Source organism: Spirosoma gilvum, assembly GCF_054776815.1.
The window spans coordinates 288,356-346,026 of record NZ_BAAHBH010000008.1; the positions used below are offsets into that span (position 1 = coordinate 288,356).

General features: G+C 45.5%; 51 protein-coding genes and 2 tRNA genes (1 of these 53 cut by a window edge). 34 read left to right on the forward strand and 19 right to left on the reverse strand.

Annotated features, from left to right (window positions below; genetic code table 11):
• Positions 1-31 precede the first annotated feature (31 nt).
• From ACYVFD_RS21690 to ACYVFD_RS21795, 22 genes are all read left to right on the forward strand, one after another.
• On the forward strand, positions 32-301 hold the full coding sequence (locus ACYVFD_RS21690) for a hypothetical protein (RefSeq protein WP_461092595.1): 270 nt from the start codon (positions 32-34) through the stop codon (positions 299-301).
• 227 nt (positions 302-528) lie between these two features.
• A complete protein-coding gene (locus ACYVFD_RS21695) occupies positions 529-876 on the forward strand; it encodes a LytR/AlgR family response regulator transcription factor (RefSeq protein ID WP_461092596.1) in 348 nt (115 codons plus the stop codon).
• 181 nt (positions 877-1,057) lie between these two features.
• Entirely contained in the window at positions 1,058-1,537 is a 480-nt protein-coding gene (locus ACYVFD_RS21700; protein ID WP_461092597.1) for a response regulator, read from the forward strand.
• Between the two features lie 330 nt (positions 1,538-1,867).
• Complete coding sequence (locus ACYVFD_RS21705) at positions 1,868-3,217, forward strand: phage integrase SAM-like domain-containing protein (protein ID WP_461092598.1); 1,350 nt, start codon at positions 1,868-1,870, stop codon at positions 3,215-3,217.
• A 34-nt stretch (positions 3,218-3,251) separates the two neighbouring features.
• Positions 3,252-3,944 carry a hypothetical protein gene (locus ACYVFD_RS21710; RefSeq protein ID WP_461092599.1) on the forward strand — a complete coding sequence of 231 codons (693 nt, stop codon included), beginning with the start codon at positions 3,252-3,254 and terminating at the stop codon, positions 3,942-3,944.
• Positions 3,945-4,021: 77 nt separating this feature from the next.
• Entirely contained in the window at positions 4,022-4,309 is a 288-nt protein-coding gene (locus ACYVFD_RS21715; protein ID WP_461092600.1) for a helix-turn-helix domain-containing protein, read from the forward strand.
• Positions 4,310-4,591: 282 nt separating this feature from the next.
• Positions 4,592-5,290, forward strand: coding sequence for a hypothetical protein (locus ACYVFD_RS21720; protein ID WP_461092601.1), 699 nt, complete (start codon positions 4,592-4,594; stop codon positions 5,288-5,290).
• A gap of 150 nt (positions 5,291-5,440) precedes the next feature.
• Positions 5,441-6,907, forward strand: a complete 1,467-nt coding sequence (locus tag ACYVFD_RS21725) for a replicative DNA helicase (protein ID WP_461092602.1) — start codon at positions 5,441-5,443, stop codon at positions 6,905-6,907.
• A 36-nt stretch (positions 6,908-6,943) separates the two neighbouring features.
• Positions 6,944-7,567, forward strand: coding sequence for a hypothetical protein (locus ACYVFD_RS21730; RefSeq protein ID WP_461092603.1), 624 nt, complete (start codon positions 6,944-6,946; stop codon positions 7,565-7,567).
• A gap of 25 nt (positions 7,568-7,592) precedes the next feature.
• A complete protein-coding gene (locus ACYVFD_RS21735; protein WP_461092604.1) occupies positions 7,593-8,135 on the forward strand; it encodes a terminase small subunit in 543 nt (180 codons plus the stop codon).
• Between the two features lie 17 nt (positions 8,136-8,152).
• Positions 8,153-8,554 carry a hypothetical protein gene (locus ACYVFD_RS21740; protein WP_461092605.1) on the forward strand — a complete coding sequence of 134 codons (402 nt, stop codon included), beginning with the start codon at positions 8,153-8,155 and terminating at the stop codon, positions 8,552-8,554.
• Complete coding sequence (locus ACYVFD_RS21745) at positions 8,551-8,871, forward strand: hypothetical protein (RefSeq protein WP_461092606.1); 321 nt, start codon at positions 8,551-8,553, stop codon at positions 8,869-8,871. The genes ACYVFD_RS21740 and ACYVFD_RS21745 overlap by 4 nt, the downstream gene beginning before the upstream one ends.
• A gap of 18 nt (positions 8,872-8,889) precedes the next feature.
• Positions 8,890-9,147: a hypothetical protein gene (locus ACYVFD_RS21750; protein WP_461092607.1), complete on the forward strand. Its 258-nt coding sequence runs from the start codon at positions 8,890-8,892 to the stop codon at positions 9,145-9,147.
• Between the two features lie 64 nt (positions 9,148-9,211).
• Positions 9,212-9,982 carry a hypothetical protein gene (locus tag ACYVFD_RS21755; protein WP_461092608.1) on the forward strand — a complete coding sequence of 257 codons (771 nt, stop codon included), beginning with the start codon at positions 9,212-9,214 and terminating at the stop codon, positions 9,980-9,982.
• Between the two features lie 66 nt (positions 9,983-10,048).
• A complete protein-coding gene (locus tag ACYVFD_RS21760) occupies positions 10,049-13,519 on the forward strand; it encodes a hypothetical protein (protein WP_461092609.1) in 3,471 nt (1,156 codons plus the stop codon).
• Positions 13,520-14,119: 600 nt separating this feature from the next.
• A complete protein-coding gene (locus tag ACYVFD_RS21765; protein ID WP_461092610.1) occupies positions 14,120-17,563 on the forward strand; it encodes an ATP-binding protein in 3,444 nt (1,147 codons plus the stop codon).
• A gap of 12 nt (positions 17,564-17,575) precedes the next feature.
• A complete protein-coding gene (locus ACYVFD_RS21770) occupies positions 17,576-18,022 on the forward strand; it encodes a hypothetical protein (RefSeq protein WP_461092611.1) in 447 nt (148 codons plus the stop codon).
• A 5-nt stretch (positions 18,023-18,027) separates the two neighbouring features.
• Positions 18,028-18,870: a hypothetical protein gene (locus ACYVFD_RS21775; protein WP_461092612.1), complete on the forward strand. Its 843-nt coding sequence runs from the start codon at positions 18,028-18,030 to the stop codon at positions 18,868-18,870.
• Between the two features lie 451 nt (positions 18,871-19,321).
• Complete coding sequence (locus ACYVFD_RS21780) at positions 19,322-19,528, forward strand: helix-turn-helix domain-containing protein (protein WP_461092613.1); 207 nt, start codon at positions 19,322-19,324, stop codon at positions 19,526-19,528.
• A 157-nt stretch (positions 19,529-19,685) separates the two neighbouring features.
• Positions 19,686-20,117: a hypothetical protein gene (locus ACYVFD_RS21785; RefSeq protein WP_461092614.1), complete on the forward strand. Its 432-nt coding sequence runs from the start codon at positions 19,686-19,688 to the stop codon at positions 20,115-20,117.
• 474 nt (positions 20,118-20,591) lie between these two features.
• Positions 20,592-20,903, forward strand: coding sequence for a hypothetical protein (locus ACYVFD_RS21790; RefSeq protein ID WP_461092615.1), 312 nt, complete (start codon positions 20,592-20,594; stop codon positions 20,901-20,903).
• Positions 20,904-21,025: 122 nt separating this feature from the next.
• On the forward strand, positions 21,026-21,334 hold the full coding sequence (locus ACYVFD_RS21795; protein WP_461092616.1) for a hypothetical protein: 309 nt from the start codon (positions 21,026-21,028) through the stop codon (positions 21,332-21,334).
• A gap of 174 nt (positions 21,335-21,508) precedes the next feature.
• Here the strand turns inward: ACYVFD_RS21795 and ACYVFD_RS21800 are convergent, their stop codons facing one another.
• The 4 genes from ACYVFD_RS21800 to ACYVFD_RS21815 all read right to left on the reverse strand — a co-directional run bounded on the left by ACYVFD_RS21800 (position 21,509) and on the right by ACYVFD_RS21815 (position 25,140).
• On the reverse strand, positions 21,509-22,372 hold the full coding sequence (locus ACYVFD_RS21800; RefSeq protein ID WP_461092617.1) for a hypothetical protein: 864 nt from the start codon (positions 22,370-22,372) through the stop codon (positions 21,509-21,511).
• Positions 22,373-22,530: 158 nt separating this feature from the next.
• Positions 22,531-23,583: a potassium channel family protein gene (locus ACYVFD_RS21805; RefSeq protein ID WP_461092618.1), complete on the reverse strand. Its 1,053-nt coding sequence runs from the start codon at positions 23,581-23,583 to the stop codon at positions 22,531-22,533.
• 319 nt (positions 23,584-23,902) lie between these two features.
• The gene (locus ACYVFD_RS21810; RefSeq protein WP_461092619.1) at positions 23,903-24,796 is read right to left on the reverse strand and encodes a hypothetical protein; all 894 of its coding nucleotides are present in this window, start codon (positions 24,794-24,796) and stop codon (positions 23,903-23,905) included.
• Positions 24,797-25,058: 262 nt separating this feature from the next.
• Positions 25,059-25,140 (reverse strand) — tRNA-Leu (locus tag ACYVFD_RS21815).
• Positions 25,141-25,292: 152 nt separating this feature from the next.
• Between ACYVFD_RS21815 and ACYVFD_RS21820 the strand changes: the two genes are divergently transcribed.
• Complete coding sequence (locus tag ACYVFD_RS21820; RefSeq protein ID WP_461092620.1) at positions 25,293-25,703, forward strand: DUF3127 domain-containing protein; 411 nt, start codon at positions 25,293-25,295, stop codon at positions 25,701-25,703.
• Between the two features lie 87 nt (positions 25,704-25,790).
• Here ACYVFD_RS21820 and ACYVFD_RS21825 read toward each other — a convergent pair.
• Positions 25,791-25,863 (reverse strand) — tRNA-Lys (locus ACYVFD_RS21825).
• Between the two features lie 55 nt (positions 25,864-25,918).
• Here ACYVFD_RS21825 and ACYVFD_RS21830 point away from each other — a divergent pair.
• Positions 25,919-26,662 carry a tetratricopeptide repeat protein gene (locus ACYVFD_RS21830; RefSeq protein WP_461092621.1) on the forward strand — a complete coding sequence of 248 codons (744 nt, stop codon included), beginning with the start codon at positions 25,919-25,921 and terminating at the stop codon, positions 26,660-26,662.
• Between the two features lie 77 nt (positions 26,663-26,739).
• On the opposite strand, the gene ACYVFD_RS21835 is transcribed toward ACYVFD_RS21830, so the two are convergent.
• Positions 26,740-27,549: an SDR family oxidoreductase gene (locus ACYVFD_RS21835; RefSeq protein WP_461092622.1), complete on the reverse strand. Its 810-nt coding sequence runs from the start codon at positions 27,547-27,549 to the stop codon at positions 26,740-26,742.
• 116 nt (positions 27,550-27,665) lie between these two features.
• Positions 27,666-29,903 carry a T9SS type B sorting domain-containing protein gene (locus tag ACYVFD_RS21840; RefSeq protein WP_461092623.1) on the reverse strand — a complete coding sequence of 746 codons (2,238 nt, stop codon included), beginning with the start codon at positions 29,901-29,903 and terminating at the stop codon, positions 27,666-27,668.
• A gap of 69 nt (positions 29,904-29,972) precedes the next feature.
• On the opposite strand from ACYVFD_RS21840, the gene rlmD reads away from it, so the two are divergent.
• Positions 29,973-31,418 carry a 23S rRNA (uracil(1939)-C(5))-methyltransferase RlmD gene (rlmD, locus tag ACYVFD_RS21845; protein ID WP_461092624.1) on the forward strand — a complete coding sequence of 482 codons (1,446 nt, stop codon included), beginning with the start codon at positions 29,973-29,975 and terminating at the stop codon, positions 31,416-31,418.
• 95 nt (positions 31,419-31,513) lie between these two features.
• On the opposite strand, the gene ACYVFD_RS21850 is transcribed toward rlmD, so the two are convergent.
• The 5 genes from ACYVFD_RS21850 to deoC all read right to left on the reverse strand — a co-directional run bounded on the left by ACYVFD_RS21850 (position 31,514) and on the right by deoC (position 35,710).
• On the reverse strand, positions 31,514-32,506 hold the full coding sequence (locus tag ACYVFD_RS21850; RefSeq protein ID WP_461092625.1) for a ComEA family DNA-binding protein: 993 nt from the start codon (positions 32,504-32,506) through the stop codon (positions 31,514-31,516).
• A 102-nt stretch (positions 32,507-32,608) separates the two neighbouring features.
• On the reverse strand, positions 32,609-33,169 hold the full coding sequence (locus tag ACYVFD_RS21855) for a phosphatase PAP2 family protein (protein WP_461092626.1): 561 nt from the start codon (positions 33,167-33,169) through the stop codon (positions 32,609-32,611).
• Positions 33,153-33,818, reverse strand: a complete 666-nt coding sequence (locus tag ACYVFD_RS21860; protein ID WP_461092627.1) for a Uma2 family endonuclease — start codon at positions 33,816-33,818, stop codon at positions 33,153-33,155. The genes ACYVFD_RS21855 and ACYVFD_RS21860 overlap by 17 nt, the downstream gene beginning before the upstream one ends.
• 126 nt (positions 33,819-33,944) lie before the next feature.
• Positions 33,945-34,859 carry a sugar phosphate isomerase/epimerase family protein gene (locus ACYVFD_RS21865; RefSeq protein WP_461092628.1) on the reverse strand — a complete coding sequence of 305 codons (915 nt, stop codon included), beginning with the start codon at positions 34,857-34,859 and terminating at the stop codon, positions 33,945-33,947.
• Positions 34,860-34,942: 83 nt separating this feature from the next.
• Complete coding sequence (gene deoC / locus ACYVFD_RS21870; protein WP_461092629.1) at positions 34,943-35,710, reverse strand: deoxyribose-phosphate aldolase; 768 nt, start codon at positions 35,708-35,710, stop codon at positions 34,943-34,945.
• A 293-nt stretch (positions 35,711-36,003) separates the two neighbouring features.
• Between deoC and ACYVFD_RS21875 the strand changes: the two genes are divergently transcribed.
• From ACYVFD_RS21875 to ACYVFD_RS21885, 3 genes are all read left to right on the forward strand, one after another.
• The gene (locus tag ACYVFD_RS21875; RefSeq protein ID WP_461092630.1) at positions 36,004-36,591 is read left to right on the forward strand and encodes a hypothetical protein; all 588 of its coding nucleotides are present in this window, start codon (positions 36,004-36,006) and stop codon (positions 36,589-36,591) included.
• A gap of 60 nt (positions 36,592-36,651) precedes the next feature.
• On the forward strand, positions 36,652-37,431 hold the full coding sequence (locus ACYVFD_RS21880; protein WP_461092631.1) for a TlpA family protein disulfide reductase: 780 nt from the start codon (positions 36,652-36,654) through the stop codon (positions 37,429-37,431).
• A 122-nt stretch (positions 37,432-37,553) separates the two neighbouring features.
• Positions 37,554-38,150, forward strand: a complete 597-nt coding sequence (locus ACYVFD_RS21885; RefSeq protein ID WP_461092632.1) for a hypothetical protein — start codon at positions 37,554-37,556, stop codon at positions 38,148-38,150.
• Positions 38,151-38,167: 17 nt separating this feature from the next.
• Here ACYVFD_RS21885 and ACYVFD_RS21890 read toward each other — a convergent pair whose 3' ends face one another.
• Positions 38,168-39,055, reverse strand: a complete 888-nt coding sequence (locus ACYVFD_RS21890; RefSeq protein WP_461092633.1) for an N-acetylmuramoyl-L-alanine amidase-like domain-containing protein — start codon at positions 39,053-39,055, stop codon at positions 38,168-38,170.
• Positions 39,056-39,113: 58 nt separating this feature from the next.
• A complete protein-coding gene (locus ACYVFD_RS21895) occupies positions 39,114-40,823 on the reverse strand; it encodes an alpha-amylase family glycosyl hydrolase (protein ID WP_461092634.1) in 1,710 nt (569 codons plus the stop codon).
• Between the two features lie 198 nt (positions 40,824-41,021).
• Here ACYVFD_RS21895 and ACYVFD_RS21900 point away from each other — a divergent pair, with 198 nt between their 5' ends.
• The 4 genes from ACYVFD_RS21900 (at position 41,022) to pgmB (ending at position 45,840) form a co-directional block, all read left to right on the forward strand.
• Complete coding sequence (locus ACYVFD_RS21900) at positions 41,022-42,896, forward strand: glycoside hydrolase family 13 protein (RefSeq protein ID WP_461092635.1); 1,875 nt, start codon at positions 41,022-41,024, stop codon at positions 42,894-42,896.
• An 88-nt stretch (positions 42,897-42,984) separates the two neighbouring features.
• Positions 42,985-44,568 carry a sensor histidine kinase gene (locus ACYVFD_RS21905; protein ID WP_461092636.1) on the forward strand — a complete coding sequence of 528 codons (1,584 nt, stop codon included), beginning with the start codon at positions 42,985-42,987 and terminating at the stop codon, positions 44,566-44,568.
• A gap of 115 nt (positions 44,569-44,683) precedes the next feature.
• Positions 44,684-45,094 carry a hypothetical protein gene (locus ACYVFD_RS21910; protein WP_461092637.1) on the forward strand — a complete coding sequence of 137 codons (411 nt, stop codon included), beginning with the start codon at positions 44,684-44,686 and terminating at the stop codon, positions 45,092-45,094.
• A gap of 92 nt (positions 45,095-45,186) precedes the next feature.
• Positions 45,187-45,840: a beta-phosphoglucomutase gene (gene pgmB, locus ACYVFD_RS21915; RefSeq protein WP_461092638.1), complete on the forward strand. Its 654-nt coding sequence runs from the start codon at positions 45,187-45,189 to the stop codon at positions 45,838-45,840.
• A 164-nt stretch (positions 45,841-46,004) separates the two neighbouring features.
• Here pgmB and ACYVFD_RS21920 read toward each other — a convergent pair whose 3' ends face one another.
• The 3 genes from ACYVFD_RS21920 to ACYVFD_RS21930 all read right to left on the reverse strand — a co-directional run bounded on the left by ACYVFD_RS21920 (position 46,005) and on the right by ACYVFD_RS21930 (position 52,691).
• Positions 46,005-48,539 (reverse strand): DUF5686 and carboxypeptidase-like regulatory domain-containing protein, encoded by a 2,535-nt coding sequence (locus ACYVFD_RS21920; RefSeq protein ID WP_461092639.1) that lies wholly within the window; start codon positions 48,537-48,539, stop codon positions 46,005-46,007.
• Positions 48,540-48,826: 287 nt separating this feature from the next.
• On the reverse strand, positions 48,827-49,537 hold the full coding sequence (locus tag ACYVFD_RS21925; RefSeq protein ID WP_461092640.1) for a DUF4405 domain-containing protein: 711 nt from the start codon (positions 49,535-49,537) through the stop codon (positions 48,827-48,829).
• A 322-nt stretch (positions 49,538-49,859) separates the two neighbouring features.
• Positions 49,860-52,691, reverse strand: coding sequence for a TonB-dependent receptor (locus ACYVFD_RS21930; protein WP_461092641.1), 2,832 nt, complete (start codon positions 52,689-52,691; stop codon positions 49,860-49,862).
• A gap of 407 nt (positions 52,692-53,098) precedes the next feature.
• On the opposite strand from ACYVFD_RS21930, the gene ACYVFD_RS21935 reads away from it, so the two are divergent.
• On the forward strand, positions 53,099-54,559 hold the full coding sequence (locus ACYVFD_RS21935) for a hypothetical protein (RefSeq protein ID WP_461092642.1): 1,461 nt from the start codon (positions 53,099-53,101) through the stop codon (positions 54,557-54,559).
• A gap of 39 nt (positions 54,560-54,598) precedes the next feature.
• Positions 54,599-55,282, forward strand: coding sequence for a glycosyltransferase family 2 protein (locus ACYVFD_RS21940; protein WP_461092643.1), 684 nt, complete (start codon positions 54,599-54,601; stop codon positions 55,280-55,282).
• Between the two features lie 89 nt (positions 55,283-55,371).
• On the opposite strand, the gene ACYVFD_RS21945 is transcribed toward ACYVFD_RS21940, so the two are convergent.
• On the reverse strand, positions 55,372-56,295 hold the full coding sequence (locus ACYVFD_RS21945; protein ID WP_461092644.1) for an RluA family pseudouridine synthase: 924 nt from the start codon (positions 56,293-56,295) through the stop codon (positions 55,372-55,374).
• Positions 56,296-56,400: 105 nt separating this feature from the next.
• Positions 56,401-57,671, reverse strand: partial view of an amino acid adenylation domain-containing protein gene (locus tag ACYVFD_RS21950; protein WP_461092645.1) — the 3' portion only. It continues 4,735 nt past the right edge of the window; only the last 1,271 of its 6,006 coding nucleotides appear in the window; its start codon lies beyond the right edge, outside the window — the gene reads right to left on this strand; its stop codon occupies positions 56,401-56,403.

A 57,671-nucleotide genomic window follows, 5' to 3' on the forward strand; every position in this document is an offset into this window, starting at 1 on the left:
GGGTTATTGCTGAAAACAACCTCAAAAAATCATGGACAAAAAAGTGACCACTCTGGTTAGCCTTGCTATAGGGGCTTCCTTGCTGGCTGGTTTTGGGATTTATAAGTTTATTCGCAACAAACGCAGCAAAGCCAGTAAAGTCCAGGTACCAGGGAGTGGGGTTAGCCGGAATGGCTTAGCCGACGGGTTCATTGGAAGTGGATTTGTTAAAAGTACTGGCCTGTATAAAGGTATCGACATTGCCAATGGCCTAATTGGCGGGGGATTGTATAAACTACAGGGCGGTCATGTTGGCGGCTAACCTCCGCAACTATAGAACCGCTTCGGTGTAATGCCGTTTAGAAGTCACCTGATCGAATACAGGGTTTCTGAACGGCATTTACATTGGCAAATGGTCGAATTCATTCATTTTATTACACTTCAGATGCTGTTTTTACCAGTTCATACACCTTAGCGATTGGCTGGAGTGGGGGGTGTTTACTTTTGTCTACGGAAACAACGACACAAACCTTAAACAACCTCTTACTAATGGATACGCTACTACTCCCTCATTTTACCTCTAAACGTACGGTTCCCGTACAAACTATCGAATACCTGGAAGCGATGGGTAATTACACCATGGTACACATGATGGGCCAGAAGCCCATGCTGGTAGCCATTACGCTGAAACGATTCGAGGAACGGTTACCAACTTTTTTGCGGATTCACAAAGGTATTCTGGTCAACCCCATCCATATCGTTACGTACCGAATTCGATATGAATCGAATCCGTTTGTTGAACTCTCCCGCGAACGGCAATTAACGGTATCTCGTCGGCAGATTCGTCGGCTCAGGCCAACGTTAGCCGCCTTCTCATCAACGGTTGCCAAATCGTAATGCGTTCAGTCAAAAATAGACGTATCGATAACCGTCCTCCAATCGGCTTAAGGGTTGAAAGAGCAGCAATAAGCTAGTCCGCTTTCTCCATCGGACCATAGCCTTACTAAGATACCTATTGATACCCCTTATAGGACTTAATTTGTTTTATTGGGTTTATATGGTAGTTGAAGATAACGCTATGAATGCACTATCCTTACGGGTTGTAGTTGTTGATGATAATGACGACTACCGCCAACTCATTCGGTGGGCTTTGGCCAATGGCTTAACCGATATTGCCATTGACGAAATGACCAGCGGGCAGCAATTGATTGACTGGCTGGCCGAGTATCGACGCCAACAAAGAAAAGGATTTGTTGTTGATAATTATCAGGTAACTGTCATCCTGCTCGATCTGCACATGCCTGGGCTTAGTGGTCTGGATACGCTGAAATTATTAGGAGATATGAGCGAATTGCCGTATATGCCAGTAATTATGCTTACGAGCAGCGTAAGTGAACAACTTAAACAGCAAGCCTACCAGCAGGGTATCCATCTGTATATGATTAAACCAACCCGGCCAGGTGGTTTGTACCGGGTTGTTGAAGCAGTTAAGCTTTGCTATCGCGACACCCTGCGCTTAAGGGAGCAGATGGCAATACCACCGGTTCTATACGGATAGTAAAGTCAATATACTATGATAACCGTAATTCCATTTTAAGTAGCAGGCTTTTGTGGATCTGTTTACGGTACCTGCGCAGGAAACTAAAAAGCACTTACAAATTACTGTAAGTGCTTGTATTTTAGTTTGTTATGTGACCACGGGGAGACTCGAACTCCCATGCCGTGAAGACAGCAGAGATTATGTCTTTATGGTTTATTGTTGATAATTTTTTTCGCTGAATATCAATGAGTTAAGTATTTTTATTTTGTTGGCGTCTATCATTGATACAGTGTTATTTGTTATATTTGTTTTACCTAATGCTTTACCTAAAAGCTTGGTAAAACAACAATGGCGAGAACAACCGACCATAAAGAGGGGAGGGCTACCGTAAAGGTAATCTACCGAACCGACAAAACGCTGAAAGACGGTTCTCACCCGTTTTGGCTCCGTATAACCAAAGATCGCAAAAGCCGCTATATCGCTACAGGCTTAAGCCTGCATCCTAAATACTGGAACGAGCAAAAGAGTGAGATTCGACGTGGCTACCCTGAACCGTTCCGTGATGAACTTATAAACAAATTACGGGAATGGGAGCAAAAGTATACACAAACGGCCAAAGCCTTAGCGGGGGCTGATGAAGTACATGATGCGGCTGATGTTGCCAGTAAAACCATAGAAAGCCGTAAAGAACTTCGTAGAGCAACCGTATTGTCATACACGGACGAATTGATTGCCAACATGAAACGGGCTGGCCAACTCGGTAATATGCTCGTGTATCAAACGCTCAGGAATCAGCTTGCCGATTTTGTGAAGACTGAATATGGTCGCGAAGACGTTCGCTTTGTCGATATAACGGTGAAGTTTTGCAACGATTTCGAAGTGTATATGCGTGAAAAGGGTAACGCGGATACGTCCCTTTCCAATCGCTTTAGAACGCTTCGGGCAATTGTTAACAAAGCCATAGCTGAAGGTGTAGCCAGTGCCCAAAATTACCCGTTCAGTCGATCTTCCAGCGACCGATATAAGTTTAGCCTAAGCAAGTTTGATACCTCTACACAGAAACGGGCAATCAGCCGGGAGGATATACGCAAAATTGAAGCATTTCAGCCCGTAGGAACGCACGTTGGAGCCTACGCTGAGGTAAAGAACAATGCAGAGGTTGAACGGCTCCAACGGGCTAAAAACATCTTTCTATTTAGCTTCTTTGTCGGCGGTATAAACTTTGTTGATCTTGTTCAACTCCGTTGGCGCAACCTCAGCCAAGATGCTGAAGGGAATATGCGATTAACCTACGTTCGGCAAAAAACTGGCGGTAAGTTTTCCATTCGCGTACTAGCTCCAGCGATGGCTATTATTGAACAGTACCGACCCTACACCTACAACCGGCCTGATGATTTCATATTCGACGTACTGACCACAAAGATTCACAACAACCCTAAGTCGATTACCAACCGGCTAAAGAAGATTATGGGGCAAGTGAATGGCGATTTAAAGGTATTGGGCGAACGGGCTGGGCTTCAAACACCATTAACTACATACGTAGCCCGTCATGCCTTTGCTACTAGTCTAAAACGTTCGGGCGTAGCTACTGCGGTTATTAGTGAAGCTATGGGCCATAAGACCGAAGCGATTACAAACGTTTACCTTGACTCATTTGCAACTGAAACGGTTGATGCTGCTTTCGACGCTTTGCTGTAATATTCTATCAATTTAGAAAAACCTATTGACTGCTATGGTTATAAATCTCAAAAGGGAATGTCGAATTATTAATGTCGAACCATTTTGCGATACAGAAGAATTCAGGGGCGATATAAAAGAGTTATGTGCAAGTTGTGGGCTTGCTCAATATATAATGGATGGGATTGAAAAACAGATAGTTTTCCAGGCGCGACAGCAAAGGGATATTTTATCGGAAACTAAATTTTTGGAGTATATCGATGCTGAAATAAAAAGTGCCCAGAAAACAATGATGGAAATGAATCTAAATATGCGGAGACATGAAACGGAGCGTAGATATGTAGCAAATATCCCTAATACGACGATGGTATTTATATGGAATAAAGAGCGTATTAAGGCTTTAAATAGATTACTAGCAGATTTACAATCTAAAGAAAAAAATAGTGTAGATTCTTTTTCGTTGAAACCTGAACCTTTGAGTCACGCCCAAATTTGCCTAATTAGGATTTATGAGGGTAAACCTGTTACAAAAACCAATAGTCAGAGTGTTGCAGAGGCCTATGAACATCTCAATCCCAACGCTGGTAGGGTATTGTTAAAGAAATACAATCTGATGGATGATGAACGTAATAGATTACTTCGCCGTGACTTGGAAAGTGATATTGAAACAATTAAACCTCTGCTATCTAGGGAAGCTTTAAAAATAGCTGAAAGTGAGCTAGTTAAAATCAAGAACAAACAACGATAAAAATATTGACACCGGTTCAGAACCGGTTCCATTAATTATGTTGCCCGAACATTGTACCAGAAAAAATACATGGTACAATGACAAACTACTTTGAATTGTTCGACCGTCAATTGACGGAAATTAGGCTGCAAAATCAAGAAATTCTTGCCCGTCTCGCAGCGACTAGCAATGCGCCCGATGAGGTTGGAGGAATTACATTAGCCAAACAGATTACGCGCCTTAGTGAAGCCCGTATTTATACGCTTGTATCAAAACGGCTCATCCCACACAAAAAGCGCGGTAATCGTTTAACGTTTCGCCGTTCCGAACTTCTACAATGGTTGGATGAAGGTAATCGCGAAACGAAAGGAGGGCCGGACGCATGAACCTCCATCAAATTACTTCAGCTATTAAAACATCCAACGGTGAAGTAATAGCGTTGGGTCCTACTTCTTTTGGTTTCGTTGTCCGCGCTATTGTCAACAACCATTCTTGCCGAATCATTCGCCCTAAAGAAGACCCGAAAACACAGATCATTCCACAGGAGCGAGGTTGTGAAACTCATGTCATAACTGACGATCAGAGTTTACAAACCTGGCTTCGTTCTCTTGCGCCCCAAAGCGTACAGGAAGCTTTATAGCTATCGAACTCCCTAAACTGGATTATCAATGGTCGGCACTGGATACGAGTTAACGAAAGCATTTTACCGTGAACTCGGTGACAACGAAGCAATGCAAATGAAGGCTAAGCCGCATCATCTAAGCCTTTACTGTTGGATTGCGGAATTACGTAATAGAGTAGGGATGGACGTTGTTGATCTACCTCGTGAATATACTATGAAAATGTCATTAATCGGTTCGCCGTCAACCCTGAAAACCTGTATAATGGATTTGTCGGATTGGGGGATTATTGAGGTATTACAGTGGGGAAAGAACGATTGGACGGGGGCTACAAAGGTGCGTTTTAGCTGTTCATTTTTGAACAAGTACTGTACAGCAGGTGTACAGCAGCAGTCCACAAATAAAACTAATAAAACAGATAAAACGGGTAAATCTAATACGCACAGTGAGTTCGATCTTTTTTGGAATCACTACGGTAAGAAAACAGGTAGCAAACCCACGGCCATCAAGGAATGGAATAAGCTTTCTGTTTTAGAACAACAAGCAGCTTACGAAGGCATTGCCCGATACATTGCCTACCAGCCAGACGCCCAATACCGAAAAGACCCAGAGCGATACTTAAAACACCGAGTATGGGAAAGCGAATTTAATCTGCCGGCTAAAACAGCGAATCCTTCCCAAGTCCCCCTATTCGCCGTCACTCAACCCGCTGCATCCCCCCACAAACCATTCCGCGAACTAACATGACTCAAGCCAAACGAATCCTACCGCCCTTAGGACAACGGGCTTATCGAAGCCTTAACAGTCCCCGTCTAAAACTAACTCCTGACTTAACCTACGCGCCACCAATACCGGTGAGCCAAGAGGAACAGGACGAAGCCCAACTTCTTTTAGAGTATGAACAGAAACTACAACGCCAAAAGAGCCAACGCCCCTACTAACGACTCCGATAATCCCGTACTATTATTGGATGCCAGCGCCGAACGAGCTTTAGTAGCTATGCTATTGGACTTGTCAAAGCTACTGACCGATGCCCGCGAACTACTTGGTAGTGCTGACGTATTCGCTCATGAAGGGTATCGGCTTCTGTATGACACCCTTTGCGCGATGGAGGCCGAAGGCAAGCCTATTCGACTTGGTACCGTTTTGCAGTACATGAATGTCAATGGTACAGCGGCTAAATTATTGGAACTGGGTATTAGCCTGATTGATCTACCCTACGAAGCCAAAGCATTTGAGTTTGTTGATACCTGTGTCTACTTGCGGAGTTTGTGGATAAAGCGCTTAGCCGTTGAATCGGCCGGTAAGATTCTTTCATCAGTACGTTTAGGCGATACCGTTAGCGCCATAACCGATTTAATGACCCAGGCGGCAGAATCGGTTTCAGCCGGGTTATCGTTTGGTGCTGACCCAACACTAACCGAATCAGTGAGCGAATCCCTGAAAAGTATGGAATTGGCCATGCGTAAACCGGGGTCGCTTACAGGCATTACAACGGGCTTGGGCAAGCTAAATCGTAACCTAGGCGGATGGCAGGATTCAGATGTAATTATGATTGCTGGAAGGCCGGGCATGGGCAAAAGTGTAGCTGGGTTATACCATACCATTTCAGCCGCCCGTGAAGGCGTACCCGTTGCATTCTTATCGCTGGAAATGCCAACCAAGTCCATGATTAATCGACTTATTTCGTCCGAAACGAAAATCGAGTACGGCCGGATGAAGAAAGGCAATTTGACCGAACAGGAGTTTGCCCAAATTCACAAAGCGGCCGGATTAATCGAACGTTTACCGATACACTTTTACGACGATTACAACCGCGATATAAACGATTTAACTTATAAGCTACTACACTGGAAAAAGCGCTTTGGGATTGGCCTGGTCGTTATCGACTACGTACAGTTAATGACCGATAGAACGGTAAAGACAACCAACGAATACGAGGTCTTAACCAGTGTCAGTAAGAAGCTCAAACAGCTACAACGGCGGTTAGGGTGTCCGATTATCGAACTAGCGCAATTAAACCGGGGCGTTGAAGGCCGAACGGGTAGCAAACGGGCAGGTATGTCAGATTTACGCAATACCGGCCAATTCGAGCAGGATGCAAGCGTAATCATCATGCTGTATCGCGACGACTATTATAAAGAGAAAGCGGCCCGCGATTCAGCCGAGCAGACCGGAGAAAGCTATATAGAGCCGGTATTTGACCATCTGCTCGAATACGGCCTAGTTAAGAATCGAGACGGTGAAACAGGAACGGCAGTGTTTTGGACGGACGTAGCCACCAATCGTATAGCCGATCAAGCCCCGCTCATCCAACCTGCCTGGGAATTGAATCAAGTCCAGCCAGGGCAAGAAGGCTTTTAATGTATTCGACTATCTCTATTACTAATTCAACCCAATATGGCACTTATAAATCTGGAACACATTAGTGAATTAGCGAATGAAGCGCTTACCAATTATGAATTGCTACAAATTCTCTGTTTCAATTCGGGCGGTGAAGCGACTCAAATACCGGATGAGGTATTCGCCGTAACGGTCAAAACCCGTTGGCAAGCCGAAAACCTGGAGGCAAAACTGTTTAAGCTCCACCAGGTTTGCAGCGACTTTGTAGATGGCAACTTCGGTCCCTATATCGAGGTGTTTGAGAGGTGGAGAGACGATACAGGGGGCGTATTCGATCCATTTGATGAATTAGACGTCTGCTTTAACTGTGACAGCCCCGATGACTTACCTGATCGGATTGAACACTATGGCGAACTACTGCAACTGTCGCTCACTTTTTCTAAGATTCAACAGCAAAAGCAGGCTTCTTTTCATCAAATGGATAGTAAGCAACCTTGGTATAATACTGAATCAGAACATCAACGAAGAGTCAACGAGGAAATCAAAGCGGTACAAGTGGAATATTGTCTGGACCATTACAACTTATTCTATGAGCAGGCAACAGGGCTACTGAGTGCGCATAGGGGTGGAGATATACTAACCTGTTCTGAAGCAATACTAGACCTATTCAGTCCTCAATAATCCACCTGTATAATCTACTACCACTATGGAATCGCAGCAACCTAGTCCATTTGACAAGCTAAACGAAAAGCAACGCCTTTTTGTAGAGCTTTTCTGTCAGTATCGAAACGGAGCGCGGGCCGCACGTGAAGCGGGTTATGCCGAATCGGGTTGCAGGCAGGAAGCGTACCGATTGCTGACAAATGCTGACATTTTAGCCGCTATTTCGCAGTTAATGGAGCAAACGGCCATGAGCAAAGGCGAAGCGCTTGGCCGAATGACAGCTTATGGACGGGGCACAATGGAATACTTTCTAACCGAAGAAGGTGAACTTACGCTGACCTCCGATGAGGCTAAAGCAAACCGGGATTTACTGAAGAAAATCCGACAACGCAAGATTGTTCGCACGACACCGACCGGCGATAAAATCGAGGAAACCCATACCGAAATCGAGTTACACGACGCCAAAGATGCCGTTGATAAACTCTTACAGGTGTATGTCCGGGCTAATACAAAAATTGACTTGTCTAACCTAACAGAGGACCAAATAGACGAAATATTGACTAGGGCAATGAATAAACTTGACTAACTGAAACCGTACAAACTATGACACGATTCGAAAAAATCACGCTGTTAGCGCAAGCCCTGCAAGGTAACACGGCCCGCTTACGCCAACTCAAACAAAAGTGGCTCACTGAACCACTGACTAAAGATGACTTACGGACTATGTCCGATAAGATGCTAACCCTGCTGTTTCAGTCGGGCGTAGGCATCGACCGTCGCTTATTAATCGACGATCAGTTAATACATCTTCGGAAGTTAGAAGCCCAACAGTGGGGTGAAGAGTATGTAGACCCGGCTTCATTAACCGATGAAGAACTAGACCAACAGATTACTGAACTCGAAGCTAAAATAGCTCTGCTAGAAGACGACAGCACCGAAAAGACGGCTGAGGATATTGCATTAGATAACGAAATAGCCTGGTTAAAAGCCCGTATTTACTCATGAATCGAACCCAAAAGATTGCCGTATTAACCCAAGCCCTACAAGGTGACTTAACCAAACTACAGGCGCTAAAGCAAGAGCAGAACGAAGCCCCTATCGTGTTTCTCGTTGACGGAGCGCCGAAAGGTTGGTTTGGCAATCCTGACGATGAGCGGCCCGTCAAGACGCTTTATCAATTAGGCGATAAAGACATATTTGAGTATTTAACCCAAGCCCAAATGCGTGAAAAGGCGTCGGGGGTAATCGCTATCCTTCCGAACAATCAGAGGAATAGCCGTTGGCAAAAAATGTTCGATAGTATGCCTCCACTCAACTCCTAAAAACATCATTGATACGATATGGACACGAACACAGAAACAATAACCTTCGAGGAAAGTATAGCGCTTCAGTTTGATCTATTACGGGGTACGCACCTCATTCTAAAAGAGTATGGCCGAGACACTGACGACGATTGGCCAAAGTGCATGGAAAACGTTTTAACTCACCGTAAACAGCATTTTGAAGCTGGCGAAATCACACAGGAGCAATACGAATACATCGTTAATTTCTGGTTGGACAATTACCCGGAAACAACCCGCCCAATACTTCAATATTAATCGTTACATTCGCTAACTGCTTGCTACAGGCCCGTGAGCGTTAGTCAAATCCCCTCAACGACTTATGTTTACCTTACGGTTGCCCAAAGGAACGGCCTTACTCTATGATTCGTCCTATAAACTACCCGAAGCCCGGCGAATCGACTATGCGTACTACAGCCTGATTCATGCCGCTATTGGGTCAACGACCGAAGATGTTGACCGGCATTTTGAAACCATGTTGGCCTTGACTCAAACCGACGACATCCAGGCTCAAATGAACGCGCTGAACAACTCACGCTATTTGCTCTTTGGCCTGATGCACAAACAGATAGCCCCCAATATTCTTGCCCTGTGCTGTCTGGTCGAATCCGTAGACGGCCAACCCTGGGATGATTGCTCTCCCGATGGGGTTGAAGTGTTAGCCCTTAAGCTCAGTGAAATGGGTATTTGTCAGGAACACGCCGAAGCAATTAAGCCGTTGTACGAAAAGATTATTAAGCCCCTACAACAGGAATTTCCGATGCATTTCCCGGATACCCAGACTGAGGCCGAAGAACGTATACAACGGGCGTTACTCGTTCAGATTGACGAGATCGTACAACCTGACGACCCTAGCCTCGAATCCCGGCGCAAGGGGGTTGAACGGGATTTCTTAGAAAGCATCAAACCGCCCCTGATGAATGGTAGAGGCAATGTCCCTGATGCGATTCGAAATGCTTACCGAAAGAATAAATTTCTGCTTTTGACTGAGGGATTGCCGGTAGACGACCAAACCCCCTCGTTTACCTTCTGGTCTTATATCACCGAATTACAGAGTAAGTACCGCCGTCAGTCGAAAAGTAAGCTAGATTAATGAATACCCCGGCAATACTACAGGCCCGTATTGCCACTTTTTTACTTCTAATCATTACTACGGGTCATGATAACATTTGATGATTTAGGCGACCGTATAGGTATTTTGAAAGTAATTCAGGAGTTGGCCCAGGCTAACCAAACCTATGGCGATACCGTCGAAGCGACTAACAACCGCATTAAAAAGTCGTTGGAAAGTTTGATCACTACGTTATTTACTTATCAGCGTATTGCTCAGACAGACCCCAAACAGGCGGTAGGTATTAAAGATGATATTAATGCTGTTACGACGGCTTACCGAAATCAAAATACGGTCTTAGGCCAGAATAGCCGGGTTATAGATGCGAATAACGCCGTTATCGACCAGATGCAAAAACGGCTTTCAGGATTACAAAAGGAGTACGATAGCCTGGATTTAGCCCAAAAGAAAGACCTACAGCGAAAGAAAGAAATCGAGCGCGAAGTAACTCAAACTACCCGTGCCCTGAATGGTCTGGTTACAGCTACCAATTCTTCAAGCCGGGCCATAAAAGCCGCCGAAGGATCAGTAGATGCCTTACGGGAATCTACAAAAGACCTCTACAAGCAATTAAACGCTATGCCCGATGCCTACATAAAAGGTACGGACAGGATAAACCAACAGAATAAAGCGGCTGTAGCTTTAAACGCTCAGTACCAACAAAGCGTAACGCTTCTAAAAAAAATAGAGTCGGACCAACAGGTTCACAATCGGCACGTTGGTAATTATCCCAAATTAAGCGGGGCGTTAAATATTGCCAGTGACTTAACCGGATTAAGCGGGGCGGCTTCGGCGGCTGGTATCGGGGCGGTTATCGCGTCGGCGGGGGCGGCTGTTTTAGAAGTTGGTCAGGAGTACGAAAAGTTAGCCCTACTGACCGAAAACGCGCTAAATAATAATAAGAAAGCGGCCGCAGAAGCAAACGCGGTTATTCGGGATTTTGCCGACCACAGCCCGCACGACATAGAGGGCGTTACTAAAGCCTATACCCGTTTGGTTGATATTGGTATTATTCCAACGAAGGAGCAACTAACTGAAATCTCAGATATAGCCGTTGCGAAAAACAAAACGGTTATGGATTATGTCGAAGCCATAGCCGACGCGCAACAGGGGGACTTCGCTAGGTTGACTGAGTTTGGGATTAACGCCAGTAAATCGGGCGATAAAATCATATTTACGTTTAAGGGGGTACGTACAACTGTTGACGATAATAGTACGGCAATCAGTAATTATCTGATTGGCTTAAGTAAGGTTCCAGGCGTAATAGGCGCAACGGATAAATTAGCGCAATCGTTTTCAGGCCGTTTATCAACCATGAAAGACGGTGTAAAGGGCGTTGCCAGTGATTTATTTCAAACCTTTTTGCCAGCCTTAAATGCCGTTTTGGGTGCGTTAAATTGGGGAATTGGTATTGTTGGTGGTTTTGTCAAGGGGCTTAAACAAATGTCCCAGGAACAGGGGATATTAACAACGCTCCTAAAATTTAGCACCAATCCTTTTGGAGCCGTTACAGAAGCTTGGGACGCCCGTAAACGCGCCCCGCAAACAATTACCCCAAACAGCACCCCGGAATCAGACAAGCTTCGTAAGCAATTACAGGAACAACAAAAAGTTAACGATGCGAAGCGTAAAGCCGACGAAGCGGCCGCGAAAGCCGCCAAAGAAGCCGACAAAGTTCTTTCTGAAACGTTAGGCCGCAAGAAAGCCGCCAACGATACCGAATTAGCCCAATTAGAAGCACTCAAACAGGACGGACTAATTAGCGAAGCCGATTTCATCAAAAAGCGTAAACAAATCACGTTGGCCGGTATTGCCGAACGTCAGGCAATTCTACGTAAAGCCGGTAAGACTGAAACCGACGACTATAAACGACTCGCTACCGAAAAACTCGAAGCCGAAACCCTTTATAAACGCGAATCCTTAAAACTAGCTTTAGCGGGTAGTAAGGCCGACGCGGCTAAAGCGATTGCCGGTTTAGGTCGGGACAAAGAAGACGGTACGTTAACCGATAGCCAATACAACGAACAAAAACGAGGAATCTTAGTAGCGTCGCTCAATGAGCAAAAACAATTGCTTATACAGGCCGGGCAAGGTCAAAGTCAGTTAGCGAAGGAGATAGACGAACAGCTATTAGAAGCCGACCGCGATTATTTCCGCGAACGGGTTAAGATTGCAAAGGCCGGTTGGAAAAAGGAACTAACCGAAACGGTAGACGACCTAAAGGAAATCGACCAACAGACCGCCGAACACTACGAAAGCGAGTTAGTCAAAATCCAACAGTTTTACGACGATCAACGGGCCGAAGTGCGAAAAGCACAGGCCAACGGTAAACTAACGTCGGACGATGCACAAAGCCGGTTGGCGACGATTGATATTAACCAGCTACAATCAGAAATAAAGGCTTACCGGGCCGCGTATGACGAAGACCGTTTTTTGTCCGATTCGTTAATTGAAGCGAAGCTACAGAAGCTACAGGAATACAAAGCGAAGGCAATACGAACCCAGGCCGAAATCAAAGCGGCCGAAGAACAGATAGCGGCTCTAAAAAAGGCCAAAGAGGAAAACGCGGCCAACGACAAAAAGAAACTTGATAAAGAGGTTGCCGATAACGCTATAGCTCAGTCTAAGCGAAAAACAGATAAGGAAATATCTGACGATGAAAAAGCGGCTAAAAAGAAGAAAGAGCTTAGGGATTTTGGGTTAGCGTTGGGCCAAACGTTAGGAGATGCCTATTTTCAGATCGAACAACAAAATACGGCCAATCGACTAACCGAGCTAGACAAACAGAAACAGGCCGAATTGGACGCGGCCGGGGATTCTGCCAGTGCCAAAAGTGCGATAGAAGCCAAATACACCCAACAGCGTAAGGTGTTAATGCACCAACAGGACGTACAAAACCGGCAACGGGCTATTTTTGATATTCTGATTGCGGCCGCTGTCAATGCCATTAAAGACCCAACGACGGCCCTATTTACGGGCGGGTTGGCCCTGGCTGAGATTGCCGCGATTTCGGCCGTACCGTTACCAACCTACTTTACGGGTAAGAATTTCGACGGCATAACGAATGATAACTATTCAGGCCCGGCCGTTGCGGGCGAACGGGGCCGGGAACTCTGGCAACACGACGGTAAATTAGAGCTGGTAGATAAACCGTCTTTAATTAAGGTTGGTCGTAACGACGTGATCTACCCCAACTACATGACCGAACATATGCTACAGGCTAATGCGATTGTAGGACAAGCCAATCGTCAATCAATAGCCGGGTATCAGTTAGCGCAAAATCAGGAAGCTTACCAGGGGCGTCAATTGGCCGGGGCGATAAACTGGGATAACTTCCCCATAAATCGCTTAGCGGATGCGATTGGGGAGGCTAACGAAAAGCTACCGTTCAATATGACTACGTTTGATGAACGAGGAGTTTTAAACTGGTTTATCAAAGCCAATCAACGGACGCTAGACCATAGTAGAAAGCATGACCACAATTGGACGAAGGTCAATGGTGAATGGCGTAGGCGATAAATACAATATCAGTAAAAAGAAGTAAGCCTGGTTTAATCGCCGGGCTTATTTGTTACCAATGCAACAAAGCTAAATAAGCTCACCTTTACAAGCTACATTAGCTTAATACCCAAAAATTACGGGAAAAATACCCTTTTTTATGAGTTACTAAACATGTAGGTAAGTAAATTCCTCGTTAAAACGGTTTACTACTCGATTATGGAGGCAAAAAAGAGCCTTCCGTTTACCAAGCATACTTTTGGCGGAAGTGAATATACGTTTTCAATTATAAAGGAGTGTATGAAACAAATAAACGTTAGTAAAATCCTTAGATTTCGATGATAAAAAACATAATCTTAAGTATACTAAAACAAAGACAATAAAAACTACAAATGAAAACAAGCTTTATACTATAAAAGAGGAATTATGATTAAGGGCAGCGTAAAGACTGAAGTTTAAGTAAAAGGATTACTATTTATTAAAATGACATATTCTGGTATTATTAGACGTATAATATAAAAAGCGCCATGAGTAATCTTTTTGGTTGAAAATCAATATTTTAGCAGTGCGGATGCCTAAACAGGTCAAAAGTACACCTCACCATTAAATAAATATTAAATAATGAAAAATCAATCATTTATTGACAAAGTGCTTAATCAAGACGTTAGACAGCAAGTACCTCGCTTAGTTTATGCAATCTATCGGGTCGGGATTGTAATTTTTATTACTTTTTACGCATTTAGAGGTGAAGAAAATCCATACTTACTGAACACAACATTTAGCACTCCTAAATTTATAATTATCAATTATATATGGTTAGTTTCGATTACGTATTTTTATTTAGAGACAAAAACAGCACAATTACACTTCACAGATATATCACTTGGAAACTATGATGATGAGGTTTCGGTATGGGCAAAACGTATAAATTTATTAATAAGTTGGAGTCTCTTGTTTGATGGGTCAATGGCTATATTATTAATTGGGCTTTCTAAGAAAAGCACAACACTTAATCCGCTGACCGTATCTAAACAGTTAGTCTATTTAATACATTTTTTATATTGGTTAGTAATATTTCATTCTTATTATTTTCCAACCTATTCTTCGAGACTGAAGGAGAAAATAGAGAAATACAAATGGTACTATTTTTTTACAGGTGGTGGATTTAGCAGTGCGCTGATTGTCACAATTTGCTGGCTTTACTTCAATAAAGAATATGGGGAAGAATTTACACGGCTAAGTGATTATAATGAATTACTAGTTTTTTCATTAATTGTTTCAATTGCTCTTGCAACTCTTGTAAGGATAACGGTTGAGGACCGCCAAAAAAAGAAAGAGGCGCTTACTAAAAGTTTACAGATAAAACACGATGAATTAGTATTAGCTAATACTAATTATGAACAAGCCAAGGAAAATCTTATACTAGATCAGCAGAAACGTACAGCTTTGTTAGAAGCACTAAAAATATTACTGACAAGAGCAAAAGATTCGCCTGAATCCAATGGAACACTTGAAAAAGCTCTTGGTAGTGAATTAGAAAATTTTGCCAGCTTAATCAGTCAGCAAATACAGGTAGAATACTGTGCCATTGGAAGTGTTGAAGGACAAAATGTTAAAGATATTGCCATTTTTGTTAAAGGAGGTCCTAAAGATAAATTCATGGCACCGGATATGAGTCGAGGGACGCTTGCAAACACTTTTGTAGGTAAAGTACTTACTTCAGAAGAAGGTAAAGCAAGAGGTTTAAATATTCCCAATGAAGCTAATCATGACAAAGTAAGTGAGTTGATCAAAGCAATTCCCTCAAAACAACATAAAAGCTATTTATTAGTAGGACTTTACGAACGTGTTTTAGGTAATGAACGAGGCCGACCTGTTGGGTATATTCATTTGGTTAATAAGCTAGATCCAGATGGGCATATTGACGATGAAGGATTTTCATATGATGATGAATCTACTATTGAATTAATTGCTAATCAATTAGAATTAGTTGCAACTATACTTAAGATAAGACAGGGTAAATATGAAGATGAAAAGTTTCTTAATACTCTAACAAATGAAGCTCAGGCAAACCTAATAATTAGGAAAGCATTTGACTATTTAAATCAAGAATTTAACTGCAATCTTACATCATTATGGATGCCTATAGAAGAAGGATTTGCCGAAGATAAAGAAGAGAACCTTCATGTAATTTTAAGGACTGTAAAGGCTAACGAATCTATATATGGTGGCGAAAAAGAAGCGAATGAGTTAGAAGAATTACTAGGAAAGGAATTAGCATATCCTGTTCAAAGTAACGAATGTTTTGTTGCCAATTTGTTGCTTACCAAATTTAAAGAACCTATTCAAGCTTTTCAAGAATCAATATCAATGAATCGTACCGCGATGGAAATTCAGATCATCGCTGAAAAAAATTTCTCTACAAATTCACTTAACTCTTGGAACGCATACGAATCTATTATATGCGCTGAATCGTTACTTGTTATACCTTTTTACCGAACAAGAGCAAAACATAATATGACAGGAAATGCTCACGCAAGTACGCCATGGTGGGAACATATCTTGGGCATAATTTGTCTTCGTGTTTCAGCAGATCAGTTTCCTTTCCTTTTAAATATTCATCTTCAAGAACGGCTTAAAAATTTTGCTAGTCACTTTAGTACTTTACTAGAAAATTCAATTTATCAAGCTCGCTATGAAAAACTGAGTTTATTGAAAAATGGCCTGTTAAATTTGCCATTTGAAGAGATCGATGAATCAGCTTTTTATAAAGTTTTAGTTTCTACTATAAAAGATGCTATGGAATGTGAAGCTTGTACTCTTTTTCTTAAAAATTCGACCAAGAACTTTATGGTTATAAAAGCGAGTACAGCAGAGTACTATTATAGCAATAAGTTTAAAACTAAACCATTACCTACAGCGTCAATAATTAATAAAGATTTATATCCATTATCTGCTGAGAAAAGTATTACAACTGAGGTTTTGAAAAAAGGTAAAACCTTTATGACTAATAATGCGGAAAATAATAAAAATGCATCCTTTAGATTTGTTGAACATATAGATAATCAAGAAAAATATGACCATAAAGCCTTTATTGCTACCCCAATTGGGAAACGGAGTGAAGTAATAGGTGTCGTTCGTTGTGTATACAAAAAAAATGAAGGGTTTGTTAAGACTTTTAACCGATTTGATGAAGAATTTTTGAGTTTAATTGTTGGAATAATTACTCGTTTTATTGACTACCTATCTCATACAAAAGAACGTTTTAGATTTATAGGTACGTTCAGTCATGAATTCTCAGGCCCGCTCCAGGAAATAATGGGCTACAATGAATTAGGAGCTTTACGTATGCAACGATTTCGCACCTTATCTGAAAATGAGGAAAAAAGACAACCACAGTTACTTAATCTTTCCAGGCAATTACAAGAGTATTTTTCTATTCAAACTGACGAAATCGAACAGTTAAGTCTAGTTTTACAAGACTTTCAAGTAAATTTAGGCTCAGAGTCAGGTAGTAATTTGGACCTTCGTCCACAACCTGTTTTAAGCGCAATTGATAACGTATGGGCTTTACTGCGTAGGAAAGCAGAGGTAGAAAAAGGGATAAATATTAAAAGAGGAATAAGTAACTTAAAGCCTCAAGATAGTGCGGAAATAGAATTGAATGTTGATATTTTAAGATTTAAGCAAGTTTTTTACAATCTTTTTAAAAATGCAGTACGTTATTCGTATACAAAAGATGAAGCAATAAGTAAAGGGTTGCAAGGGGGGCATATTGGTGTTTATTATAACACCATGTATGAAAAGGTTAAGCAATACCCAAATACAACAAATTGGCATACTTTTGAAATTGAAAATTGGGGTATAGGTATTCCTCAAGAAGATGTGAAAAAGCTGTTTGAATGGGGCTATCGTAGCGATAACGCTAAAGAGTATGTGCCAAGTGGAAGTGGAATTGGGTTATATGTTGTTCACCAAATTATGGTTCAACATGGAGGTTTTGTCAAAGTAGTTAATAATATCAATCCTACCATGTTTCGCGTTTATTTTCCAAAAAACACTTAAACATTTATATATATGAATATCTTATTTATAGATGATGAGAAACGAATTGAGCCAATAGTCGAATATTTAAAAGCATTTGATCATGATGTGTACGTAGCTCAAACTGTACATGATGGATATAATTATTTTCGAGAAAATAAGGATAAAATAGATGTTGTTATCCTCGATGTAATGATGCCTGTTACTGAAGAGGCTAAAAGAATGAATTTAATTGATATTAAAAAGGCAGATTTGGGTTACTCAACCGGTTTGGTACTTTATGAAAAACTAAAAGAATTAATACCACCTGATCATCATTTAACTATAGTCATATTGAGTGCTAGAATGGATATAAAAAACTTCGCTTTATTAAAAGAAGACTTACAGAGTGAAAAAGTAATAGTATTAGAAAAGCCTGTCAGGTCCTCTGTTCTATTAGAAGAAATTACAAAGGCACACAAACCACACCAATCAAAGTAGTTAAAATGTTTACTAAAAAAAATTTTAAATATTGGATTTCGTCTTTATTAGCCTTAAGTATTATTTCAGGCTTTATGTATAAAATTTTTTTTATACATAATTTACAAAAGCCTATTGGTGAAGTAAAAATTGGATTAATATCTAAGCCTGGTTCTAAAAGTGTAGTTTCAGATAGTATTAACTACTTATTAGGAAAACAAGTAGATGCTTATTTAGAAAAAAAGGACGATTCTAAAGGTGTTGATGTAGATAATGCTAGTTTACTCGTTGGTGCAGTGGCTTTATTATTAACTATTATGGTTTTGTTTACATTTCGTGACTTTGAACAACTGGACCGTATTAACGATATGGTTCAAAAGGCAGACATAACTCAAAAATCTGTTGAAAAGGCGGTAGATGAATTAAGTATTGAACAAAAGAAACTTAATGATACTATTTCTAGGTTAGAAGTAAAAGAAAAAAAAATAGAATCAGATTTTGACCGAAATAACAAAGAGTTTAATACAATTAAAGAAAATTTCGAACTAGGTTTAGAAGAGGCTAAAAAGACAAATTTTAATACATATTTTGGTATTTTTAGCAGGACGATTGAAAGCTTTTTTAATCAAAACCTAATAGATGAAATTACATATGTCTTGATTAATAATGAAATAGCTTGTGCAAAAATTGAACAGACTGATGTAGATTTACGTATGGAAGGCTTTAATACATTATTTGCACGAGGGACGATGAAAGATACCTCATTTTTGGAGGCAGTTTTTTTATCAGAAATTGAGTCGAAAGAGATAAAAGATAAAGCACTTCTAGCTTTCAAAGCTATCTTGAGTAGAAATAAACCAAAATCATAATATAAGGACAAAATTTTAGTTGAACTTTAGTAATTCTTCTTAATTCTATTCAACAGAGCTTTTTTGCTTATGGTGATTGAGACTGCAATGTAAGCGGGAATTGGCCTATTGACCTTAATAGTAATTGATCTTTTGCACTCTGTTGCAAACGAATGATGAAACGGACGTATTCTATAGAGAAAGCTCGTGATCAAGCTGTAAATCCAATTCATAGGGCCTATATAATCAAATATCATTTGTCGAATTGCACTTGGAGGACTTAGCAATGGGCACATTAAAGGAGTAATTTACCCGCTTTCCTTTCTACTTGTCACACATAGGTAGCTGTAATTGCTAATGGCTGATTGATAATACAACTATTGATTCATGATTAGGTGTAAACCATAAGTCTTCGTTGATAGTCCAATATTGTTTCAGTAATATTGGTTAACTTTTTTAAGTCTAAAAGCTGATGGCAGACATTAAATATAAGGTTGGCAAACATATTCGGGAAGCGCGTAAAGCAAATGGTCTTACTCAAAAAGAACTAGCAGAGAAGTTAGGAGTTGGTGAGCCAGCTGTAAATGGTTATGAAGGCGGTAAACAAAATTTAACTATTGAAACTTTGCAAAGGATTGCTGATGCATTAGGGGTAGAGGTTAGTACATTTATCAAATAGATTATTTTGCTTAAAAACTTGCCATATATCAGAAGTTTGGTAATATTGTAAAACTAATTCAGGTAAAGCTACCTGGTTAAATAGCGAAAGCCCCAACGTCTAAAAGCCTGGACAGCTGGTCGTTGGGGCGAAGTGTAACATAAAACCGTTAAATCTTATGAACACGGAGCAAAGCTACGTGGGTAGGGGCACTTTTGCAACCCAACCAACACCAACGGCCCAAAAGGTGGCCCAAACAGCTTCTACGGCTGACAATCTGTTGACACCAATCGTTGACGAAGATTGGCGTGACGACTTTCTGAGGAAAGTAGCTACCCAAAGCGGTAGTAAAGAGTATTTATTCTACCTATTAGAGTCGATCCGCGAACAGATGTTAGGGAAAACAAACGTAATCCCAATTATAACCGAAATCGTTAGTGATTGCATTATAGACCGGGACTATACTAGTAGTCAGAAAAAACGCAAATTATCGGCCCTATTAAGTCTTGTAGGTTTTATGTCTGAATTAAGGGAGTATTTCGAGTGCTTCGATATAGAGTCCAATTATATCAAAGCAGCCAACGCGCAAAGCTGTGAAGACGATGACTAAACAAACAACTGTTCGTTGTTGGCTAAAAGCGTTATGGTGGCTTTGCTTGGCTATCCTGGCTACACAATGGCAAGTACACAGGCTTTATTGTCAAAGCCATTCAACAGTAATAAACAGCCTTTATAAACAATCGATTAGCCGGGCTGTAATAACGCTAAAATAGACGTTAGGTTGGCCGAAAAGGTTACACCTGTTAGGTAATAAAAAAACTCCCTACACGAAACCGTGAGCTTATACGCATCGGCAGAACGTCCACCTTTTGAGTTTTCCGGTGACATCGTCAAAACCTGATAATGCACTTTTTCGATTGCGGACTTTTCCAATGCGCTTACTGTTTCTTATTTATTAAAGGTCGTTAGCCTCACTAGCGGCCTTTTTTGCGTCCGTTTATGACCTGTATAGATGAAAACATCAGTAGCAAATTCCTAATTATCTTCTTTTGCCGAAGTGTTAAGTAGTTAATCAAACAGTAAAATGGTACAGGTTCCAACAATTGAAGAATTCCAGGCATACGTTCAGCGTATCGAAAGGGTAGAACAGGAATACGATTTTCTAAAATCGCTATTAACGGGTAATCGCTGGCTGAATCGTAATCAGGCTATGATAGCCTTAGGTATAAAGGATGATAAATTACGAGCCCTAACGCTAAATGGTATGTTAATTCATCGGTACGAAGGAACCAGGCCGTTTTATGATGTTTTTTCGATTCGTGATTATCTTGCCGATAGAAAGATTGACAGGCAGGAAATTGATAGACGCATTCTTAGGGCGGCTCATAAAGCGTAATGCCGAAACCTTGTCATTGTTCAACAGCTATGAAAATAGACTACCAGAACGAACTACAAGTAGCTGTATGGGCCTATTGGCTTCTTACTGCCGTTTAAAACTATTTTCAACGATTGATGCAAATGCTACAAGTTCCTTCCTACGAAGCCTTCCAGGCGCTAGAAAAGCGTGTCGAAGCCGTCGAACGAGAAAACGGCTTTTTGAAAGAATTACTAACCGGCAAACGTTGGCTGAATCGCAATCAGGCTATGATTGCATTAGGCGTCAAAGACGGTAAATTAAGGCAGTTAACAGTTAATAGAATTATAGCGCATCGGTACGAAGGGACAAAGCCATATTATGATGTCATTTCAATCCGGGCTTACTTAGAGGGAAGAAAAATAGAAGGCAGCGAGATCGATAAACGCGTTCTAAGAGCGTATTTCGAGTAACCAGTAAGATACTTTGTCACTGTTCACAATGCCTGGCCTGTAAGTATCACAAACGCTCAGCTACCCGCAAGTTCTTTAAACGTATGCTAAGTGAATGGCGAAGAAGAGCAAAGGTAGGCGAAGTCAAAAACTTCTTTTGGGATTAATTAATTGTGTTGATACATAATGGATAGATTATGGTCGTGTTGTTGCATAGGATTTAAAGTCATTGACTATCTGTGCCGTTTTTTGGGCTATCTGCCCGGTCTCGTATTCTCGTAAACTATCTTCAATTATTGTATATTTTGACTGGTCATTTGGTAGTCTATCCATTACATCGTAAACAATTTTTTGCAGTTTGTTAACATTTAAAATTACTTGACTATTTTCTACAAAAAAGAGATAATTAATATTATTGAAACGACTTTGGAAGTCAATTGCAACATCAACTCCTTGCATCATAAAGTTATGCGCCATACCATTACGAAAAGATTGCCTAAGCAAAGCTTTCTCTTCGTCAACAATTTGAAAAGCGGCATACTTAAAAAACTCTTCAATAGCACAATCAAATTTATTTCTTGCCCTCCAGACAGCAGGATCATCGAGAAGAGCACCCAAAAATTCAGCGGTAGCCATCAAAGACATGGCCATAGGTACAGCACACTTTGCAGCACTTGGCGTATGCTGTTCAAGGAAGGTATTACCGACTAGTGGTTGGTAAGGTAAGCCTGAACCGACGCCTGAACCTGCACCTGCACTAACGTTTGAATTTGTGACTTCCTGTAGACTTGCGCTACTACTGATAATAGATTGCACACCGTTTCCTGAACTAGTTGAGCCAATCCCTGCCCCTGATCCTGCCGCTCCACTAGCCCCAAAATATAAGGCCCCTGTCGGTGGAGTAGTCAAATTAGCCGCCGTAACTGTTCCTGTCACATATTGACCACTATTACTTTGCTGAGCTTGAGCAATTTCGCCAGCACGGGCTACATCGATTAATTTATCAATATCCCATTTGACGATACTTGTGAAATTTATTAGATACTGTTTGACATTCATAATGTAAATGTTAAATTAGTTAGGCAAAATAGTTTATATTTATTTATAGACTAGATTTATTGATTTCACCTCTTGAAATTTTACGTATATTTTCTATTCAGCATAAATAAATAATAAACGCATTTGGGAAATTTTTACTTAATTAAATAATTTACTCTTTAAGAGTTGTTTAGATTCATTATCCGTGACAACATCTTGTCTTCTTCGTATTTTTTCTCATATTTAGCTTTATTGTTAAAAAAAGTTCCACTGTACAGATCTAAAGTAAAATCTTTTTTTACATTTTCCGCAAATTCTAAAGTTGACTCTATAGCGGAAAAAGCTTCGTTTATTTTTTCTTCTATTAATGTTGTAAAGAAACTAATTATACCAACTAATAAGACTAGATTACTAATATAAAAAAATATAATAAATAACTTAGCTAATTGATTAGAAGGATAAATATCACCAAACCCAGTTGTAGTGAAAATAGTTAAAATAAAATATATTGAATTAATTATCGCTTCGCAGTTTATTTCGCCATTTTTTATATTGTTAAAAGAAAGCAAATAATGGTAGTTACAACCTAGAACGATTATACATGCATTTAAAATAGTCACCAAAGCAGTTAGATAAAATTTCACTCTTTGTTTAATGTTCTTTTGCCCAATTGCTTTACTTTTAATATCTTGTAAAGACTCTTTACTCAGCCCAGGAAATATATCGATATAATTAATAAGCTTAATCAATTTTTCCAAATCATCTTTTGCATAGCTAAATGCCTTATAAATATTAACAAAAAATTGTTCTTTGTAATAGCTCCTATGTATCCACATGACTCTTTGAAGTGTTTCGAGAATCGGGATACGACTTGTAGGCGCTTTTGAATCGAAATCAAACTGACTTAATACTTCTTTATAAAATGAAAAAGGGTTGAATATAGTAAGAACATAGCTTATGGAACAGCTTAACATTAAAACGCAATCAATTACAAAGCTAAAAGTATTTACAGATATAATTGTAAGCAAGGAACTTATTAAAGAAACTATTAATGTATATTTCCATATATAATAATAAATGCCTTTAAATGCTAACATAGCTTTAATTATATAAGTAACAACTATTTCATCTCCTCCCTTTATCAAATTTGTTTCTTTAAGATAATCTTTAAATGCTTTAAGCAAGCACAATAAAGAAAGTACAATCGAGGCAATACCAATATAATAAGCCATAAAACTTATTTATAAATATATAACAAGAGACTATTTATGCCTTATAAAAAAGAATCACAAACTTCGGGTAAGTTCCTCAATTTCCTATATGGACTCACTCCATGAATGGAAATGTTAAAGAAATCGAAATGAGGGTGATAATGGAGCTTTGATGAGCCAAGATTTCGTTTTAACTATCTAACTGTTCTCAACAAAGGTTAAACCAATTTCGCAAGGGCTATCCCGTTGGGCTGTAGCTGTTTCAAAGTAAATAGTTATAAAATCCATAGCAACAACGTAAAAACGGTTCTAATAGTTGAATTGGTAGAGTATATACTTTCTATTTACGCCTACCACCACTACTACGGTAGCTTGATCTTGATCCACTGCTACGATAACGGTAAGTACTACCTGAGCTTTTGTATTTATAACTACTGCCTGAACTAGACCCACCGATTCGATAAGGGTTACTTTTTGATAGATATGTTTTATTGCCGCGACTGTTATAGTAGTATTGCCCTCCTCTTGGGCCTATATGAATGGTTGCCCCTGTCGAAGGTGTATAACCATAAGTCCTATTACCTGACGAATAGGCTTGACCTTTATAATATGCGGGACCATTAGGGTCGTAGGTTGGCCCTGTGTAGGCCGTTTTAATAAACGGGCTTGCGGATCGAGAATAATCAAGTATATAAAAAGCTCCTACATACCCTGTCGTCCCATTAATCGAAACCTCCCAGTAATTATAATTATGTCGTTTTATTTTAACTACGGCATCTTTAGGTAAGGTAAGAATTGTCCTAGCTAAAGCATTTGGTTCCTTCAATACGGATGCTGTTGTTGTAACCTGACCGTACCATTCACCCGTGTCCTCTTCGGTAATATAACTAACTGTTGCGGGCCTAGCGTTGTAGCGCAAACGAGCAGCATAAGTAACTCCAGGGGCCATAGCATCCCGTTTGGAGTGAACCTTACGGATATATAAGAAGCGGGCTTTTGCTGTTGGTGAATAGAATCTATACCCTGCATACTCTACAGGTACTTGCCCACCTAATTGAATAACCTTCGTTCCAGTTGCTGAAACAGTATCGCCAACTGATGCTGTTAGAACGGGGTCGCCAGAAAATGAAGGAAATTCATAGAGGTAAATTGGCTCTTCGGCCACATAGTAATATCGATTGACCGAGCAGCTAAATAAAGATAGAACTAGCAGACAAAGGGAAAGGTATTTCATGGTGTACGGTAGGATTTATAGCGCAAAGGACCCTTGCTATCTCGACTACTGAAGTGATTGCGAGTACTTTACTAAACGGCTATAAATTTGATTCTGCAAAAAGTAAAATTAAGCCAATAGCTGATAGCAATCTGCCAGTTTTGTATCGGGCATGAATAGCGCAAAAATGAGTTGCTGTTAAAATGTTTTACCTAATGCTTTACCTGGTAAACAAAAAAGCACTTACTGTTGATTGTAAGTGCTTGTGTTTTAGTTTGTTATGTGACCACGGGGAGACTCGAACTCCCATGCCGTGAAGCACCACCCCCTCAAGATGGCGTGTCTACCAGTTTCACCACGTGGCCGATTTCGTATTTCGAGGTGCAAATATAGCGGTTTAGGTTTTTTCTGCAAAAACCGCTCGAAAATCTTTCGCTTTTTCGCCAAAAAAGCCACAATAGTGGCAAAAATTTCGTACTTTTATCTTTCTAAATTAACAGATTAAAGACCATATAGCATGGCACTTGAATTAGTCGGAAAGCTCATAAAAGTATTACCAGAAGTAACGGGCCAAGGCCGAAATGGCGCCTGGAACAAACAGGATTTTGTTATTGAAACCCTGGACAGCCAGTATCCTAAAAAAGTGTGTATGACCGCCTGGGGCGATAAGGCGAACGACCTGAAGCAGTTTGCCGAAGGGGATACGCTGAAAGCCACATTCAGCGCCGAGTCGCGTGAGTACAACGATCGGTGGTATACCGAACTGCGTGCGTTTCGGATCGAACTGACGGAAGGCGACAGTGCACCTGTAACTCCTTCGCGACCTGCGACGATGCAGCAGCCACAGGCCCGTTCTTCTCAGCCGAGTCAGCCTGCCGTGTCGTTCAATGCAGCCTTCGAAGAAGAAAGTAACGATCTTCCATTCTAACAGCGTTGAAAAGCGGAAGGGGAAGAAAAGGAAAAATGGTTTGTCCATTCTCCTTTTCTTCCCCTTCTTTCTTTAGTCAATTGGTTGTGATTCGGCTGGGATTCGAACCCAGGACCCATACATTAAAAGTGTATTGCTCTACCAGCTGAGCTACCGAATCAGTTGAACTATTCGCTCGTTGAGAGCGCAGTTGTTCGTAATCGCGGTGCAAAATTATGGCCTTATTTCGTTCATTGCAAGCTATTCGTCTTAAAATAAGCCTATTTTTTTGTTTAATATCTGCTAGTGCGCTGGCACAGACGGCCTTAACCGATTCACTCCGACGAGCAGATTCGCTGTTTGCCAGGGGAGATTATACCCATGCAGCCCATTTATTTGAAATGGCATTGGCCGAAGGACATACCGCTACCGACCCAATGCTATTAAAACTGGCCAATATATATGAGCAGCAAAATGACATTCCCCGATTGCTCTATTATCTGGATGTTTATTTTGATCGCCACCCCGACGATGCCGTTCTGCGTCGGATGAATGAAATTGCTCGAGCTAATAACCTGAGTGGGTACGAGACCGATGATCTCAATTATTTTTACCTTTTCTACCGAAAATACGGAATCTATTTCCTGCTCTTTCTGCTGATTCCGGCTGGCTATGTTTTTAGCGTACTTATCCTGAAAGTGATTCACAAAGAAGAGATTCCAAACCGCCAGAAGTGGATTGTGTTCGTGTATCTGTTCCTGTTGCTCATCTTCACAAACCTGCCTGAGGGGGTACAATCGGGAATTACCAGCCATGACCGGGTGCTGCTTCGTACCGATCCTTCGGCGGCTGCTTCGGTCGTGGAAGTGATTGGCAAGGGGCACAAACTTAATATCCTGGGTAAAAAAGACATCTACCTACGTATTCTCTGGCACAACGAACTCTACTTCATCCGACGGGATAATGTCTGGATTATTTAATGATTGAATGATAGAATTTTGAATGATTGAATAGTTTACTCAACGATTATTCAATCATTCAAAATTCTATCATTCAATCATTTCCTGAGGGGCGAGTCTTTTTCTTTGGCCAGGGTATTAAAAACTAGTTTGTCGGCCAGACTGGAGAGCCATTTGTTAATGAATACGGTAAATTTTCCCTGGGTGGTCAGGATGAGTTCGCGCTTGCGGGATTTTACAGCTTTTAGAATATGGCTGGCGCATTCTTCAGCGCTCATCATATTGCTTTCGTCGCGCATGGTTTCGCCCTTAACGTGCCCATGGGCATCCAGCGCTGAGTAGCGTATATTCGATGTTGTAAAGCCGGGGCAGGCCGTCAGTACATGAACACCCGTATGCAACAGTTCGGTGCGAATAGCTTCCAGAAACCCATTCATGGCAAACTTAGAGGCCGAATAACCTGACCGAACGGGCAGTCCACGATATCCGGCAATCGAGGAAATTCCAACAATTGAGCCTTTCGACTCAACGAGATAAGGTAGAGCATAGCGGGTAGCGTAAACGGTTCCCATAAAGTTGATGTCCATCACTTTCTGAATCACCGATGGGTCGGTGTCAATCAACATGGAGCGCATGGAAATACCCGCGTTATTGATCAGAATATCTAAGCGGCCATAGTGAGCAACGGTGTGTTCGATAAGTCGTTTGACATCGGCTTCAACGCTTACATCGGCCGTCAGAGAAAGCACATCGATACCTATTTGTTTTAGTTCGGTGGCCACCGCTTGAAGGGCGTCCGCCTTTCGCCCGCAAATGACAATATGGGCCCCTTCACGCCCAAACGCAAAGGCCAACGCCCGACCAATCCCCGATGAGGCACCAGTGATTAGTACAATTTTATTCTTCATAGAGAAGCTATAGTTGGTGGAGTAGTTGATTGGTGGAATGGTTTATTAGTTAAGAACTACTAAGCCAATTAACCAACCGACTAATTAACCAATCAACCAATTAACTACTAAACCCATCAACGCATCAACGTAACGGTTCCTTTCAGCGTACGTTGGGTAGTGAGCAGGAGATAGTAATAGGTGCCGGTAGGCGAGTTGGTACCGTACCAGCGGAATTTAGGGTCGGTAGACGAAAAAATGGTAGCTCCCCAGCGGTTGGTGATGTCAATGTGCCTGAACTGCTCACTACAGGAGTTTTCGGGTAGATCCTTGACCGCAAAATAGTCGTTGATACCGTCGCCATTGGGTGTAAAGACATTGGGCACTTTAATATCCGTTGCAAAGGTCGGGTTGGTGACGTGAAACGTAACGGTTGTGGTGGCGGTATGATTAGGCTGGCAGGATCGATCGTCCACCACAAAGTCGACCACAAAGGTCGCTTCCGTTTTGCCTGCCATCAGTTCGCAAGTGGGTTTCCAGTTAAAGGCCGACTGAAGCATGGGTAGCCCTGATTTATTCGTAAAACTCATCCCTACCTCTTTCACATCAAAACCCCTTCCTGTTCCGCTAAGCTGTATGGTATCCCGATCGGGGTCGTTCCCCAGCACATCGAAGGCTGTGTGACCTGCTGAATCATTAGGGCTCACTGTGAGCTCAACGACAGCTTGGGGGAGTGTGGTTTGTACACTGGGTGGCTGGCTAGGTTTACCCACGGCCGATAGATTAACGGTCACCGTATCGCGCAGGTTCTGATTACAGCGTGTATCCGTTACGATAAAATCGACAATGTAATTGGACTGGGTAGCCTGTGTACAGGTAGGTTTCCAGGTGAAGAGCTGGGATACCTTTCCAACCCCCGATGCCGACCCGAAGGCCATACCTGCCTGAGCCAGTGCGAACCCTCGACCAACGGCCTGAATGGTTATATTGTCGTTATCAATGTCGTTACCGAAGGCTGTGAAGGTCAAGGAAGTTCCCACATTGATTTTGGCCAGATTGTTCAGCAGGTTGGTACTGGCTGCTGGTTTATGGTTCAGTGTTGGAGTGATAGCCAGTCGGATGCTAATGGTATCGCTCAGCCCTTGTGGACAGCCATCATCCGTTGCCCGAATCAGTAAAGTAACTGGTTTCCCATCGGCACCAACACACCGGCCAAAGCAGAATTTGGCCTGTAGCGTGTCTTTGCTGCTCCGGGTGAATAAATCGCCGGGGGCAATGGTTAGGCCGGGCAGCGATCCGCTCATGTTGGTGATGGTAATGTGCTGGTTAGGGTCGATATCGGTAATGTATAGACTCAGGCAATTGGTGTCTTTTTCGGCAATGGTCAGCACCGTTCCTTCTTTATAAAATGCCTTCTGTCCATCGGGCCGGAAAAGAAGTTGGGGAGCATTGTTGCGGGGGCAGTCGATCACCAATACCTGAAAATCACGCCGAACTACGCCGATCCGTTTACCCGCTCGATACTCAGTCACCTCCACCGAAAAGACAAATAAGCCTGCCCGATCGGGGGTAACACTCAGCAAGCCCGTACGCGCATTGACACGTAGGGGAGCGGAACCCGGAATTTCATTAGCAATCGAAATACCACTACTCCATTGTATGGTTGGATAAGGGCCCGAATAAAAAACGGGCTGACCAATACTAGGATTGCTGGGAATAGGTACTCCCGCCGTACTGAAGCCATTATAAGGCGTAACTACGGTATAGGTTAAGCTGTCTTTATCAGCATCCGTAGCGCTGAAGTCAAGCGTAAACGGTTGACCCACACAGGCATAGTCGCCTTTAGGGATGGTAAAACTCGGTGATGAATTTTTGGTGGCAACGGCTGGAAATTCCAGATAGAATGCTGAACCGGCTCCTCCTGGATTGACGATGTTATTGATGACACCATTGCGGCAGCAGCGCTCCCACGATATGTAATAACCTCCCGGATCGTTAAAGACATTGGGGTCAAGCGTCAGGTCGTTGCTGTATCGGATCAATAACGTATTCAGGCTGGCGGTGGCGCAGGCAGGTCTGGTATAAACAACAGACTGCTCATTGGTGTAAAAAAGCGTGACGTCGCCCATAAACTGGTTGGTCCGTTTCGAAAAAACACCAACGCGTATGTAGTTGTCCCGTGCTCCCTGACTACCATTGACCAGATCGAAATACAGATTCAGGTTGATTCGATGCGTATAGGGTGATTGTGTGCCCAGGTAACGCAATTCAAGTTCTCCTCCGACGATATGCGTAGCCACAGCAAAATGGCTGATAACCAGTAGTAAAGTTGTCAGCAGAAAGGGTAATCGTATAAGGCGGTACAAGTTGAGCATAGAGTAGAAATTGTTCGGAATGGAGAGCGTCCGAAAATGGATGCTTAAATTAGCGACTTTTTAGGACTTATGCGTAGAAGGATTCATAAAACACCCGAACGGTTGGCAAGCGTCCGAGTCGATGCGGTGGCTGCCGAAGGGAAGTGTATTGTACGTACCGACGAGGGCGTGATTTTCGTGGACAATCCAACCGGTGGTCCTGGTGTAGCGCCCGGCGATGTGGTCGATCTGCGCATTACAAACCGGAAAAAACAGTACCGCGAAGCCGTGGCCGAACAGGTTCACGAGTGGTCGTCGGTGCGTACGGAGCCATTTTGCGAACATTTTGGAACATGCGGTGGCTGCAAGTGGCAACATATTCAGTACAGCGAACAGCTGGGTTTTAAATACCAGCAGGTAGTCGATCATCTGACGCGCATTGGAAAGGTGGCACTGCCCGAAATCCGGCCCATCCTGCCAGCCCATCCGACTCAGTATTACCGGAATAAACTGGAATTTACCTGTGCCGAAGGCCGCTGGCTGACCACGCGCGAAGTGGCTACCGATCAACCGATGGATCAGCGGGCTGTGGGCTTTCACGTGCCGGGTCGGTTCGATAAAGTGCTTCCGATTCATCATTGCTACCTGCAACCTGATCCGTCCAATGCGATCCGTCAGGCTGTGAACGATTATGTATTTGCGCATGACCTGACGTTGTATAACCTGAAACTGCACACGGGTTTTCTGCGAACGCTCATCATCCGCACTGCCGCCACTACGCAGCAGGTTATGGTAACGTTGCAGGTCGCTCAGGATAAGCCCGAGTTACTCAACGGGTTACTAAGCCATCTACAGGCTAACTTTCCGGAGATAACGTCGTTGAATTATATCCTGAATACGAAGAAAAACGATAGCTATCAGGATCAGGAGGTGATCAACTGGGCGGGTAAAGCCTACATTGAGGAGCAGATGGATGAAGCCGATGGCCCCCCGTTAACCTTCCGTATAGGTCCCAAATCGTTTTACCAGACTAATGCCCAGCAAGCACATAGTCTCTACAAAATCACCCGTGAATGGGCTGGACTCACGGGTCGCGAGCGGGTGTATGATCTGTATACCGGAACAGGTACCATTGCGTTGTTTGTGGCGCGTCGGGCCCAGCAGGTGATTGGTGTAGAGTATGTCGAAGCGTCGGTCGCCGATGCGCGGATCAATGCCCAGGTCAATGGCATTACCAACACTACGTTTGTAGCAGGCGACATGCGCGACATTCTGACCGACGGCTTTTTCGACCAGCACGGTCGCCCGGAAGTGGTCATCACTGATCCACCCCGCGCGGGCATGGATGAGGCCGTAACGCGGCAGTTGCTCAAAGCGGCTCCCGAACGGATTGTGTATGTAAGCTGCAATACCGCTACACAGGCGCGGGATCTGGGAATTCTGGACGAAGGCTACCGGGTGGCCGACGTGCAGCCGGTCGACATGTTTCCGCATACACACCACGTCGAGAATGTGGCGCTATTAGTCAAACGGTAAGAAAATGGATAATGGATAATGGAAAATGCACAATGGATAATGGATAATGATTGTCATCCGCCATTATCCATTATCCATTTCAATAAGTCCGGTAATCAAAACTCCAGATAGGGGGCTAGCTTCGCGATGGTTTTAGCGTCCAGAACCCGGATAGGCTTTAAGGATTCGGCGGAGGTGTAAGCACCGTGTTGTTCGCGGTAGTTGACAATAATCTGTGCCTGTCGACGGGATAAAAACGGGTGCCGATCTAGTTCCTCCACGGTAGCCGTATTGATCGGAATCTTACGGACGCTCGATTGAATTTTGCCGAACTTCAGTAGTTCTTCCAGTGCTAGTGAGTCGAGCCCGTAAATATCGCGGTATTGTTCTGTAGAAACGAAGCCGCCCAGTGCATCCCGAAATTTGACAATACGACCAGCCAGCGTACCCCCAATCCCTTTCAGGGCGATTAACTGCGACGTATCGGCGGTGTTGATATCGAAGGGTTGCAGGCTAGGTTTCGCAGGACGTTCGGCTGGGTTGGTTCTGTTTGGAAAAGCTGACCGTTCGGTGGCCGTGTAGGCTTCCGAAGAGTTGGGTTTGTTCTGGCTGAATCGCTGATTGGGCGAAGATTCTTTCAGCGTGATATAGGGTTCAAGCTGGTCGTATAGCTCTGGTGGGAAGTCATAAATGCGCAGCAAGTCCTCTTTCTTTCGAAACTGCCCGCCTTTACTACGGTATTTATCGATCCGTTCGGCCAGCCAGTGAGGTAACCCTAACTGCTTCCATTGCGCCACGGTGGCTGTGTTTGGATCGAAAGGAAAGTGTTTGGGTTCGCTAAAATGCTCGGCTGTGGTTTTCTCTTTTTCCGGACGGCTGCCAAACTGAGGTTGCTTCGCTTCTTCGGCCTGCATGAGCGTCAACAGGCTGTCAAGTTTCCGCTGATCGGATTGGGACGTATCGATGGGCTTACGATCAGCAACAAACCGATAAACAAATGGAATCAGGAGGGCAAAGGCGGAGAGGAGGAGAAGTACAATAAACCCACGCGCTTCCTTGTGGGATAAGCCAAAATAGTCACGGATCAGTGAATGGAGTCGGTTAAGCATGAAGAACGATTCGTTGCGGTGGTATGTAACTATCGCAAACTAAATCGTATTGTTATGCTATGCAACTTTAGTTGGGTTTTAGTTGATAAATTCCTTTCTGTGCTAAGCAGAGCGACTTTGCCAGCGACGGTATACGTACACACAGAGCCATGCAGCCAGAACCCCAATCCCTGCTCCTGTAAGTACATCGAGCGGATAATGAGCCGCCACATAAATCCGGCTGTACGAAACAACAATGGCCCATAAATACCCTAAAATCAGCCAGGGATATTGTTTCCCAAACAGCAGCCAAAGACAAGTTGCCAGTGCGAAGGTGTTGGCCGCATGAGATGATGCAAAGCCATAGGGCCCACCGCATTCCATAACGGGATGAATGAGTTTCTGAAGCGCAGCAACATGACAGGGGCGCAACCGATGGGTGAGGGGTTTCAGCACCGACGAGGCCGTCTGGTCGCTGATGGCGACGGCTACAATGAGCATAATCACAATGCCAAGGGCCTGTTTGCGGTAGCGATAAACTAACCAGCCGATCAGGAGCGCATAGAATGGAAACCAGCTGTTTCGCTCCGTCACCCAAATCATGACCGGATCGAGCCAGGAAGCATAATGGCCGTTGAGCCAAAGAAAAAGGTCGGTATCGAATTGATTAAGATTTTGTAGCACTGTCAATGGCCACTTTGTGGTAAATATCCTTCATAGGAATGGCGAAGTCCCCAAGGCTTACCGTCATGTCGAGCGAATCATAATCCTCGTTGAGCCAGTGCCGACTATCCTGTTGTTTGGTATACACTGACACAAAATGCACTCTCTGGTCAATGTAGACTATATATTGTACGGATTCGAGCTGCTTATAACACCGTAGCTTGGTCGATAAATCCTGGCGATAGGTCGAATCGGAATGTACTTCAACCAGCAGATAGGGATTTGTGATTCCTGCTTCCTGCCCTTGTCGAAGTATAAGCTGACTTTCGCCCTTCATAACCAGCACATCGGGTTTCACGGCCAACTCACAGTCTGAAACGAAGACCAGTTTATTGCTACCCATTACCCGAACGTCAGGCATGTCGTAGAAAATCGATCGTAATACGCTAATTGTATTGGCTACAATAGTTTCGTGTCTGTCACTGGCCATGCCGATTCGTGCTCTGATCTGTCCATTAATGTATTCGATGTCATAATCAAGAGGAAGCGATTCGTCACGTAACTCATCCAGCAAAGTCCAATACTCATCCAATGTGGCCGAAATGAAAATTTCAGGCTCCTGTTTAAGGCGTTCGTTGATCTGGGTTACAAGCGAGGCAGTGGCAACCATACGCGTAGTTTTTTGATAAAGATACGAAATTAGGCGGAATGGTAATAAGATATGTGGTTTACAGTGGACTGACGCATTCCTTTTGCTAGCATCGGCCCACCGTAAATCGAAGATCATAAACCGTAACTATAGCACTAAAAACTGCTTCAGGTAGTTTCGAGCGGTCAAGATGGCTGTCTGCACATCTTCGGGGCTACCTTCGAACGCTTTATCTTCGACTTCGATACAAACCGGTCCCCGATAACGAACATCGGTCAGGGCTGCAAAAAAATGGCGCCAGCGTACGTCGCCCAGACCGGGCAGTTTGGGCGAATGATATTCGAGCGGATTGGCCATAATACCCACGCGATTCAACTTGTCAGGGTATAGCTTCACATCTTTCAGGTGAATGTGATGCAGCCGATCCCGGTAGTCGTAAATGGGTCGAACCTCGTCCATCATTTGCCAGATCAGGTGGCTTGGATCGTAGTTTAACCCCAATGCCCGCGAAGGAATGATCTCGAACATGCGATCCCAGATGGCGGGTGTCGTTGCCAGGTTTTTACCGCCTGGCCATTCGTCGTCGGTAAACCACATAGGACAGTTTTCAATGCCGATCTTTACATTACATTCTTCGGCCTCTTTTATAATGGCTGGCCAGTGTTCGGCGTAGAGTTTCAGGTTTTCGGTAATGCTCAGCGAAGGATTGCGGCCAATAAAGGTGTTGACGACCGGAACGCCCAATTTGGCCGCTGCCCGGATTACTTTTTTGATATGTTCCCGGTAAAATTCAGCCTGTTCGGGGTTCGGATCGAGTGGGTTTGGGTAGTAGCCCAGGCCCGAAATGGAAACATGATAAAGCCGGGTTAAGGTGTGAATCTGATCGATGTGCAGGTTGTCAACATCCACATGTGTGACGCCGGCATATCGACGTGTATCGGCATTACTGGTAGGCCAGCACATCAGCTCAACACAGGAAAACTGGTGCTCCGATGCAAATTTCAGAACGCCATTCAGATCATAATCGGCCAGAATCGCCGAGACAAAACCAAGATGAAGCATAGACGGGTTTATCGATTAGAGGGAGTAAAGCGGGTGGAAGCCCGCGGTTGTAAAACGTGAATGGCGGGTTTCCACCCGCCTTACTAGTAGCCTTTCGATTCTGGAATAGGTGCTAACGGTGCATCGGCAGAAACTGCGCCAAACCGCCGGTATGCTTCTTCCATGATGGCTGCGGTGGCCGATGCACCCAGTCGGGCAACACCCATCTCTTTTACTTTAAGTAAGCCGTCAAGGGTGCGTACGCCACCAGCCGCTTTTACCCGAACGTCGGGCCCGACATGATCGAGCATTAGCCGTAAGTCGTGTTCAGTAGCACCTTCGTAGCTGTATTTGCCGTCGGCTCCTTTCACAAACCCATAGCCTGTGGAAGTCTTGACAAACTCAGCGCCAACTTCCGTGCAGATTTCGCAAAGTTTGATCTTATAGGCGTCGTTAGGAAGATAATCATTCTCAAAAATAACTTTCAGAATAGCCCCATGGGCACAACAGGCTTTATGGACAACCCAGATTTCGTCGCTTACGTACTGCCAGTCTTCGCCCAGCACTTTCCCGATATTGACAACCATATCGATTTCGACGGCTCCATCCTGGCAAGCTTGTTCGGTTTCGGCTACTTTAATGCTGGTAGCACTGTTACCGTGTGGGAAGCCAATTACTGTACCCACCAGCACATCAGAACCGGCCAGTAATTCGGCAGCCATACGCACCGCATAGGGCTTGATACAAACCGAGGCAACATCGTATTTCAGCGCCAGTTCGCAGCCTTCGCGGAGTTCGGCATCGGTCAGGGTAGGGTGGAGAATCGAGTGGTCAATCATTTTGGCCAGCTCACGGATCAGGGTAGGGGTCATAGCCGTATCGGAAAATGGTCGGCTAAGTTACGGGATTGACCGGAAAAGTAATGGGAAAACGAGGGACTGCATAGGCGCTTCCTGGCTATTAGTATGAATGCTGAGGAGAATTTGCCGTTGCAGAACCAAACAACGAACCACAATTCATTGCTTCGGTTATATTTGTCACTTCAATGACGGTTAATACAACGTTAAATTATAAAACTTTTCTATAAGGAATGAAGTAAATGGTTAGCTCACTTTGCTTACAACTAAGTGATTAGTTGTAAGCTTAATTAAGGTACAAAATCAAGATGAAATCATTGCTCTGCATCGGCTGCTGGTTGCTCTTTTCTTTTTGCTGCGCTCAAACAAAGCCTAGCTTCACCATCAAGCCAAATAGCAAAGCGGTCTTACAGATAAGCTATCGCCATAATATAAAAGTAAGGCAGCTATTTACTTATTCAGATAATGTATTGCCCTACTTGGGTGAATTTAGACTAGAAGATTCTTTACCCATTGGTACCAACGATAAGTACATCAATTATGAAATTGCTAGTCCTCAGAAAGGCTATTTCGCCTTAGATAATCTGGGCGCGACAATCTACTTAGTACCCAGTGATACACTGGTTCTTACTATCGACCTTAGTCAGGATAATCCTTGGCAGAGATACCAGTTTAAGGGAACCTATGCCCGAATTAATCAATACTATTTTGACCAAGCTCGTGCCTTAAAAAGTCTACCCATTCATACGCGAGCTCAATTAGCGAACGAGATGCCAACACTGGCTATCTATCAGCAAAAGATGGATTCATTATTGAAGGTAGAGCTGGCTTTCTTTAAATCCTATCTTACCAAGCATAGCCTCCCTCTTTGGTTTGTCCAAAAAGAGAACCAATAGATTCGGTACAGTGATGCAGCTTATAGGGTAAATGCCGTTTCGTATCGAAGATTTATCAAAATGGATAGCGCCAACGCAGTGCCTAAAAACTTCTATAATTTTGTTTCACCCGCTTTCCTTAATGACCCTTCAGTAGCTCATTTAGTCGATTACCACCATTTTCTTAACGATTACTTCCTCCTCCACTATTTTCAACAAAAACGGGTAAAGGAAGCCGCCAATTACCTGCCAGCTCTAGCGTCTACTCATCTGTCAGGACTATCCTGGGATGTGTTTATGACTCGACTAATGAGCCAATATCTAGCCGGACTTCCGACAAGTGGTGAACAGATGCTAGCCAAGTACTATCCTAAGTTCACTAACAAACAGTGGATCAACCAACTGAGAGACACCTATCGAGATGCTTATACGCTTAAGCCAGGAGAGATAGCGCCTAACTTTGCGTTAGAAGATCATCTAGATTCATTAGCGTATCTGAAAGATTTTCGAGGTCAAGTAATCTATCTTAGTTTTTGGTTTACAGGTTGTGCGCCCTGCCGGCAAGAGCTGCCACTCGAAAACGAGTTGGTTAAGTATTTTGAGGGCAAACCAGTGAAAATCGTCAACATCTGTGTACGAAGCACACGAGCAGATTGGGCAAAGGTGAGTAAGTTCTACAACTTGCAAACGGTTAATCTGTATGCAAATAAGGCTTGGGAGGGCACGTTAATCAGTAAGTACAATGTCAAATCTTTTCCTCATTACGTCTTGATTGATCAGGAAGGTAAAATTGTGAAGAACAATTGTAGTCGTCCAAGTGGTAACGCAAAAGCAGAAATAGCTATCCTTTTAAAACAGTAGTTCTTTAAACAAATTAATTCCTGGAAGTCTTATTTCAGATGGGTTAGTGATTTTCAAGTAACAGGATTTACGTTTGCCATTCCGATGCGCAACAGGTTATTTTACCAGATAACGAGACGTAAATGATGGTCTGGTCGATTTTACTCCTGTCGTTTTTCTGTCGTATACCCGAAGCTCCTCCAACCATTGCTGGTTTAGGCCAGTATGTACTTGGCATGACTACAAGCGACTTGCCCAATAAAAGAGATTTTCAGGAAGTCGAACCGGTGCTTGTCAAAGGAACGCTGGCCCTGACGTGTGCTCAGGTTCGTCTGTTTACGGCTCAGTCGGTAGAGGTGAATGGATTGTTAGTTACTAAGCTGTCGCTGGTATTTTACGAGGGCAAACTGTTTCAGATTTCCTGCGATGCCAACGATGAGCTACAGAAGATGTTTCACCTGCAATATGGGCAAGGGGTTCATACAGTCGCGCAACACTTGAATCTGTGCGGCACACAAACTAATAAACTCCTCACATTGGAAGGCGAAATTTGGCAGCGTGGCAATGTACTGGCACGGCTCGTTCTGGCCAGGGGCTACGATAGCAACTGCCAGATGACCGTTTCCCGGCGACTGGTAATCACTGATCAACGGGTTTCGGCGCTCTGCTCGGCCTGTGATCTGTCGGCCACTGACCCATTTCTGGAAGCATTTGATCGCGTAAACGTTGGTCGTAGATGAACGACGGGACTACAGGCTTATTCCGCCTGTTTACCGCGAGCCATGATGGCGGGATTGCCATTCTCGGAGCGGAGTCGGGCTACCCGAATACCCGATAGCCCTCGATGCCAGAGTACATAGTCGCTGAGCGGATACGGAGTAACAACTACGGCTCCCTGCTCCGATGACGCGTGCATCAGGTGTAACTGTCCGTTGGGTTGTCGAACCACCAGTCCAACGTGTCTCATGTCAAGACCGGGCCGGGCGGCCATCAGCATGACAATATCCCCCTCACGAAGCGACGCTTCAGCCTGTTTGACCGCCTTTTTGGGAATAAATGAGAAGGTCTGCTGGCTAATCGACGCTTCCGTTTGGGCGACTTGCTTGAGAATAGCGGGGTCGGTTAACCGGGGGTATTTATACGTTGCGGTCGTCATGTACGAGACGGGCTTCGCTACTGACATGCTACCGGGCAACTCGCGAGTTACGTCGGTTACCAGCCCTTTGCGCTCGTTATCACGTAGCCAATCTGAAAAGTAATGCAGTCGGCTGGCGTAGCCGTCGATTCGCCCATCCCGGTACCGAAGTTTGGTCAGATAAGTTCGGAACGTTTGCTCAAAAAGGGTCTGATTCTGTTTAGTGCCTATATCCTGCCAGGCCAGCGAGAGCGCCAGCACGGTTTCCAGATAGGTCGTGCAATCGAACTCGTGCAGGTTTACCACCAATTGCTCGGTTGGATTGACATCCAGCGTATGCGACAAATACGGGCAGCCTATAAACTGCCTGCCGATGGACAGGATGGTCTCGGGCGTGGTTTTACCACCGACGATGGTCAGCGATTGCTGATTCGACGAAACCGTAATTCCCTGAGCCTGTGTACTGAATGATATAAGTAAGAAAAAGAATGCCGTAAACAGTTTCATCATGGTGGAATGGGCTCGGTTTCCAGTATTGACGGAGCAAACCCCAAAAAGTACCTAAAAGTTACGATTTTATTTCCAGTACGCGTACACTCCGGGGTGGAAGAAGCAGGGGAACCCCCGCCGTGCCGACAATCTCAAGTTCGGTATCGGTCAGGAAAATATCCACAAACCGATACCTATTCACAACCTTCAGTCCCATAGTGTCAAAAGCCGCTTTGGGCACCTGGATCGTTGTGTCATAGGTGTTGTACGCTGAGAAGTTGCAGACAATCAACAGTTTTTGTCGGTCGGTAAAGCGCAGGTAGCTATAAATCTGATGAGCATCATAACCTGGACTCTGGCCGTTATCGTTTACATATTGAAGGTCATAAAAATAACCGTTCTGGATGGCGTCGGAACCCATGACCAGATAATTCAACTGCTGATAAAACGCCCGTAAATTTCGCTGATCGTCGGTGAGTCGGCCGCCGTCATAATTACCGCCATTGAGCCAGCCCTGCCAGCGAGGCATGCCCCAGTAATCGAAAATGGTGGTCCGGCCGTCATTGCCACTGAACCCTTCCGAGCCTTCAGCCTTAACGCCCACTTCCTGACCAAAATAGATTAGTACCGGGCCCGTATGCATGGTGGCCGTCAAGGTCATGGCCGGAACGGCCGCCCAGGGGTCATTGGCAAAAAAACGGGAGGCTATGCGCTGCTCGTCGTGGGTTTCCAGAAAACGAAGCATGTGTTGGGCAAAATCGCCGGATTCCTGCTGCCACACGCGGGTGAGGTCATAGCAGGACCCATGCCCTTCCATGAGCCGCCGAACCGAATCGTAGAGTCCCACTTTGTCGTAGAGGTAATCGAACCCGCCCACGAAAATAAACGGCCGATATAAGCCCGGATCATAAATTTCCGCAATGAAAATTATGTGTGGGTAGCGACGCTTTATCCGGCTAATAGCCCACTGCCAGAACTCGACGGGCAGCAGATGCGCCATATCGCAGCGGAAACCATCTATTCCTTTGGCCGACCAGAAGAGCAGAATGTCCAGCATCTGATGCCAGGTAGCAGGAATCGGGTCGAAGTGGCGGCTTCCATCAAAAACATTGATGCCATAATTGAGCTTGACAGTTTCGTACCAGTCGTTAACGTCGGGACTCGCCGTGAGGGAGCCGCTGCCCGTTACTTTAGCCGGAAATTCCTGTAGGGTAGTCGTAGCTCCTTCGGGGGCCTGAAACGATTGGCCCGGTAAATAGTAGAAGTTGTTGGTTGGCGAAAACCCGACCGTCGTATCGTCGTTCTGTCCCAGATCGACCACCCCTGTAGGTTTGGCATCCGATTGATATTGACGCGCAACGTGATTGGGTACGAAATCGATGATAACTTTCAGGTTATGGGCGTGTGTCCGTTGAATGAGCGCGTCAAATTCGGCCATGCGGTCGGGTACACTAACGGCCAGATCGGGATCGACGTCGTAGTAATCTTTAACCGCGTAGGGGGAACCCGCCCGACCTTTCACCACTACCGGATCGTCGGGGCGAATGCCATAAGCAGAATAATCGGTTTGGGTAGCGTGTTCAATAACGCCCGTGAACCAGATGTGCGACGCTCCAAATTGTTTGATGGCCTGTAGGGCCGTATTATTGATGTCGTTGAATTTTCCGACACCGTTCTCCTCCAACGTGCCATTCCAGTGGTTGGTCGTATTCTGATTACCAAACAGGCGGGTAAAAATCTGGTAAATGATCAGTTTGTCCATCACCGGGACAGCAGATGCAGTGTACATATTTTAAAAAGCGAAAGGGTGAAAGAGTGAATGAGTGATGGCGAAACGGAGCGAATCTGCAGATGGCCGTTCGCTCTTTCACCCTTTCGCCCTTTCACTCTTTAATTTCTCCACACAAAACTAGGCTCTTTTTCGGCTAAAATATTGGGCTAATTTTACGTTCTTGTTGCATTATTCTCATTGCTACCTATGATATCTATGAAACGAAGCACGTTTACGGGCCTTCTAATTCTCTTGACCCTATTCCAAACGGCGGTGGCGCAGAACGCCCTCATCCAGCGCGTTAACCCGACCAACTGGTGGGTGGGGATGAAAAACCCAGCTCTCCAACTGCTGATCTATGGCCCGAATGCTGGAACGCTAGCCTACTCGCTGAACTATCCGGGTGTAAAACTGGTCAAAACCCATACGGTCGAAAATCCGAACTACGCCTTTCTGGACCTGACCATTGCATCCACCGCCAAACCAGGTACAATTAAACTGGTCGGTAAACGTGGCAATCAGACCTTAACTCAGCCATTTGAACTAAAAGCACGCGATAACAGCCCGAAAGGACAAGGTGTTTCAGCCGCCGATTTCATCTACCTGGCCATGCCCGACCGCTTTGCCAATGGCGATGAAAGCAACGATAAATTTGCCGATATGGCCGACCCCAACGCCGACCGGGCCAACCCGTTCTATCGGCACGGGGGCGATTTGGCCGGAGCCGCTCAGCATCTGGATTACCTGAAAGATCTGGGCGTTACGGCGCTCTGGTTTACACCCGTTCTGGAAAACAACCAACCCCTGACCAACGAAGGGGGAGCGATGCGGTCGGCCTACCACGGCTATGGCTTTACCGACCATTATGCTATCGACAAACGATTTGGTGGCAACGAGGCTTATAAGTCTTTTGTGAAAAAAGCGCACGCGATGGGCCTCAAGGTGGTGCAGGATGCGGTTTATAACCACTGCGGTATCAATCACTGGCTGCTGAAAGACATGCCCAGCAAAGACTGGCTGCACCAATGGCCTACCTACACCAACACGTCCTACAAATACCAGCCCATTACCGACCCACACGGAGCCGACCGCGACCGCAAAGTTACGCTCGATGGCTGGTTTGTGCCGTTCCTGCCCGACCTCAATCAGAGTAATCCCTATGTGGCCAATTTCCTGATTCAGCACGCGATCTGGACGGTCGAAAATTTTGGGGTCGATGCCTGGCGGGTCGATACGTATATGTACAACGATCAGCCGTTCATGAACCGCTGCAATCAGGCCCTTATGGACCAATATCCGAAGATTCACATTTTCGGCGAATCGTGGGTGAATAACGTGGTCGATCAGGCGTATTATACACGCAATAAAATCGATTTCCCCTTTAAATCGAACCAACCGGGTGGACTCGACTTTGTGCTGTATTCATCCATGCTTGATGCCCTGAAGCAGAAATTTAGCTGGGACGACGGTGTCAATCGGTTTTATCAGGCGTTGGCGCAGGATGCTGTTTATGCTGACCCGAATAAGCTGGTCACCTTTCTGGATAACCACGATACCGACCGCTATCTGTCGGTCATTGGCGACGATTTCGACAAGTATAAAATAGGTCTGACCTGGCTGCTGACCACACGTGGCATTCCGTCGATGTATTACGGTACCGAAATTCTGATGAAGAATTTCAAAGACCCGTCGGATGCTGAAGTGCGTCGGGATTTTCCGGGTGGTTTTCCCGGTGATAAGCAAAATAAGTTCGAAGCTGCTGGCCGGACCGACCGCGAAAACGAAGCCTTTCAGTTTGTGCGCAAACTAGCGACTTACCGACGCGATAATCCAGTGATGCATACCGGAAAACTGATGCAGTTTTTACCGCAGGACGGTACGTATGTGTATTTCCGCTACGATGGCACGAAGACCGTGATGGTCGCTACGAATACCAATGAAAAAGAAATTACCCTCGATACGGCCCGGTTTGCCGAACGGATGAACGGGTTTACAAACGCTCGCAATGTATTGGCCGACCAGCCGCTAACGGATTTGAAAATGCTTAAACTACCTGCCAAATCGGCACTGGTGCTGGAGTTGATGAAGTAAGCTGTGAACTGCTGGCCAACTGTGGGTTGGTCTTTCGAAACTTTCTACGGTACAGGAAGTTGAGTAACTTCAAACGTAATTTTATGCTATGAATTCGCCAAACGCATCCAATGGTTTAGCTACTGAGCGGCTACAGTCGGCTGAGGCCGTGCAGTTGGCGCTGGCGGCTTACGATGCGTCGCTGAATGGGATTATTTCGATGCGGGCGATCCGTAATCGGAATGGAAAAGTCGTTGATTTTTTGATGCTGACAGCCAACCGGGCTGTTGAGCGCATTTTGGGAATGCAGCCCGAAAAAATCGCTGGAACGCGTATGCTGGAAACGTTTCCGGGTAATGTTGAGTCGGGAATGTTTGCCTTATACGAGCGAGTGGTTGACACAGGAGAAGCTGAACAGATCGTCCATCATTATACCGATGTGTATGGCTTAGAGGGTTGGTTCGAAGTGTCGGCCGTACGCTCCGAACCGGATCAACTGGTTATTACATTCATCAACGTAACCGATAGCAAGCAGGCTGAACTTAAAATAAAGCAGCAGGCCGATCTGCTGCAGGCTGTACTCGATCATACACAGGCGGCCATATCGCTGCACCAGGCTATTCGGGACGAAACCGGAACCATTGTCGATTTTCATACGATTCTGGCCAACCAGCAGGCAATTCGGATGTGGGGCGACCTGGCTGAGCCCATCCTGACCAAACGATTTTTTGAGGTGGCTACATCTGAGCAACAGGAAATCGACTTTGCCAAATATGTGCGGGTGGTGCAAACGGGCGAACCGGATCTGAGTGAATTTAGTATTGGCGATCAGTGGTGGTTGCGGCTGACGACCCGGTCGGGCGATGGGGTTGTAATTTCGAACGTCGATATTTCGGAGAACCATCGTTACCGGCTTCAGGTAGAAGCAACGAACCTGGAGTTGAAGCGTTCGAACGAAAACTTGCAATCGTTCGCCTACATTGCCAGTCATGATTTACAGGAACCATTGCGCAAGATTCAGTCGTTCGGGGATATTCTTCGGAGCCAATACGCTGGTCAGCTTGATCGGGACGGAATTGATATTGTCGAACGCATGCAGATAGCCGCCGAACGGATGTCGTTACTGATTCGGGATTTACTGGATTATTCCCGGATTACAACCCACCGCGAAACGTTTCGGTTATTTTCATTGGCAAGACTCCTTGAGGACATTATCGAAGACCTTTGGCATCCGATTGAACAGACTAATGCAACGATTCACTTGGGGGCTGATCAGGAATTGCCAGACATTATGGGCGATCGGTTGCAGCTACGGCAACTGTTTCAGAACCTGCTCTCCAACGCGCTTAAATTTTGCCGGAAAGATGCCGAGGGCGTGACGATTGCTCCGGTGGTCCAGATTTCAGCGAAAAAGATATGTAGTTCTGAGGCCCCCCTAGCTATCCAGTCGGCCTTATCAACGAAACGATCCTATTGGTCTATTGCGATCATGGATAATGGCATTGGGTTTGATCCGAAATATACCGACCAGATTTTTCAGGTTTTTCAGCGCCTTCATGCCCGGCATGAGTTCACGGGTACAGGCATCGGACTGGCCATTGTTAAAAAAGTGGTCGAGCAGCACGACGGTGCCATTCAGGTTCAGAGTCAGATAGGCGAGGGAACGACATTCACGATTTATCTTCCTGTTTAGTTTTTCGATAGGATTCACAGGATTTGTTATAATTCATTCCGATCCTGTGAATCCTGTCGAAAACAATTCCAACGGTTTGCGCTGGGTCGGAATCCTATGAAAAACCGCTAATCGTATGAAACCACTTTTCCTTCTTTTCTCACTGCTTTTACTTATCTCTGGATGTCAAAAAGACGGCGCTAGTCCGATTGATGATGGTACCTTGCCCGGCCAGTTCCGGCTTGAACTCGACCCAGTCCGGTGTTCGATGCCTACCACGCAACGGCTATCGATTAAAACTACAGGCGCATCCATTTACCACTTTACCTACGATCGTTTTGGTGTAGGGTCTTATCAACTTGCCGGTGTGAAAGCCGTAAAAACCAGCTCGACGGCCTACGACCTGTCCGTGGATGGGCAGTCCATCGGGCAGTATGCGTTTGAAGAGCTTCGTACGCTGAACGGTACCCAGAAACGATGGGTATTGATGGTTCATCATCGGCTTAGCGAGCCCGATGGCCTGGAATTCATGGGCGTGAAAGAGTAGGACTAACCAGGTGATTTTCGGGCAAGTTTTTCAGAGGGGCAGTAAGGTACTGGCGAATCGTTTACTTTTGTTGCTTGTCAACCTGAATCATTATGCCTATCAAAGCCTTCCTGTTCGATCTCGACGGGGTTATTGTCGATACTGCCATCTATCACTACCAGGCCTGGAAACGATTGGCCAATGAGCTTGGCTTCGATATATCGGAAGAGTTTAACGAGAGCCTGAAAGGCGTTAGTCGGATGGAGTCGCTGGACCTGATTCTGGCGCATGGGGGGCTGACCTTACCCGATGAGAAAAAAGCTGAACTGGCAGCTCAGAAAAATGCCTGGTATCTGGAACTGGTGAGCCGGATGACGCCCGAAGATATTCTGCCGGGTGTAGCGAGCTTCTTTTCGCAAGTACGCAAAGCCGGAATCAAAACTGCGCTGGGTTCGGTTAGTAAAAATGCGGGTATGATTCTGGATCGGATTGGCATGACCGATGCCTTCGATGCCATTATCGACGGTAATAAAATCAGCAAAGGCAAACCTGACCCTGAAGTATTTACCAAAGGTGCCGTCGAACTAGGCTTTAGCCCAGCCGAGTGTGTCGTGTTTGAAGATGCTGTCGCGGGGGTAGAAGCCGGTAAGCGGGGCGGTATGTTCGTCGTTGGTCTTGGTTCACCCGAAATTCTCACCCAGGCTGATTTAGTGGCTCCCTCGCTCGAAGCATTAACCGTAGACGAGGTATTGCAGAAAGCAGTATAAGCACTCCTTCTGAACCAGTTTGGGCCATTCAGATTTTTCTGTCATCCCGACGAAGGAGGGATCTTCGAGTGCTAAGAAATTCGAGATCCCTCCTTCGTCGGGATGACAGAAAATAACCTACTTCGTTCTGATACGGTTAGCTTACACAGCTAAACTTAAAACAATTAAAACGCTAACCAGCCTGATAACTTGATGGCGAACGGTGTTACCGGAATACCGGTGCGACCGATATTGTCGCGGTAGGTGAGCCGGTGAACGGCGTCGATGCGTAACACTTTGAAGATGTTGTCGATACCGTATCCTACTTCGACATACGGTGTTCCCGTGAGCGAGCTGAATCCTTCGACCGCCTGACCAGTAGCATTGGTGGCCGGAATCATAGCCAGATTCTGCGACGAAACACTTCCCGCCAGTACTTTAGCCGTTATCAACTCCCGCCATTTGAGTCGACGCAGTAAGGGCAACCGGTTGAACAGCAGACCGTTGAAATTATGTTCAAATTGAACAGTAGCCCAGCGGTCGCAGACGAACTCGAAATAATTCATCAGGTTATACGCATTACCGACGTAGAACGACGACTCATTCCCAAGTGGCATGTAGAGCAGCGGGTAGGGGACGGTAGACGGAATAATACCCGTTCCGATGGTGTAATACGTTCGGCCCAGTACGCCCATTCGGAACGAATGCTTCAGGGTTAGTGCGATGCGGTGATAGGCAAAGTCACCGTCGAGAACATTCCGAAGGCCTAATGTGTAGCGTAACGTCAGGATGGGTTTGCGAATGGCTCCGGTGCTGACGCGTACGTTATCGTTCTGAAGTATAAGCTCGTCGGGAGCGAAGCGGGTTTCTGAAATCAGTTCCGTCGTTTCGTAAGTGCTTCGGATCGTCTGGTCGTCGTCGTGTCGCTGTGGCGTAAACGCAAACGGAAACAGAGGCTCAAAGCTACGATTTCGCAGCGCCAATGTCTGGGTGAACCCCCGGCCCATCTCCCGTCGGAAATAGATCAGGTTTTCTTCCTGAAAATAAGGCCGTCGGATCGTACCGAAGCGTGAGTAAGCCGCAAATAGCGAATTATTGCCAATATTGTCGGCCGATACACCCAGCCGTTCCAGATCGTACGAACGCTTTACACCGAAGACTGTCCAGGGCTTGCGGCTAATAATGTACTCGATGTTGGCGCTATATTTCAGTTGTTCGTCGTGGGTGCCGTAGGCAACATAGCCACTCAACAGCCATTTCTTGCTAAAGCCGGTAGTGGTGCGTAATCCCAGGCGAAACCGATTGCCTTCTACATCGTTATTGGCGTAGGAATACAGAATAGGCCCTAGTTCCAGATTCGATTTGCCCAGTGGTTTATAGCCGATGACACCCAGTTTGATGATCTCACCACCTATTTTCATCAATGGTACATTGCGTACCGAATCGACAACTCTCATGGCCCGAAGCTCCTTTGCTGAGATTGAACTGGGCCGTACACTTTGCCAGAATGCCGGGTCGGCTTCCTTGTAATCCTCGGCCAGTTCGATGGCGGGGTCGTAAAAGGTGATATCCCTCGGATTATTCTCGATGATGTTCTGCGCCGATGTGAAGAAGCGGACTAGTGCGCCCGGCGACCGGGGAGTCGGTTCGTCGCTGTCGATGGTCACCTCTGTTTGCGTTGGGAAGCGTAATCCCGACGGAGTTGTGTCCCAGACCTGCTCGATATGGAGTTCATCCACAAAGTTGATGTTGGCCCGTTTGTCGACCTGAGCGTCAATCTGGGCCAGGGCAAAATGGGTTGTATCAATCCAGATGGTTCCGTTAAACGCCAGATCGCTCAGTCGTTTGGGGGCGAACTCAATGGCGTAACAAACCGCATTGTTGAGCTGAACGGTGTCTTTCAGGCGGTATGTATAGATCGTTTCCCACTGGGCACCGATGGGTGAAGGGATGTCTTTTCGGAGTACGATCAGGGCGTTCCGATAAAAATTATACTGCTGAAATGAGGCCCCGGTCAATTGAGCAATCAGCCCGCCATCCGATACGCCTACCCCCGTTACATGTGATTTCAGCAGGTGCTCTTTGGTTTTTTGGGGGTTGGTACGGGCGTAAAAATTGGAGATCGTTTCGGAGATAAATACCGGTACGGCTGGCTGACCATTTTCGTCGGTGATGGCCGGAAGTTTACCCAGTAGTTTACCGATTGGTCCGGGGCCTTTGTTATTCTTTCGCTTTTGGGCGAAGTTGTTGATGTAGGCTTCAATTTTGGTGTAGCTTTCGTACTGATAGGCCTGTAACTGTGCCGGATTGTACTGGTCTCCCCGACGGACCGCTTCCCGCATCACCCGGTAAGCGGGGTCGCCCCCTTTGGCGTACACTTTTACCTCCTGCAAGCTGGTAGCAGCTGCTGTTAAGTGCGCGTCAATGACCTGAGTGATTTGTGCCAGAACGGGATACTTGCCCGTACGATACCCCAGGCTAAGTATCTGAAGTGAGTCGGATAACTCGCTGGTACGTAGTAAGTAACGTCCGTTTACGTCGGAAGTAGTACCCGAGGTTTTTCCTTTTAAAGCAATGCTGGCAAAGGGGATGCCCTCGCCTGTAGCTGCATCGATTACCTGACCGCTAATGGTATACACTTTCGGCTGAGCTGTGATCTGAATCGACCAGCCAGTCAGTAAAAGAACAATAGCCGTTAAGGTGCGTAGTAGTGAATTCATTCAAACAGTATGTCAGCAAACTGTTGTCCTATACGTAAGCGAAAAATAGTCAATAGAGTTTACTATAAACTAAAAAAAACGCCCCAAAAATCATCCTGGTCAGTAAAACCTTAAGGATATTCTAAAAAAGAAAGGTATTGTACTATTCTGCTGACTAAGATAGCTTCCTGTCTGGTAATCAATACGTATGGTAGCATATTTCCGTTGCAGCCGAAGGGATATAAAAACCAATAGGAATGTAGCACTGCTACATTCCTATTGGCAATCCAGGGTTACTGCCCTAATTGCTACTGCACAGATGGATAAGCCTGTTGAGCGGCTACAATACGCCACTTTTTATCCTGCTCCCGCAGTACATGGGTATAAACTGATGGCGTTGCTGCTCCGGTGAGTGTGCCTCGTACGACAATGAGTCGATCATCGAGAGCTTCGGCATTCGTTACCTTGGTTTTGATAACTTCGGGTGCTGTTCGTTTGAGCAGATTTTGCTGTACATCCGAACCATGTAGAAGCGTTCCGGCCTCCGTCAGTAAGGCTGTTTTGGCATTCATTACACTGGCTAGAGCGGCTGTATCGCCTTTACTGTAAGCGTTGGCGTAGGCTGTTTCGACAGCATTGGCAATGGAATCGACTTTGGTCTGTGGCATCGACTCAGGCCGGGGTTTGTTGCCACGTACCCAATTCTTACCAGCATTAGCCAGTTTATCGAAAACGGGTACATCGAACCCGATGCCAGCCGCAAAAACGATGGCGACGATTGCCGGGAGAATAAGCTCTTTCTGAAGGCTACCTGTCCGGCGGTTTCGCGTATAGCCTACCAGCGATGACCAGTTATTGACAATGTGAAAAACAGCGGCTGTTACGAACAGAATGCCGAACCAGGCATGGGTATGATCGACAATGTGTGAACCCTGACCGAAGTAAATCAGGAGACCCGTAACGGCCAACACCAGAAAAATGGCAGCAACAAACAGACTAACTAAATTTTTGGACTTCATAAAGCAGATTAGGTGGAAGAGGAGCCGAGTACCTCAATCGACTACAATTCAGATCAGAAATTAGTATGCAGAGGTAAAATGAAATGCAAAGTTATGACGGAATTAATCGCCGAACTATTAGCCCTCTGCTTTAGCTGTGGGCTAATAGAATAGGACTGATTTCTATTAATATGGCTTATACTCGCTGGGCGTGTTCTAAAAAAGAAACTCCTTCCGCAGGGCAGGAGGAGTTGTCTTAACCTAATCTAATCTGATGAAGTGTAATGATCGTCGGGCATTTCAATAAGAAAGCTTCTTTGAAATCCCTGTTTCGTTGACCGTTCTACGAACGAGGACGTCCACCGCGTCCGCTGCCACCACTGCGGTTGCCACCACCATTACCAGATGGCGATGATTGCTGTTGACCTTCGTTGTTATCGTTTCCACCGTTGTCATTTCCTTTTAGGTCGTCATTTTCAATTGATTTCCGGCGTTTCTGGGGCTGGTCGAAACTCATTTTACCCAGCTTGTAGCTGAACGTCATCCGAACACCGGCGTTGTAAAAGCTCGTTTGCGAATTCTGAGTCAGGATTGGAGAGGCCAACTCAGCGCGTTGGGTAAACGGATGGTTGAAAATGTTTTCAGCCGCTAAGCCTAAGCTGGCTTTCTTGTTGTTGAATTCTTTCCGCAGACCCAGGCTGTAGAAATACATGGGACTCTGATAACCCTGCAACTGGATCTGTTTGCCACGGCCGCCACCGAAGAGCTGGAAGCCCCAACCATTGGCCAACGAGATGCTGCTCATGATACGGCCACCAATTACCCAGCCTGCGTTCGAAGCCGAATAAATGGGGTTGGCGTTGTTATTGGTCAGATTCACATGGTACAAATCGATACCACCGCCCAGTTGTAATTTTTTAAACAGCATCCCATTCCCAAATAGGTTCAGACCGGCCGCATCTTCGTGACCAACGTTTTGGTAGCTGGTACGGATCACCTGTTGGAGTACAGGGTTCGTCGGGTCGCCGATCGACTGTTGTGATACGTCCCGAACAGCCGTGATTTCGTTATTGGTCCGGCGGGCGAAAAGCGACGCATTCAGGTACAAACCTTTGATGTTGGCGCTGGTACTAAACTCCACGTTGTCGGTCAATTCGGGCGACAGATAGGGGTTACCAATTGTGATGTTGGTCGGGTTAGCTGCGTTGATATTCGGGTTCAGGAACTGAATACCAGGGCGTTGAATCCGGCGGTTGTAGGCCAGTTTAATGATTTTACCACCCTTCAGACTTTTCGAGATGTTGATGCTTGGCACAATGTTACCATAGTTCGGAATGGTCGCGGCCGGGGTTACTGTCTCATTACTGAACCGGGCATTGATGAATGTGTACTCATACCGGGCACCGGCTTTGATGGTGAACTTGCTCTTGGTTGTCATCGTATACGACAGATACGTAGCGGCAATGTTCTGATTGTAGAACAGCGCATTGGCTGGGCGTGATGTGTCGAGTTGATAGCCGCCTGTTTCTCCCGTCGAGAAATAATACTGGTAATCGCTGTTGGCCTGCCGGAAAATCCCTTTGCCACCGAACTCCAACAACTGATTCGTTTTGATCGGTGTCTGGTAGTCGAGCTGCAGCGTCGATTCCTGGTTGTAGCTGGTGTTGTCGTTCTTCTGCCGTCCCGTCACGGTATGGAAGTCGGTGCCACCGAGCAAGTCGGCTACGAAATCGTTGGTACGGTTGTTTCGGCTATAAAGCGCCAGCATACTGAATTCCTGCTGTGGCTTATAGATTTTAGTATAGGTGACGTTGGCATCGACCGTACCCGACAGATCCGTTGTTTTTACATTCCGATTCGTAATGATGGGAAAATAACTGCTCGGAGCCGTCGTTTGGGTCAGTAGGTTGTTCTGGTTGGTAATGCCATTGCGGGCACCGTAGCGGATACTGGCTGTCAGCGACGTATTCTTGTCGATGTCGTAATCCCAGCCCAGTTGGAAGTTGCCGTTCAGGCGTTGGTTTAGCGTATTGGCGCTCTGGAGCGTTCGGGTAGAAGCCGAGTACGTGTTGGTGACAGGGTCGTAAGAGCGGGTGGTCTGGTCGTTCAGGAACGATCCCTTAATATTGTATTCAGCGCGTCCGAAACCACCCAGCGAAAAGCCCATCTTGCCCGTCCGGTAATTGCCATGCAACCCCAGCATACTACCCCGGTTGCCAAGGCCGCCGTTGGCGTCCAGCGTCATGCCCTGGAGCGTGTTTTTCTTGGTGATGATGTTGATAATCCCCGCTGAACCTTCGGCATCGTACTTAGCAGATGGAGAGGTAATAACTTCAACGGTCTTGATCTGATCGGCCGGAATCTGTTTCAGGGCGTCGGCTACGCTGCTGGCGACAATCGTACTCGGCTTGTTGTTGATCAGGACGCGTACGTTGCTACTCCCACGCAACTGGACATTCCCATCCAGATCGACCGACAGCATCGGTACTTTACGCATGATGTCGGTCGCATCTCCGCCTTTGGCAGCCAGGTCCTTATCCGCGTTATACACCAGCCGGTCTACTTTTTCTTCGACCATAGCAGCCTGACCAACTACGTTGACTTCGGCCAGTGTTTTGACATCAGGAGCAAGTTTTATGGTGCCCACATTGACAGAGCCGCCTTTAGCAATGGTCAGTACCGCACTGCGTTTGTCTTTATAGCCAATGAAGGAGTAGAGTAGTCGATATTTGCCCGGTGCTATCCGATTCATGGTAAATTGCCCCTGGGCATCGGCCGTTGTTCCATCGATCGGTTTATTGGTCGATAAGTTCAACAACGCCACAGTTGCGAACTCAACGGGTTTGTTGGTGGTCGAGTCCATCAGAACACCCGTAATTTTTCCGTTACCACGGGCAATCGGATCGGCTTCTGAAGGTGTGGCTCCCGGTTGAGGAGGAATACCTTCGGGCGAAATCGTGGACGGTGTTGAGCCAGCGGGCGCAGTAAAGTTGTCAGGTGTAGTCGGTTGCGAGGTGGTTCCGAATGGATCGGGGGGCGTTGCCGCAGGAACTGTTAAGCTGCTGGGCTGCGTGCTTTGGGGCGTTGTAGGGTTGGTACTGCCCGGTAGGGGCTGCACCTGCCCAAACGCAGTGGTTGCACTAACGACAAGTATAGAAAAAATCAGCGTTTTCATAACGGTTAAAATTGACGCGTCAAATGTCCAATAGTTGGACTACTCCAGAAAATTAATTTGGCGGAATGCCCGTTTTTGGCTGTCGAAGAGGATAAATAGCCGGGCGAAAAAATATGAATGCACCTGCATCCATCAAAACACAATAGTTTGGAAAACGTTTGAAAAACAGACTGTAAGAAATCGATCCAGCGCTGATTTATAGAGTAGTACAGTGATGGACTGGCAATTTTGAGGGTGAGCTGAGTTATCACCAATCGCTATCTGCTAAATTCGATTTCTGACAGATTGATCGAACAGGAAATGAGTTAACGGTCGACAAAAAGGCGGTAAGGACCGTGATGGCTTGGGCGTAAACCAGTACATTTGTCGGTAAACTAGTAACTTGCTTAACGCACTATTAACGTGTTATGACGCGGCTTCTGTTGGTTTTAGCCTTATTCTGCCCTGTTTTTTACCTGTTTACGTATAATTCCGGTTACGGCTACGATGCTTATGAATATCTGGTAATTGCGCGTTCGCTCAACGAAGGGTATCAATTATATGATTTTATTCCGTCGAAATCTTACCTGCTCTATTCATCGACAAGTGTACTGCTGAATCTGCTGGGAGGCTACAACCACGTTACGGTTTCGGCGCTTATTACGCTACTGGCAATTGGTGTCTTGATTTCGGCCTGGCAGGCTGGTCGGGTATTTAGTGAGCGAGCGGCTTTACTGACCACCCTGTTAACGGCGATTGGCTGCTTTTTCATGGAAATGAATTTCCTGGAGCCCGAAAGCTGGGTCGCTATCTTTGGCCTGAATGCCTTTACGGTGGCTGTCGGGAATAATGGCAAGCCAAACTGGCGGTGGCTGGCTGCTGGCGTTTTGCTGGGAATCGGCATGTGCTTCAAGAGCGTAGCCGCCTTTTACGTTGTTGGCTTTGGGGCGTATATCCTGCTCCTGTGCCTGACGGGTCGGATTACCTTCTGGCCAATGGTGATTCGGGGCATGCTGGTGTTGCTGGGCTTTGCTCTGCCTTTGCTGTTGTCGATTGGCTACTTCTACCTAACCAATCGACTGGATGCGCACCTGGAGTGGACTTACATTTATCCGTTCAGCGGGTATCCGGCTCATACCTTATTTCTGACTAAGTTTCTGATCAAGCTGAGCTGGCTGCTGCTCTTATTGCTACTATCGGCTGTGCTGGTGGTACAGCGACCGTATCGGATTATTTATCAGAAGACGCCTGCGGTATGGCTGGCGTTGCTGCTGGCCGCCTTTGCCTGTATGACGATGCTGAAGACACAGGCGAGTCATTACTTCTTTCAGGCGGCTGTTTTCTTCTCGGTACATCTGGGTTTTCTGGCCGATCAATGGCTGGACCTGTACGAAGCTCGTCATCGGAACATACCCTATCGGCTCATTTTTATGGGTACGGGCGGGGTAGGTGCACTCCTGCTGGTGAGTTTACTGCTTTATCGCCCGGCTGCACTGAAGCGGTTTACGTCCGTATCTGATTATTCAGGCGAAGATCAGGCTGGCGCGTTTATTCGGGAACAAGCGGGTGATGGTCATGTGTTACTCTTCGACAACGCTATGAGTTTGTACTACCTCTCGGACCGGGAGCCGAATGTGCCGTTCTTTTTTACCGAAATGCAGACCACCCATTACATTGAATCGCATCCTGATACGTACGGGAAAGCCCTGGCCGACACCAGCCTGAAGTTGGTTATTTTTGGCAATCGGTCCAGCCTGATCGACGATAGTACGGCTATCAGCAAACCCACCAATGCGTATGCGATCCGACAACTGCAGGCTGGTTTACAACAACATTTCGTTAAGGTGAAAGACCCTCGATTCCCGCTAACCTATTGGGTACGGAAGTAACCCCTGCGTAGTTGGCTTCTTTTCGATTATCTTTGTTTTATGTTGCTATCCGTTCTGATTCCTGCTTACAACGAGTTCAAAAATATAGATACGCTCATTGAGAAAGTTCAGGCTGTTCCGTTAACGAAAGAAATTATTATTGTCGACGACGGCTCTACCGATGGCACGCGCGATCGACTGAATACCTATCGCTCTGTGCCGAACATGAAGATTGTTTTTCACGAGCATAATCAGGGAAAAGGCGCTGCTATTCGCACGGCTATCCAGCACATGACCGGCGACATTGCTATTGTGCAGGATGCCGATCTGGAATACGAACCACAGGACTATATGGCGCTGGTGCAACCCATTATAGATGGAAAGGAGCAGGTCGTGTATGGTTCTCGATTCTTAAAGCCTGAAAACCGCCATTCGTATATGAGTTTTTATATCGGTGGGCAAGTTGTAACCTTGCTGGCCAATATTCTGTATAATCAGCGGTTAACCGACGAGCCTACCTGTTATAAAGTATTCAGGTCCGATTTTTTGCGGTCCATCCCACTCGATTGTACTCGTTTTGAGTTTTGTCCTGAAGTAACGGCCAAAGTGGCCAAACGGGGTATAAAAATCAAAGAGTTGCCGATCAGCTATTACCCCCGTTCCATTGCCGAAGGGAAGAAGATTTCCTGGTTCGATGGCATCGAAGCTATCTGGGTACTCTTCAAATATCGGTTTGTGAAATAACGTAGTCAGGCATGGTCAAGAGTGGTCAGGCCTTGTCAAGAGTTGTAAAGCTATACCTGACCATTCTTGACCACACCTGACTTCCTTGACTATTCCTGACCTCTTTCTTTCACAACACTAAGAAAGATCTTTGGAACTGGTGCGTCGAATCGCATGGCTTCGCCCGTGATGGGGTGGGTAAACGCCAGTGTTTCGGCATGTAAACCCAGCCTACCGATGGGGTCGGATTTGGCGCCGTATTTATCGTCACCGGCTATGGGATGGCCAATGTCGTTCATATGCACCCGTATCTGGTTTTTCCGGCCTGTTTCCAATTCAAGTTCGACCAGTGCATACCCATTGGCCGCTTTGGCAACCCGATAATTGGTAACTGACAGTTGGCCATTCTCCGGGTTTTGGCTGGAGTATACAATCAACGCCTTACTCTCACGCAGGTACGATGTGATGGTGCCCTGCGATGGCTTGGGAACACCCTCTACCAGTGCAACATACGTTCGTTGTTTGGTGGTTGCATTCCAGGACTCCTGCATCAACTGCTGAACTTTCTCGCTCCGGGCAAACATCATCACCCCCGAGGTGTCGCGGTCGAGCCGGTGGATGATGAAGATTTTGTTTTTGGGATTTTCTTTCTTGACGTAATCGCTCAGAATGCCATAGGCCGTACGATCGCGCTCTTTAGCCGTAGCCATCGACAGCAGTCCAGCCTGTTTGTTGATGACGATCAGGTCAGGGTCTTCGTACAACAGGGTTAACCCACGGTACTGCGAGGTTTCGGGTGCCCGGTTAGCGGCAACGGTAACTACCTGTTCCGGGCGTAGCGGATGGTTGAACTGCGTATAGACTTTGCCGTCAATCAGAATCTGTTTGTTCCGAAGCAGCGACTTGATATTGTTCCGGTTTTTATGCGGCAGTTGAGCGATCAGAAACGTCATTAACTCAGTCGGCTCTGATACAGTCAGATGCAGATCGGCACGTTTGCCGCGTGGCCGATGAGGGTGTTCGGGGGTATCCATTCCGCAAAGGTACGGTTTCGCTGCGAACTACGGTGCTGCCAGGCTCATCTACCGTTGCCGGAAGCCCTTAATTGAGCCTACGTTCGCACTCATTAAAGAACCTTTTCAAGGCTGCTCATCCCTCAGGTAAGTCGATAGAATGTGAGCGATCCGTTCAATTAACACGTCGTCTTTAAAGAGCGAGTAATGGTCACTCGCCAGTGTATAGACATCAACACCTTTGCGTGCATAGCGCTTCCAGCCAAAGCTGACAGGTCGGGCCGAGTTCACCCAGCCTTCTTTACCGGCAGCACGCATAAACACAATTTTTCCATCGTAGGGCTTGAATATATAACGACTGTAAGCTGTCAGGCTAGTGGCTATTAAGCGGGTATTTCCGGGTTCATTGTGTGGTCGCTGGCTCTGGTGATTACTAGCTTCTGACGTTTTCGAACGAAGGGTATGGCGAAGACTACGGAAAAAAGCATTTCCCCAAACCGGAGCTTTTTTATAGAAAATATGCCAGAGAGGGCCAGGCTCTTTCGGTAAGGAGAGCCAGACGGAATGATAATAACGGAACAATTGCACCAGCCTAAGTCGGGTTGGTGCCTGAGGATGCATAGGATAGCTATCGATAAGCGCTAACAGTATGATTTCTTTCCCCATTCGGCGGAGTTGCTGCGCCATTTCAAAGGCAATTACTCCCCCCATTGAATAGCCGCCCAGCGCATAAGGACCCATTGGATGCTGTTCCAGCAGTTGTTCGATATAATGGGTGGCCATGGCTTCTACACTTGGCAGGGGCGATCCTATGCCGTCCAGTCCAACGGCGCGCAACCCATATACGGGCTGATCTTCTGACAGATAAGTCGATAATTGGTAAACGTAACCTACTTCGCCAGATATGGGATGAACCAGAAAAAGAGGAGGTCGTTTCCCAAGAGGTTGTACACTAACCAGGGCTGACCAGGCTAGACCGTGATCCGTCAGGTGTATATACTGGGCTAGTTGGCGAATCGTTGGATTGGCAAACACGCTGTCGACCGGAAGGGTCAGACTTCGCTGTTGCTGCAATAGGGTGATCATCTGAAAAATGAGCAGGGAATGACCGCCCATGTCAAAAAAATCATCATCGAGGCCAACGGTAGGAACTTGTAGCAGCCTGCTCCAGATCGTTTGTAGTAATCTGACCAGTGCCGGGTCCGGCGGGACCAATTCGGTATGCTGCCGGATTGGGTGACTGACATCGAGTTGAGTTGACTGAGGTAAGATTGTTGGTTGACTCCCTGAGCCCGCCCACAGGTTGATCAGTGGTATATCGGGTTCGCTGATCACTTGATTCAATGTTGCCTTGAAGTCGTTGGCCATTCGAACCACGGTTTGATGCGTAAATAGAT

Excerpts from the sequence above, each read along its gene's own strand:
- ACYVFD_RS21725 (WP_461092602.1), top strand. The coding sequence starts at position 5,441 with ATGAACAGAAACTACAACGCCAAAAGAGCCAACGCCCCTACTAACGAC.
- rlmD (WP_461092624.1), top strand. The coding sequence starts at position 29,973 with ATGCGTAGAAGGATTCATAAAACACCCGAACGGTTGGCAAGCGTCCGA.
- ACYVFD_RS21910 (WP_461092637.1), top strand. The coding sequence starts at position 44,684 with ATGAAACCACTTTTCCTTCTTTTCTCACTGCTTTTACTTATCTCTGGA.
- ACYVFD_RS21925 (WP_461092640.1), bottom strand. The coding sequence starts at position 49,537 with ATGAAGTCCAAAAATTTAGTTAGTCTGTTTGTTGCTGCCATTTTTCTG.
- ACYVFD_RS21795 (WP_461092616.1), top strand. The coding sequence starts at position 21,026 with ATGCTACAAGTTCCTTCCTACGAAGCCTTCCAGGCGCTAGAAAAGCGT.
- ACYVFD_RS21850 (WP_461092625.1), bottom strand. The coding sequence starts at position 32,506 with ATGCTTAACCGACTCCATTCACTGATCCGTGACTATTTTGGCTTATCC.
- ACYVFD_RS21940 (WP_461092643.1), top strand. The coding sequence starts at position 54,599 with ATGTTGCTATCCGTTCTGATTCCTGCTTACAACGAGTTCAAAAATATA.
- ACYVFD_RS21810 (WP_461092619.1), bottom strand. The coding sequence starts at position 24,796 with ATGAAATACCTTTCCCTTTGTCTGCTAGTTCTATCTTTATTTAGCTGC.
- ACYVFD_RS21905 (WP_461092636.1), top strand. The coding sequence starts at position 42,985 with ATGAATTCGCCAAACGCATCCAATGGTTTAGCTACTGAGCGGCTACAG.
- ACYVFD_RS21930 (WP_461092641.1), bottom strand. The coding sequence starts at position 52,691 with ATGAAAACGCTGATTTTTTCTATACTTGTCGTTAGTGCAACCACTGCG.
- ACYVFD_RS21750 (WP_461092607.1), top strand. The coding sequence starts at position 8,890 with ATGGACACGAACACAGAAACAATAACCTTCGAGGAAAGTATAGCGCTT.
- ACYVFD_RS21730 (WP_461092603.1), top strand. The coding sequence starts at position 6,944 with ATGGCACTTATAAATCTGGAACACATTAGTGAATTAGCGAATGAAGCG.
- ACYVFD_RS21900 (WP_461092635.1), top strand. The coding sequence starts at position 41,022 with ATGAAACGAAGCACGTTTACGGGCCTTCTAATTCTCTTGACCCTATTC.
- ACYVFD_RS21715 (WP_461092600.1), top strand. The coding sequence starts at position 4,022 with ATGACAAACTACTTTGAATTGTTCGACCGTCAATTGACGGAAATTAGG.
- ACYVFD_RS21775 (WP_461092612.1), top strand. The coding sequence starts at position 18,028 with ATGTTTACTAAAAAAAATTTTAAATATTGGATTTCGTCTTTATTAGCC.
- ACYVFD_RS21700 (WP_461092597.1), top strand. The coding sequence starts at position 1,058 with ATGAATGCACTATCCTTACGGGTTGTAGTTGTTGATGATAATGACGAC.
- ACYVFD_RS21710 (WP_461092599.1), top strand. The coding sequence starts at position 3,252 with ATGGTTATAAATCTCAAAAGGGAATGTCGAATTATTAATGTCGAACCA.
- ACYVFD_RS21885 (WP_461092632.1), top strand. The coding sequence starts at position 37,554 with ATGATGGTCTGGTCGATTTTACTCCTGTCGTTTTTCTGTCGTATACCC.
- ACYVFD_RS21830 (WP_461092621.1), top strand. The coding sequence starts at position 25,919 with ATGGCCTTATTTCGTTCATTGCAAGCTATTCGTCTTAAAATAAGCCTA.
- ACYVFD_RS21895 (WP_461092634.1), bottom strand. The coding sequence starts at position 40,823 with ATGTACACTGCATCTGCTGTCCCGGTGATGGACAAACTGATCATTTAC.
- ACYVFD_RS21755 (WP_461092608.1), top strand. The coding sequence starts at position 9,212 with ATGTTTACCTTACGGTTGCCCAAAGGAACGGCCTTACTCTATGATTCG.
- ACYVFD_RS21735 (WP_461092604.1), top strand. The coding sequence starts at position 7,593 with ATGGAATCGCAGCAACCTAGTCCATTTGACAAGCTAAACGAAAAGCAA.
- ACYVFD_RS21720 (WP_461092601.1), top strand. The coding sequence starts at position 4,592 with ATGGTCGGCACTGGATACGAGTTAACGAAAGCATTTTACCGTGAACTC.
- ACYVFD_RS21865 (WP_461092628.1), bottom strand. The coding sequence starts at position 34,859 with ATGCTTCATCTTGGTTTTGTCTCGGCGATTCTGGCCGATTATGATCTG.
- ACYVFD_RS21780 (WP_461092613.1), top strand. The coding sequence starts at position 19,322 with ATGGCAGACATTAAATATAAGGTTGGCAAACATATTCGGGAAGCGCGT.
- ACYVFD_RS21840 (WP_461092623.1), bottom strand. The coding sequence starts at position 29,903 with ATGCTCAACTTGTACCGCCTTATACGATTACCCTTTCTGCTGACAACT.
- ACYVFD_RS21760 (WP_461092609.1), top strand. The coding sequence starts at position 10,049 with ATGATAACATTTGATGATTTAGGCGACCGTATAGGTATTTTGAAAGTA.
- ACYVFD_RS21920 (WP_461092639.1), bottom strand. The coding sequence starts at position 48,539 with ATGAATTCACTACTACGCACCTTAACGGCTATTGTTCTTTTACTGACT.
- ACYVFD_RS21695 (WP_461092596.1), top strand. The coding sequence starts at position 529 with ATGGATACGCTACTACTCCCTCATTTTACCTCTAAACGTACGGTTCCC.
- ACYVFD_RS21705 (WP_461092598.1), top strand. The coding sequence starts at position 1,868 with ATGGCGAGAACAACCGACCATAAAGAGGGGAGGGCTACCGTAAAGGTA.
- ACYVFD_RS21770 (WP_461092611.1), top strand. The coding sequence starts at position 17,576 with ATGAATATCTTATTTATAGATGATGAGAAACGAATTGAGCCAATAGTC.
- ACYVFD_RS21765 (WP_461092610.1), top strand. The coding sequence starts at position 14,120 with ATGAAAAATCAATCATTTATTGACAAAGTGCTTAATCAAGACGTTAGA.
- ACYVFD_RS21805 (WP_461092618.1), bottom strand. The coding sequence starts at position 23,583 with ATGGCTTATTATATTGGTATTGCCTCGATTGTACTTTCTTTATTGTGC.
- ACYVFD_RS21785 (WP_461092614.1), top strand. The coding sequence starts at position 19,686 with ATGAACACGGAGCAAAGCTACGTGGGTAGGGGCACTTTTGCAACCCAA.
- pgmB (WP_461092638.1), top strand. The coding sequence starts at position 45,187 with ATGCCTATCAAAGCCTTCCTGTTCGATCTCGACGGGGTTATTGTCGAT.
- ACYVFD_RS21890 (WP_461092633.1), bottom strand. The coding sequence starts at position 39,055 with ATGATGAAACTGTTTACGGCATTCTTTTTCTTACTTATATCATTCAGT.
- ACYVFD_RS21935 (WP_461092642.1), top strand. The coding sequence starts at position 53,099 with ATGACGCGGCTTCTGTTGGTTTTAGCCTTATTCTGCCCTGTTTTTTAC.
- ACYVFD_RS21835 (WP_461092622.1), bottom strand. The coding sequence starts at position 27,549 with ATGAAGAATAAAATTGTACTAATCACTGGTGCCTCATCGGGGATTGGT.
- ACYVFD_RS21745 (WP_461092606.1), top strand. The coding sequence starts at position 8,551 with ATGAATCGAACCCAAAAGATTGCCGTATTAACCCAAGCCCTACAAGGT.
- ACYVFD_RS21945 (WP_461092644.1), bottom strand. The coding sequence starts at position 56,295 with ATGGATACCCCCGAACACCCTCATCGGCCACGCGGCAAACGTGCCGAT.
- ACYVFD_RS21740 (WP_461092605.1), top strand. The coding sequence starts at position 8,153 with ATGACACGATTCGAAAAAATCACGCTGTTAGCGCAAGCCCTGCAAGGT.
- ACYVFD_RS21690 (WP_461092595.1), top strand. The coding sequence starts at position 32 with ATGGACAAAAAAGTGACCACTCTGGTTAGCCTTGCTATAGGGGCTTCC.
- ACYVFD_RS21875 (WP_461092630.1), top strand. The coding sequence starts at position 36,004 with ATGAAATCATTGCTCTGCATCGGCTGCTGGTTGCTCTTTTCTTTTTGC.
- ACYVFD_RS21800 (WP_461092617.1), bottom strand. The coding sequence starts at position 22,372 with ATGAATGTCAAACAGTATCTAATAAATTTCACAAGTATCGTCAAATGG.
- deoC (WP_461092629.1), bottom strand. The coding sequence starts at position 35,710 with ATGACCCCTACCCTGATCCGTGAGCTGGCCAAAATGATTGACCACTCG.
- ACYVFD_RS21820 (WP_461092620.1), top strand. The coding sequence starts at position 25,293 with ATGGCACTTGAATTAGTCGGAAAGCTCATAAAAGTATTACCAGAAGTA.
- ACYVFD_RS21860 (WP_461092627.1), bottom strand. The coding sequence starts at position 33,818 with ATGGTTGCCACTGCCTCGCTTGTAACCCAGATCAACGAACGCCTTAAA.
- ACYVFD_RS21790 (WP_461092615.1), top strand. The coding sequence starts at position 20,592 with ATGGTACAGGTTCCAACAATTGAAGAATTCCAGGCATACGTTCAGCGT.
- ACYVFD_RS21880 (WP_461092631.1), top strand. The coding sequence starts at position 36,652 with ATGGATAGCGCCAACGCAGTGCCTAAAAACTTCTATAATTTTGTTTCA.